The organism is Metabacillus idriensis, from assembly GCF_050483325.1.
In the GTDB taxonomy this organism is placed as follows: domain Bacteria; phylum Bacillota; class Bacilli; order Bacillales; family Bacillaceae; genus Bacillus_P; species Bacillus_P idriensis_A.
Map to the genome: position 1 here is coordinate 1 of NZ_JBCMYF010000039.1, position 55435 is coordinate 55435.

General features: G+C 41.7%; 70 protein-coding genes, 1 rRNA gene, 1 pseudogene and 2 other annotated features (1 of these 74 cut by a window edge). All 72 genes and pseudogenes read left to right on the top strand.

Annotated features, from left to right (window positions below; translation table 11 throughout):
- Positions 1–7 precede the first annotated feature (7 nt).
- A 5S ribosomal RNA gene (gene rrf, locus ABEQ24_RS21570) occupies positions 8–123 on the top strand.
- Positions 124–660: 537 nt separating this feature from the next.
- Complete coding sequence (locus tag ABEQ24_RS21575) at positions 661–1071, top strand: CtsR family transcriptional regulator (protein WP_430008735.1); 411 nt, start codon at positions 661–663, stop codon at positions 1069–1071.
- A gap of 16 nt (positions 1072–1087) precedes the next feature.
- On the top strand, positions 1088–1633 hold the full coding sequence (locus ABEQ24_RS21580; protein WP_430008701.1) for a UvrB/UvrC motif-containing protein: 546 nt from the start codon (positions 1088–1090) through the stop codon (positions 1631–1633).
- Position 1634: 1 nt separating this feature from the next.
- Positions 1635–2726 carry a protein arginine kinase gene (locus ABEQ24_RS21585; protein WP_430008702.1) on the top strand — a complete coding sequence of 364 codons (1092 nt, stop codon included), beginning with the start codon at positions 1635–1637 and terminating at the stop codon, positions 2724–2726.
- Entirely contained in the window at positions 2723–5176 is a 2454-nt protein-coding gene (gene clpC / locus ABEQ24_RS21590) for an ATP-dependent protease ATP-binding subunit ClpC (protein ID WP_430008703.1), read from the top strand. The genes ABEQ24_RS21585 and clpC overlap by 4 nt, the downstream gene beginning before the upstream one ends.
- Before the next feature lie 128 nt (positions 5177–5304).
- A complete protein-coding gene (gene radA / locus ABEQ24_RS21595) occupies positions 5305–6687 on the top strand; it encodes a DNA repair protein RadA (protein WP_430008704.1) in 1383 nt (460 codons plus the stop codon).
- Positions 6688–6691: 4 nt separating this feature from the next.
- Positions 6692–7768, top strand: coding sequence for a DNA integrity scanning diadenylate cyclase DisA (disA, locus tag ABEQ24_RS21600; protein WP_430008705.1), 1077 nt, complete (start codon positions 6692–6694; stop codon positions 7766–7768).
- A 193-nt stretch (positions 7769–7961) separates the two neighbouring features.
- On the top strand, positions 7962–9062 hold the full coding sequence (locus tag ABEQ24_RS21605) for a PIN/TRAM domain-containing protein (protein WP_430008706.1): 1101 nt from the start codon (positions 7962–7964) through the stop codon (positions 9060–9062).
- Positions 9063–9074: 12 nt separating this feature from the next.
- Positions 9075–9761 carry a 2-C-methyl-D-erythritol 4-phosphate cytidylyltransferase gene (gene ispD / locus ABEQ24_RS21610; protein WP_430008707.1) on the top strand — a complete coding sequence of 229 codons (687 nt, stop codon included), beginning with the start codon at positions 9075–9077 and terminating at the stop codon, positions 9759–9761.
- Positions 9761–10237, top strand: a complete 477-nt coding sequence (gene ispF / locus ABEQ24_RS21615; protein WP_430008708.1) for a 2-C-methyl-D-erythritol 2,4-cyclodiphosphate synthase — start codon at positions 9761–9763, stop codon at positions 10235–10237. Before ispD ends, ispF begins: the two co-directional genes overlap by 1 nt.
- A gap of 76 nt (positions 10238–10313) precedes the next feature.
- Complete coding sequence (gltX, locus tag ABEQ24_RS21620; RefSeq protein WP_430008709.1) at positions 10314–11771, top strand: glutamate--tRNA ligase; 1458 nt, start codon at positions 10314–10316, stop codon at positions 11769–11771.
- A gap of 38 nt (positions 11772–11809) precedes the next feature.
- Positions 11810–12055, top strand: a binding site (T-box leader).
- Between the two features lie 64 nt (positions 12056–12119).
- Positions 12120–12815, top strand: coding sequence for a serine O-acetyltransferase (cysE, locus tag ABEQ24_RS21625; protein ID WP_430008710.1), 696 nt, complete (start codon positions 12120–12122; stop codon positions 12813–12815).
- Positions 12766–14163, top strand: coding sequence for a cysteine--tRNA ligase (gene cysS, locus ABEQ24_RS21630; RefSeq protein WP_430008711.1), 1398 nt, complete (start codon positions 12766–12768; stop codon positions 14161–14163). The genes cysE and cysS overlap by 50 nt, the downstream gene beginning before the upstream one ends.
- A gap of 2 nt (positions 14164–14165) precedes the next feature.
- A complete protein-coding gene (locus ABEQ24_RS21635) occupies positions 14166–14582 on the top strand; it encodes a Mini-ribonuclease 3 (protein ID WP_430008712.1) in 417 nt (138 codons plus the stop codon).
- Positions 14583–14584: 2 nt separating this feature from the next.
- Complete coding sequence (rlmB, locus tag ABEQ24_RS21640) at positions 14585–15328, top strand: 23S rRNA (guanosine(2251)-2'-O)-methyltransferase RlmB (protein ID WP_430008713.1); 744 nt, start codon at positions 14585–14587, stop codon at positions 15326–15328.
- A 4-nt stretch (positions 15329–15332) separates the two neighbouring features.
- Positions 15333–15842, top strand: a complete 510-nt coding sequence (locus ABEQ24_RS21645; protein WP_430008714.1) for an NYN domain-containing protein — start codon at positions 15333–15335, stop codon at positions 15840–15842.
- Positions 15843–15909: 67 nt separating this feature from the next.
- Positions 15910–16566: an RNA polymerase sporulation sigma factor SigH gene (gene sigH / locus ABEQ24_RS21650; protein ID WP_070875246.1), complete on the top strand. Its 657-nt coding sequence runs from the start codon at positions 15910–15912 to the stop codon at positions 16564–16566.
- Positions 16567–16660: 94 nt separating this feature from the next.
- Positions 16661–16810 carry a 50S ribosomal protein L33 gene (gene rpmG, locus ABEQ24_RS21655; RefSeq protein ID WP_083328099.1) on the top strand — a complete coding sequence of 50 codons (150 nt, stop codon included), beginning with the start codon at positions 16661–16663 and terminating at the stop codon, positions 16808–16810.
- A gap of 63 nt (positions 16811–16873) precedes the next feature.
- Positions 16874–17053 carry a preprotein translocase subunit SecE gene (secE, locus tag ABEQ24_RS21660; RefSeq protein ID WP_070875245.1) on the top strand — a complete coding sequence of 60 codons (180 nt, stop codon included), beginning with the start codon at positions 16874–16876 and terminating at the stop codon, positions 17051–17053.
- Positions 17054–17252: 199 nt separating this feature from the next.
- Entirely contained in the window at positions 17253–17786 is a 534-nt protein-coding gene (gene nusG, locus ABEQ24_RS21665) for a transcription termination/antitermination protein NusG (RefSeq protein WP_070875244.1), read from the top strand.
- A 171-nt stretch (positions 17787–17957) separates the two neighbouring features.
- Positions 17958–18383: a 50S ribosomal protein L11 gene (gene rplK / locus ABEQ24_RS21670; RefSeq protein ID WP_029282857.1), complete on the top strand. Its 426-nt coding sequence runs from the start codon at positions 17958–17960 to the stop codon at positions 18381–18383.
- Positions 18384–18485: 102 nt separating this feature from the next.
- A complete protein-coding gene (rplA, locus tag ABEQ24_RS21675; RefSeq protein WP_133313793.1) occupies positions 18486–19184 on the top strand; it encodes a 50S ribosomal protein L1 in 699 nt (232 codons plus the stop codon).
- Between the two features lie 49 nt (positions 19185–19233).
- Positions 19234–19379, top strand: a sequence feature (ribosomal protein L10 leader region).
- Positions 19380–19435: 56 nt separating this feature from the next.
- Positions 19436–19936 carry a 50S ribosomal protein L10 gene (gene rplJ / locus ABEQ24_RS21680; RefSeq protein ID WP_309194743.1) on the top strand — a complete coding sequence of 167 codons (501 nt, stop codon included), beginning with the start codon at positions 19436–19438 and terminating at the stop codon, positions 19934–19936.
- 57 nt (positions 19937–19993) lie between these two features.
- Positions 19994–20359 (top strand): 50S ribosomal protein L7/L12, encoded by a 366-nt coding sequence (rplL, locus tag ABEQ24_RS21685; RefSeq protein WP_070875241.1) that lies wholly within the window; start codon positions 19994–19996, stop codon positions 20357–20359.
- A gap of 136 nt (positions 20360–20495) precedes the next feature.
- The gene (locus ABEQ24_RS21690) at positions 20496–21101 is read left to right on the top strand and encodes a class I SAM-dependent methyltransferase (RefSeq protein ID WP_430008715.1); all 606 of its coding nucleotides are present in this window, start codon (positions 20496–20498) and stop codon (positions 21099–21101) included.
- A gap of 259 nt (positions 21102–21360) precedes the next feature.
- Positions 21361–24942 (top strand): DNA-directed RNA polymerase subunit beta, encoded by a 3582-nt coding sequence (rpoB, locus tag ABEQ24_RS21695; protein WP_430008716.1) that lies wholly within the window; start codon positions 21361–21363, stop codon positions 24940–24942.
- 46 nt (positions 24943–24988) lie between these two features.
- Positions 24989–28588 (top strand): DNA-directed RNA polymerase subunit beta', encoded by a 3600-nt coding sequence (rpoC, locus tag ABEQ24_RS21700; protein WP_430008717.1) that lies wholly within the window; start codon positions 24989–24991, stop codon positions 28586–28588.
- Positions 28589–28721: 133 nt separating this feature from the next.
- Entirely contained in the window at positions 28722–28970 is a 249-nt protein-coding gene (locus ABEQ24_RS21705; RefSeq protein ID WP_430008718.1) for a 50S ribosomal protein L7ae-like protein, read from the top strand.
- 107 nt (positions 28971–29077) lie between these two features.
- Complete coding sequence (gene rpsL, locus ABEQ24_RS21710) at positions 29078–29500, top strand: 30S ribosomal protein S12 (RefSeq protein ID WP_029282841.1); 423 nt, start codon at positions 29078–29080, stop codon at positions 29498–29500.
- 51 nt (positions 29501–29551) lie between these two features.
- Positions 29552–30022 carry a 30S ribosomal protein S7 gene (rpsG, locus tag ABEQ24_RS21715; protein ID WP_070875236.1) on the top strand — a complete coding sequence of 157 codons (471 nt, stop codon included), beginning with the start codon at positions 29552–29554 and terminating at the stop codon, positions 30020–30022.
- A 53-nt stretch (positions 30023–30075) separates the two neighbouring features.
- Positions 30076–32154: an elongation factor G gene (fusA, locus tag ABEQ24_RS21720; protein ID WP_430008719.1), complete on the top strand. Its 2079-nt coding sequence runs from the start codon at positions 30076–30078 to the stop codon at positions 32152–32154.
- Positions 32155–32265: 111 nt separating this feature from the next.
- On the top strand, positions 32266–33456 hold the full coding sequence (gene tuf, locus ABEQ24_RS21725) for an elongation factor Tu (RefSeq protein WP_070875234.1): 1191 nt from the start codon (positions 32266–32268) through the stop codon (positions 33454–33456).
- Positions 33457–33796: 340 nt separating this feature from the next.
- The gene (gene rpsJ / locus ABEQ24_RS21730) at positions 33797–34105 is read left to right on the top strand and encodes a 30S ribosomal protein S10 (RefSeq protein ID WP_029282834.1); all 309 of its coding nucleotides are present in this window, start codon (positions 33797–33799) and stop codon (positions 34103–34105) included.
- 43 nt (positions 34106–34148) lie between these two features.
- Positions 34149–34775, top strand: coding sequence for a 50S ribosomal protein L3 (gene rplC, locus ABEQ24_RS21735; protein WP_070875233.1), 627 nt, complete (start codon positions 34149–34151; stop codon positions 34773–34775).
- A gap of 27 nt (positions 34776–34802) precedes the next feature.
- Positions 34803–35426, top strand: coding sequence for a 50S ribosomal protein L4 (gene rplD / locus ABEQ24_RS21740; RefSeq protein ID WP_430008720.1), 624 nt, complete (start codon positions 34803–34805; stop codon positions 35424–35426).
- Positions 35426–35713, top strand: a complete 288-nt coding sequence (gene rplW / locus ABEQ24_RS21745) for a 50S ribosomal protein L23 (protein ID WP_070875231.1) — start codon at positions 35426–35428, stop codon at positions 35711–35713. The genes rplD and rplW overlap by 1 nt, the downstream gene beginning before the upstream one ends.
- Positions 35714–35742: 29 nt before the next feature.
- On the top strand, positions 35743–36573 hold the full coding sequence (rplB, locus tag ABEQ24_RS21750; RefSeq protein WP_430008721.1) for a 50S ribosomal protein L2: 831 nt from the start codon (positions 35743–35745) through the stop codon (positions 36571–36573).
- A 57-nt stretch (positions 36574–36630) separates the two neighbouring features.
- Positions 36631–36909, top strand: coding sequence for a 30S ribosomal protein S19 (gene rpsS / locus ABEQ24_RS21755; protein ID WP_029282824.1), 279 nt, complete (start codon positions 36631–36633; stop codon positions 36907–36909).
- A 17-nt stretch (positions 36910–36926) separates the two neighbouring features.
- Positions 36927–37268 (top strand): 50S ribosomal protein L22, encoded by a 342-nt coding sequence (gene rplV / locus ABEQ24_RS21760; protein ID WP_029282822.1) that lies wholly within the window; start codon positions 36927–36929, stop codon positions 37266–37268.
- A gap of 3 nt (positions 37269–37271) precedes the next feature.
- Entirely contained in the window at positions 37272–37928 is a 657-nt protein-coding gene (gene rpsC, locus ABEQ24_RS21765) for a 30S ribosomal protein S3 (protein ID WP_070875229.1), read from the top strand.
- Between the two features lie 2 nt (positions 37929–37930).
- On the top strand, positions 37931–38365 hold the full coding sequence (rplP, locus tag ABEQ24_RS21770) for a 50S ribosomal protein L16 (RefSeq protein WP_070875228.1): 435 nt from the start codon (positions 37931–37933) through the stop codon (positions 38363–38365).
- Positions 38355–38558 (top strand): 50S ribosomal protein L29, encoded by a 204-nt coding sequence (gene rpmC / locus ABEQ24_RS21775; protein WP_029282816.1) that lies wholly within the window; start codon positions 38355–38357, stop codon positions 38556–38558. Before rplP ends, rpmC begins: the two co-directional genes overlap by 11 nt.
- 20 nt (positions 38559–38578) lie before the next feature.
- The gene (gene rpsQ, locus ABEQ24_RS21780; RefSeq protein ID WP_070875226.1) at positions 38579–38845 is read left to right on the top strand and encodes a 30S ribosomal protein S17; all 267 of its coding nucleotides are present in this window, start codon (positions 38579–38581) and stop codon (positions 38843–38845) included.
- Between the two features lie 38 nt (positions 38846–38883).
- Entirely contained in the window at positions 38884–39252 is a 369-nt protein-coding gene (gene rplN, locus ABEQ24_RS21785) for a 50S ribosomal protein L14 (RefSeq protein WP_070875225.1), read from the top strand.
- A gap of 39 nt (positions 39253–39291) precedes the next feature.
- Positions 39292–39603: a 50S ribosomal protein L24 gene (gene rplX / locus ABEQ24_RS21790; RefSeq protein WP_070875224.1), complete on the top strand. Its 312-nt coding sequence runs from the start codon at positions 39292–39294 to the stop codon at positions 39601–39603.
- A 24-nt stretch (positions 39604–39627) separates the two neighbouring features.
- The gene (rplE, locus tag ABEQ24_RS21795; RefSeq protein ID WP_307428489.1) at positions 39628–40167 is read left to right on the top strand and encodes a 50S ribosomal protein L5; all 540 of its coding nucleotides are present in this window, start codon (positions 39628–39630) and stop codon (positions 40165–40167) included.
- A 21-nt stretch (positions 40168–40188) separates the two neighbouring features.
- On the top strand, positions 40189–40374 hold the full coding sequence (gene rpsN / locus ABEQ24_RS21800) for a 30S ribosomal protein S14 (RefSeq protein ID WP_010285078.1): 186 nt from the start codon (positions 40189–40191) through the stop codon (positions 40372–40374).
- A 32-nt stretch (positions 40375–40406) separates the two neighbouring features.
- On the top strand, positions 40407–40805 hold the full coding sequence (gene rpsH / locus ABEQ24_RS21805; RefSeq protein WP_029282804.1) for a 30S ribosomal protein S8: 399 nt from the start codon (positions 40407–40409) through the stop codon (positions 40803–40805).
- Between the two features lie 30 nt (positions 40806–40835).
- Positions 40836–41372 carry a 50S ribosomal protein L6 gene (gene rplF, locus ABEQ24_RS21810; protein WP_430008722.1) on the top strand — a complete coding sequence of 179 codons (537 nt, stop codon included), beginning with the start codon at positions 40836–40838 and terminating at the stop codon, positions 41370–41372.
- A gap of 33 nt (positions 41373–41405) precedes the next feature.
- Complete coding sequence (gene rplR, locus ABEQ24_RS21815; protein WP_070875222.1) at positions 41406–41768, top strand: 50S ribosomal protein L18; 363 nt, start codon at positions 41406–41408, stop codon at positions 41766–41768.
- Positions 41769–41791: 23 nt separating this feature from the next.
- Complete coding sequence (gene rpsE, locus ABEQ24_RS21820) at positions 41792–42292, top strand: 30S ribosomal protein S5 (protein ID WP_029282798.1); 501 nt, start codon at positions 41792–41794, stop codon at positions 42290–42292.
- 13 nt (positions 42293–42305) lie between these two features.
- Positions 42306–42488 carry a 50S ribosomal protein L30 gene (gene rpmD / locus ABEQ24_RS21825; RefSeq protein ID WP_430008723.1) on the top strand — a complete coding sequence of 61 codons (183 nt, stop codon included), beginning with the start codon at positions 42306–42308 and terminating at the stop codon, positions 42486–42488.
- Between the two features lie 31 nt (positions 42489–42519).
- Positions 42520–42960 (top strand): 50S ribosomal protein L15, encoded by a 441-nt coding sequence (gene rplO / locus ABEQ24_RS21830; RefSeq protein ID WP_223438945.1) that lies wholly within the window; start codon positions 42520–42522, stop codon positions 42958–42960.
- Positions 42960–44255: a preprotein translocase subunit SecY gene (gene secY, locus ABEQ24_RS21835; protein ID WP_430008724.1), complete on the top strand. Its 1296-nt coding sequence runs from the start codon at positions 42960–42962 to the stop codon at positions 44253–44255. The genes rplO and secY overlap by 1 nt, the downstream gene beginning before the upstream one ends.
- Before the next feature lie 56 nt (positions 44256–44311).
- Positions 44312–44965, top strand: a complete 654-nt coding sequence (locus ABEQ24_RS21840) for an adenylate kinase (RefSeq protein ID WP_430008725.1) — start codon at positions 44312–44314, stop codon at positions 44963–44965.
- Positions 44962–45708, top strand: coding sequence for a type I methionyl aminopeptidase (gene map / locus ABEQ24_RS21845; protein ID WP_070875218.1), 747 nt, complete (start codon positions 44962–44964; stop codon positions 45706–45708). Before ABEQ24_RS21840 ends, map begins: the two co-directional genes overlap by 4 nt.
- Positions 45709–45725: 17 nt before the next feature.
- Positions 45726–46060: pseudogene (locus ABEQ24_RS21850) on the top strand (KOW motif-containing protein).
- Complete coding sequence (infA, locus tag ABEQ24_RS21855; protein ID WP_070875217.1) at positions 46038–46256, top strand: translation initiation factor IF-1; 219 nt, start codon at positions 46038–46040, stop codon at positions 46254–46256. Before ABEQ24_RS21850 ends, infA begins: the two are co-directional and overlap by 23 nt.
- A 32-nt stretch (positions 46257–46288) precedes the next feature.
- The gene (gene rpmJ, locus ABEQ24_RS21860) at positions 46289–46402 is read left to right on the top strand and encodes a 50S ribosomal protein L36 (RefSeq protein ID WP_003156543.1); all 114 of its coding nucleotides are present in this window, start codon (positions 46289–46291) and stop codon (positions 46400–46402) included.
- Between the two features lie 23 nt (positions 46403–46425).
- Positions 46426–46791 (top strand): 30S ribosomal protein S13, encoded by a 366-nt coding sequence (gene rpsM, locus ABEQ24_RS21865; RefSeq protein WP_070875216.1) that lies wholly within the window; start codon positions 46426–46428, stop codon positions 46789–46791.
- A 21-nt stretch (positions 46792–46812) separates the two neighbouring features.
- Positions 46813–47202 (top strand): 30S ribosomal protein S11, encoded by a 390-nt coding sequence (gene rpsK, locus ABEQ24_RS21870; protein WP_029282777.1) that lies wholly within the window; start codon positions 46813–46815, stop codon positions 47200–47202.
- A gap of 184 nt (positions 47203–47386) precedes the next feature.
- Positions 47387–48331, top strand: coding sequence for a DNA-directed RNA polymerase subunit alpha (locus ABEQ24_RS21875; RefSeq protein ID WP_251626514.1), 945 nt, complete (start codon positions 47387–47389; stop codon positions 48329–48331).
- Positions 48332–48411: 80 nt separating this feature from the next.
- Positions 48412–48774 (top strand): 50S ribosomal protein L17, encoded by a 363-nt coding sequence (gene rplQ, locus ABEQ24_RS21880; protein ID WP_070875214.1) that lies wholly within the window; start codon positions 48412–48414, stop codon positions 48772–48774.
- 207 nt (positions 48775–48981) lie between these two features.
- Positions 48982–49824: an energy-coupling factor ABC transporter ATP-binding protein gene (locus ABEQ24_RS21885; RefSeq protein ID WP_430008726.1), complete on the top strand. Its 843-nt coding sequence runs from the start codon at positions 48982–48984 to the stop codon at positions 49822–49824.
- Positions 49800–50666 (top strand): energy-coupling factor ABC transporter ATP-binding protein, encoded by an 867-nt coding sequence (locus ABEQ24_RS21890; RefSeq protein WP_430008727.1) that lies wholly within the window; start codon positions 49800–49802, stop codon positions 50664–50666. Before ABEQ24_RS21885 ends, ABEQ24_RS21890 begins: the two co-directional genes overlap by 25 nt.
- Positions 50663–51460, top strand: coding sequence for an energy-coupling factor transporter transmembrane component T family protein (locus ABEQ24_RS21895; protein ID WP_430008728.1), 798 nt, complete (start codon positions 50663–50665; stop codon positions 51458–51460). Before ABEQ24_RS21890 ends, ABEQ24_RS21895 begins: the two co-directional genes overlap by 4 nt.
- 6 nt (positions 51461–51466) lie before the next feature.
- Complete coding sequence (truA, locus tag ABEQ24_RS21900; RefSeq protein WP_430008736.1) at positions 51467–52210, top strand: tRNA pseudouridine(38-40) synthase TruA; 744 nt, start codon at positions 51467–51469, stop codon at positions 52208–52210.
- A gap of 160 nt (positions 52211–52370) precedes the next feature.
- Complete coding sequence (rplM, locus tag ABEQ24_RS21905) at positions 52371–52808, top strand: 50S ribosomal protein L13 (RefSeq protein ID WP_070875209.1); 438 nt, start codon at positions 52371–52373, stop codon at positions 52806–52808.
- 20 nt (positions 52809–52828) lie between these two features.
- A complete protein-coding gene (rpsI, locus tag ABEQ24_RS21910) occupies positions 52829–53221 on the top strand; it encodes a 30S ribosomal protein S9 (RefSeq protein ID WP_070875208.1) in 393 nt (130 codons plus the stop codon).
- A 137-nt stretch (positions 53222–53358) separates the two neighbouring features.
- A complete protein-coding gene (locus ABEQ24_RS21915; RefSeq protein WP_307428390.1) occupies positions 53359–53805 on the top strand; it encodes a DUF2521 family protein in 447 nt (148 codons plus the stop codon).
- A 71-nt stretch (positions 53806–53876) separates the two neighbouring features.
- Entirely contained in the window at positions 53877–54590 is a 714-nt protein-coding gene (cwlD, locus tag ABEQ24_RS21920; protein ID WP_430008729.1) for an N-acetylmuramoyl-L-alanine amidase CwlD, read from the top strand.
- A 107-nt stretch (positions 54591–54697) separates the two neighbouring features.
- On the top strand, positions 54698–55435 hold the 5' portion of the coding sequence (locus ABEQ24_RS21925) for a P-loop NTPase (protein ID WP_430008730.1). The gene runs 321 nt beyond the window's last position; the window shows 738 of its 1059 coding nt (coding positions 1–738); its start codon is at positions 54698–54700; its stop codon lies off the right edge, out of view.

Genomic DNA, 55435 nt, shown 5'->3' on the forward strand with positions numbered 1-55435 from the left:
CATATTGTCTGGTGATGATGGCAAAGAGGTCACACCCGTTCCCATGCCGAACACGGAAGTTAAGCTCTTTAGCGCCGATGGTAGTTGGGGGTTTCCCCCTGTGAGAGTAGGACGTTGCCAGGCACGCAAAAAAGGAGAACAGCAGAAATGCTGTTCTTTTTTTGTATGGAAAAAGAGAGAATGGTCTTGGGCAGCTGGGGAAGATGGCAGTTGGAAGTGGATGAGTACTCTAACTAGCCAGAAGTCCGTGTTCCTCTCCAGATGCGCCATCTAACGATCCACGGCTCAAACCGAAGTAAGAAGACCATAACCATATCCAAATTAATATAATCCAACAACAGCCCATCCTTATCAGTAGAAAATGATAATCCCTTTCATGAATTATGTTTATAAAACGTATATATACATTACCTCCTAATTTTTTACTTCTTATTTTAAAAAACAGTTAACCCCCGTTCAAATAAAATGGTGATTCCTGTTTAAAAACGTTTTAGTGCCGTTAATAATGGAAATAGATAAATAAGTGGTTATAAGTTGAAAAAAAGTGTAGTTCGTTTTATATTAGTGTTAAAGTCAAATATAGTCAAAGTCAAGTTAGGGGGAGGCGGAGTGCGGAATATTTCGGATGTCATTGAACAGTATTTGAAGCAGGTGCTCACAATGAGCGGCAAAGAAATCGTTGAGATTAAAAGAAGCGAGATTGCAGATAAGTTTCAATGTGTGCCCTCACAAATAAATTATGTGATTAATACGCGTTTTACTATTGAAAGAGGGTATATAGTAGAAAGTAAGAGAGGCGGAGGAGGCTATATTCGAATCATTAAGGTTAAATCGAATGATGCCGCCCATCTAATTGATCAGATATTGGGAATTATCGATAGACGAATTTCGCAAACCTCTGCTGAAGACCTTATTTTAAGGCTGGTTAATGAAGAAGTGATTTCTAGACGCGAGGCAAAGATTATGTTGAGTGTAATTGACCGTTCCGTCTTATATATTGATTTGCCGCATAGAGACGAGTTAAGGGCAAGGATGATAAAAGCTATGCTGACTTCCTTGAAATACCGATGAAAGCAGGTGAACAGACTTGATTTGCCAGGAATGCAATGAAAGGCCGGCAACTTTTCATTTTACAAAAGTAGTAAACGGTGAAAAGACTGAGATTCATATTTGTGATCAATGTGCACAGGATAACAGTTCGATGTTTATAGATACCAGTACTGGTTTTTCAATTAATAACTTATTGGCCGGTTTGTTGAATATGGAACCTTCCATTTCAAAAACAAAGCAGGATGTTTTTAAGAAAAATGAAGTATTGCAGTGCAGCAGATGTCAAATGACTTATCAGCAGTTTACAAAAGTCGGCCGTTTTGGATGTTCTGAGTGCTACCTGACTTTTCGTGATCAGATTACTCCTATTTTAAGAAGGGTCCATAGCGGCAACACTGTTCATGCGGGTAAAATTCCTGAACGAATTGGCGGTAGCATTCACATCCGCAAACGAATAGAGTTATTAAAACAGAATCTTAAAGATTTAATACAGCAAGAAGAATTTGAAAAAGCTGCTGAGGCTCGAGATGAAATCCGTTCACTTGAACTGAAATTAAAAAGTTCCAGAGGAGGAGAGTCCTGATATGTCACTTCAGCAATTTATCAATCAGGCAATGAGCGCCTGGATGAGCAAGGAAGGACCTGATTCTGACATTGTTCTCAGCAGCAGGGTCAGGCTTGCAAGGAATATTGAGAAATTCAAGTTTCCAACGATTGCCTCCAATAAAGAATCACTGGAGATTTTAGATCTTTTTGAAGAAACTTTTTCAGGTAAAAACGTAAATGAGATTGGCAAGCTTGAAATGCTCAGGATGGATGATCTGCAGCCCATTCAAAAACGGGTTTTAGTTGAAAAACATCTGATTAGTCCGAATTTAGCGGAAGATTCTTCTTTTGGAGGATGTTTGTTATCTGAGAATGAAGAGGTCAGCATCATGCTGAATGAAGAGGATCATATTCGGATTCAATGTTTATATCCGGGACTTCAGCTGAAAGAAGCTTTAGAATCAGCAAGCGAGCTGGATAATTGGATGGAACATGCTGTAGATTATGCCTTTGATGAGCAGAGAGGATACTTAACAAGCTGTCCGACAAATGTCGGAACAGGTCTTAGAGCATCTGTTATGATGCACTTGCCTGCACTTGTCCTTACACAGCAGATGAACCGGATTATTCCGGCAATTAATCAATTAGGTCTGGTAGTTAGAGGAATTTACGGGGAAGGCAGCGAAGCATTAGGTAACATCTTTCAGATTTCAAATCAGATTACACTTGGGAAGTCTGAAGACGATATAGTTGAGGATTTGCTGAGCGTTGTCCATCAGCTGATTGACAAGGAGCGCTCTGCACGCGAAGCTTTATATAAAACGTCGCAGACACCGCTTGAAGACCGTGTGTTCAGATCTCTCGGCACTCTGACATACAGCCGTATTATCGAGTCGAAAGAAGCCGCCAAATGTTTATCAGATGTCAGGCTGGGAATAGACTTAAATATTATTAAAGACATTTCCGGAAACATATTAAACGAGTTAATGATTTTAACCCAGCCTGGTTTTCTGCAGCAATATGCCGGCGGAGCATTAAGACCGGATGAACGGGATATAAGAAGAGCTTCCTTAATTAGAGAAAGATTAAACCTAGAAATGGTCAGAAGGATGGAGGATGATGAAGTATGATGTTTGGAAGATTTACTGAGCGTGCTCAAAAAGTTCTTGCATTAGCGCAAGAGGAAGCGGTTCGACTGGGCCATAATAATATCGGCACTGAGCATATTCTTCTCGGTCTTGTACGTGAAGGTGAAGGAATTGCTGCCAAAGCTCTTACTGCACTTGGCCTTGGTTCAGATAAAATTCAAAAAGAAGTTGAGAGTCTAATCGGAAGAGGACAGGAAATTTCTCAAACGATCCACTATACTCCGCGGGCGAAAAAAGTCATCGAGCTGTCGATGGATGAAGCGAGAAAGCTTGGTCATTCTTACGTTGGAACAGAGCATATCCTTTTAGGGCTTATCCGTGAAGGTGAAGGTGTAGCGGCAAGGGTTCTTAACAATCTTGGCGTAAGTTTAAATAAAGCGCGCCAGCAGGTTCTTCAGCTTCTGGGCAGCAATGAATCAGGATCCGGACATCAGGGCGGGTCAATGAATAACGCCAATACTCCAACTCTTGACAGTCTTGCACGCGACTTGACTGCCATTGCACGTGAAGGTAGCTTAGATCCTGTTATCGGCAGAAGCAAAGAGATTCAACGGGTGATTGAGGTGCTGAGCCGAAGAACGAAAAATAATCCTGTTTTAATCGGGGAGCCTGGAGTCGGAAAAACGGCGATTGCAGAAGGATTGGCTCAGCAAATCGTAAATAATGAAGTTCCTGAAATCCTCCGTGATAAGCGAGTGATGACGCTAGACATGGGAACAGTTGTAGCAGGAACAAAATACCGTGGTGAGTTTGAAGACCGTCTTAAGAAAGTAATGGACGAAATTCGCCAGGCAGGCAATATTATTTTATTCATTGATGAATTGCATACATTAATTGGAGCCGGTGGCGCAGAGGGCGCAATCGATGCTTCCAATATTCTTAAGCCATCACTTGCAAGAGGGGAATTGCAGTGTATTGGTGCAACAACTCTTGATGAGTACCGCAAATATATAGAAAAAGATGCGGCTCTTGAACGACGCTTCCAGCCAATACAAGTTGATGAGCCGACAGCTGCAGAAAGCATCCTGATCTTAAAGGGTCTTCGCGACCGCTATGAAGCTCATCACAGAGTATCGATTACAGATGAAGCGATTGATGCAGCAGTCAAACTTTCAGACCGCTACATTTCAGACAGGTTTCTTCCGGATAAAGCAATCGATTTGATTGATGAGGCAGGTTCAAAAGTGCGCCTTCGTTCATTCACGACTCCGCCAAACTTAAAAGAGCTTGAAATGAAGCTTGAAGAAGTGCGCAAAGAAAAGGATGCATCTGTTCAAAGCCAGGAGTTTGAAAAGGCTGCTTCATTGCGCGATACAGAGCAGCGTCTTCGTGAACAGCTTGAAGAAACGAAGAAAACATGGAAAGAAAAACAAGGACAGGAAAATTCCGAGGTTACAGTTGAAGATATCGCTATGGTTGTGGCAAGCTGGACTGGAATACCTGTATCAAGACTCGCTCAAAAAGAAACGGATAAACTTCTTAACATGGAGCAAATTCTTCATAACCGCGTAATTGGTCAGGATGAGGCTGTTGTTGCAGTTGCGAAAGCTGTACGCCGTGCAAGAGCTGGCTTAAAGGATCCAAAGCGTCCAATCGGGTCTTTCGTCTTCTTGGGACCAACAGGTGTTGGTAAAACAGAGCTTGCACGAGCACTGGCAGAATCTATTTTTGGTGACGAAGATGCGATGATCCGCATTGATATGTCTGAATATATGGAGAAGCATTCAACATCAAGACTTGTCGGTTCACCTCCTGGATATGTCGGCTATGAGGAAGGCGGACAGCTGACTGAGAAGGTGCGCAGAAAGCCTTACTCAGTTGTACTTCTGGATGAGATTGAAAAAGCACATCCGGATGTCTTTAATATTCTTCTTCAAGTTTTAGAGGATGGACGATTAACGGATTCTAAAGGAAGAACCGTTGATTTCAGAAATACGATACTGATTATGACTTCAAACGTTGGCGCAAGTGAGCTTAAACGCAATAAATATGTTGGCTTCAATGTACAGGATGAAGCACAGGATTATAAGGATATGAAGGGCAAAGTAATGAATGAGCTGAAAAAAGCATTCAGACCTGAGTTCTTAAACCGTATTGACGAAATCATTGTTTTCCACTCTCTGGAGAAAAAACACATTAAAGAAATTGTAACTCTGATGGCAGACCAGCTTATGAAACGTCTAGCAGAGCAGGATCTTGTGCTTGAACTGACGGATGCCGCACAGGATAAAATTGCGGATGAAGGATTTGATCCTGAGTACGGAGCACGTCCTCTAAGAAGAGCCATACAAAAGCATGTAGAAGACCGCCTGTCAGAAGAGCTGCTGAAAGGCACAATCGAGAAAGGGCAAAAAGTCGTTCTTGATGTAACAGACGGGGAATTTATCGTGAAAGGCTCTGAAGCAGAAGCAGAAGCAGAGAAAATAAAATAATCATCTGAGGCGAAATGATCATGAGGCATACACTTTTTACGTATGCCTCGATTTCGTTTCTAAAAAAGCACATCAATCATAACCATTTCTCTTCAAAATAGGTAATCTAGTAAGGAAGGACCGAAATAATGGCTAAAACGAAATCGAAATTCATGTGTCTGACGTGCGGATATGAATCTGCCAAATGGATGGGGAAATGTCCAGGCTGCGGCGCATGGAACACGATGACAGAGGAAATTGTCAAAACAGGAACTGCAAATAGAAGAGTTGCCTTTGCGCACTCAGCTCCAGGTCAAACCGCCAATAAACCTTCATCCATTACAAACATTGAAACAACTCAAGAACCGCGCATTAAAACAAACCTGCAGGAATTTAACCGTGTCCTTGGAAGCGGAATTGTAAGGGGTTCCCTAGTATTAATAGGCGGAGATCCCGGAATTGGAAAATCAACCCTCCTGCTTCAAGTTTCTTCTCAATTAGCCGATAATGGGAACGATGTTTTATATATTTCAGGTGAAGAATCGGTCAAGCAAACGAAAATGAGGGCCGACAGACTTGGTGTGAAGTCTGAGAAACTCTTTGTTTTTGCTGAAACAGATCTTGAATTTATTACAAAGGCAATTGATGAAACGAATCCTTCCTTTGTCATTGTGGATTCTATCCAAACTGTTTTTCAAAGTGATATTACATCTGCACCGGGGAGTGTATCACAAGTTAGGGAATGTACCGCTGAACTGATGAGGATTGCGAAAACAAAAGGCATTGCGATTTTTATTGTGGGACATGTCACGAAGGAAGGTTCCATTGCGGGGCCGAGAATTCTTGAGCACATGGTAGATACCGTGCTTTACTTTGAAGGAGAACGCCATCATACGTACAGGATTTTACGGGCTGTAAAAAACCGTTTTGGTTCAACAAACGAAATGGGCATTTTTGAAATGAAAGAAAGCGGTCTTGAGGAGGTCCTGAATCCTTCTGAGATTTTCCTTGAAGAACGGTCAAAAGGTGCAGCAGGCTCTACGGTTGTTGCTTCGATGGAAGGAACAAGACCGGTTCTGGTGGAAATTCAGGCGTTAATCTCTCCTACCAGCTTTGGAAATCCGCGGAGAATGGCAACCGGGATTGACCATAACCGGGTCCCGCTGTTAATGGCTGTCCTTGAGAAACGAGTAGGCTTGCTCCTTCAAAACCAGGATGCTTATTTAAAAGTGGCGGGCGGGGTGAAATTAGATGAACCGGCTATTGATTTGGCAATAGCCGTCAGCATAGCTTCAAGCTTTAAGGACGTACCATCAAAAGCGACAGATATTATTATTGGGGAAGTAGGCTTAACCGGCGAAGTCAGACGGGTTTCAAGAATTGAACAGCGCGTCATGGAAGCGGCCAAGCTTGGATTTAAGCGTGCGATTGTCCCAGAGGCCAATATTGGCGGATGGACGGTGCCGGGGGACATTGAGGTTGTGGGAGTTAAAAACGTCTCAGAGGCTCTGCAGACTACATTAGGGGGGTAGGACAATGATTGAGAAAAAGACACATGAGAAAAGCATGAAGGAAATCTTGCAATTTATTGCTCCCGGGACACCTCTCAGAGCTGGAATTGAAAATGTATTGCGGGCGAAAACCGGAGGTCTGATTGTAGTCGGCTTCAGTGACAAAGTAAAAGAGCTGGTAGATGGAGGTTTTTACATAAACTCTGCCTTTTCCCCGGCTCACCTTTATGAACTAGCTAAAATGGACGGAGCCATTATTCTAAGCGATTCAGGCAATAAAATCTTATATGCAAATGCTCAGCTTGTTCCAAATGCTTTTATCGGGTCCATTGAAACAGGCATGCGGCATCGGACGGCAGAAAGAGTAGCGAAGCAGACAGGCAATCTGGTAATCGCCATTTCACAGAGAAGAAATGTTATTACCCTCTATTACGGGGAGCTTCGCTATGCGCTGAGAGACATCGGTGTTATTTTAACAAAAGCGAATCAGGCAATTCAGACGCTTGAGAAATACCGCACGGTTCTTGATCAGTCCATCATAAATCTCGGAGCGCTAGAATTTGAAGAGCTTGTGACGTTTGATGAATTGCTGCAGGTCATTCACCGCATTGAAATGGTGCTCCGCATAAAGAATGAAATCTTGAATTACATCAACGAACTGGGAACAGAAGGACATCTTATCCGCCTGCAGCTGAACGAATTGCTGTCAGATATTGAAGAGGAAGCGGCGCTTGTCATTAAAGATTATTCATTTGATAAAACACTTGATCCTAAAAATGTGCTCGATCAGTTTCAGGTGCTTACAAATACGGAGCTCTTGGATGACATGGTCCTGCTGAGACTGCTTGGCTACTCAGCCCATTTTACAAATCTTGAAGATTTAGTGATGCCGCGCGGCTACAGGGTTCTTAAGAAGATTCCGCGTCTTCCGCCTGTCATAATTGAAAATTTGGTGAACAAATTTACGAATCTGAAACTTATTACGCGTGCATCCGTAGAACAGTTGGATGAGGTTGATGGAATTGGTGAGGTTCGGGCGAAGAAAATTAAAGAAGGTCTGCGGAGGCTGCAGGAACAGCTGCTGATTGATCGTCAAATTTAGCGAACTTTTTATGAAACTTTTTGTTTAAGCGTTTTAATCCCGCGGATTTAGGTTATATTATTCTTGTTTTTCTTTTTTAGGGAAAGGTACAATCTGTTCTAACATTTCAAATTGTTTACAGCTTTAGAAATTCATATCTTTGGCGTTTTAATTGAATTAAAGTGATTATAATAGATATAAAGGAGGTGGAGGTATGTTAAAGCGTATTGTGCAGATCTTTTTCCTGTTTCTTGGAGGAACTTTAGGCATTTTCTTTATGCCGGAGCTAATGAAATTGTTAAATCTACAAGACATACCTTTTATTAATTCGCCATATGCATTGGCCATTTTGGGAGCAATATTATTCTATATAGCAACATTCTGGCTTGTCGATTATGTGATTAACTGGGTCAAGCTTTTAGAAGAATCACTGGTTAAGGCACCTGTAACGGATGTTTTATTTGGTAGTTTAGGATTGATTGTCGGACTTATAATTGCCTTTCTTATCGTAAATGTTATTCCGTTTAAAGACATCCAATATCAAGTGTTCAGTACGATTATTCCGATCTTCCTTACACTTTTGCTTGGATACCTTGGCTTTCAGGTCGGTTTCAAGCGTAAAGATGAGCTGATCAGTCTTTTCTCTATCTCAGGCAAAATCGGAAAGAAAAAAGGCGCTGGCGAGGAAGAAGCAGAAACAGAAGACAAAAAGCTTAAAATTTTGGACACAAGTGTGATTATCGACGGCAGAATTGCTGATATCTGCCAGACTGGATTTTTAGAAGGCACGATTGTCATTCCTCAATTTGTCCTTGAAGAGCTTCAGCACATTGCTGATTCATCTGATGCATTAAAACGAAATCGCGGGAGACGCGGGCTTGATATTCTGAACCGGATTCAAAAGGAGCTGTCCATCAAAGTAGAGATTTATGAAGGCGACTTTGATGAGATCCAAGAAGTTGACAGCAAGCTGGTGAAACTCGCCAAGCTTACATCCGGCGTTGTGGTTACAAATGATTTTAACTTAAATAAAGTATGTGAGCTGCAGGGTGTGGCTGTATTAAATATCAATGACTTAGCAAACGCGGTAAAGCCGGTTGTATTGCCTGGGGAAGAAATGAAAGTGCAAGTCATTAAAGATGGAAAAGAACATAATCAGGGCGTCGCCTATTTAGATGACGGAACAATGATTGTGGTTGAAGATGGAAGAGATTATATAGGCAAGCACATTGATGTTATTGTGACGAGTGTGCTGCAGACATCTGCCGGAAGAATGATTTTTGCTAAACCCAAGCTGCTGGAAAAAGCGTTATAGGGGAGAAAGCGCATGAAGTATGAAGTAGTCATTCCTGCTGCAGGACAAGGCAAGCGGATGAATGCAGGCAAGAATAAGCAATTCATTGAGCTTGACGGGATGCCTGTCATTGTTCACACATTGAATGTTTTTGAACAGGATCCGGAATGTACGGGCATTCTCTTAGTAGTTAATCCGAACGAAAAAGATATTTTCACCAAAATGGCTGACTATTACGATATTCATAAGATTAAAGGGTTGATCAGCGGGGGCAGCGAGAGGCAGCACAGCGTGTATAATGGTCTAAAAGCTGCGTCTTCTGAGATAGTCCTTGTCCATGATGGGGCTCGGCCATTCATTAAGAAAAACATAATTACAAAACTAGTTAAAGCAGCAAGTGAAGATGGAGCTGCAACGGTTGCAGTCCCTGTGAAAGACACAATTAAACGTGTGCAAAACAGCGAAGTGATTGAAACAGTTGAACGTTCTAGCTTGTGGGCCGTACAGACCCCACAGGCTTTTCGTCTTTCAGATATCATAACAGCCCACGAGGAAGCGTCGCAGTCAGGTTTTCTGGGAACCGATGACGCTAGTTTAATTGAAAGAAGCGGTCGCAGAGTTCACGTCGTCGAGGGGGATTATACAAACATTAAACTAACAACTCCAGATGATCTGCTGATTGCAAAAGCCATCTTAGAAAGTGAAAGAGGGGAAACATAATGCTTAGAATTGGACAGGGATTTGATGTGCATCAGCTCGTAGAAGGACGTCCGCTCATCCTCGGAGGAATCGAAATTCCGTATGAAAAAGGCCTGCTTGGCCATTCAGATGCAGATGTATTGCTTCATACAGTCGCAGATGCATGTCTGGGTGCTATAGCTGCAGGTGACATCGGCAAGCATTTTCCGGATACGGATCCTGAATTTAAAGATGCAGACTCCGCAAAGCTGCTGCAGCATGTTTGGCAGCTTGTTAAAGAAAATGGATATTCATTAAGCAATATTGATTGCACGATTATTGCTCAAAAGCCAAAAATGGCTCCTTATATTGATCAAATGAGAGAAAGAATTGCGGACTTGCTTGAAGCGGACATCAGCCAGGTGAATGTAAAAGCAACGACGACCGAACAGCTTGGATTTACGGGCAGAGGCGAAGGAATTGCATCGCAGGCAACTGTTCTCATTCAGAAAAAATAATCGCGGACAATCTTTTGAACAGAGTGATTTTAGTGATAAAATGAAACGGATGCTAAAGATTATCGGAGGTACAACAATGACAAATGAAGTAAGAGTGCGATACGCTCCAAGTCCGACTGGACATTTACATATCGGGAATGCCCGAACAGCCCTTTTTAATTATTTATATGCACGCAATACAGGCGGCAAATTTATTATCCGGATTGAAGACACGGATAAAAAGAGAAATATCGAAGGCGGCGAAGAAAGCCAGCTGAAATATTTGAAATGGCTCGGCATCGACTGGGATGAAAGCATTGATACAGACGGTGAATACGGTCCATACAGACAATCAGAGCGCAATGATCTTTATAAAAAATATTATGATGAACTTCTTTCAAGCGGAAAAGCGTATAAATGCTATTGTACAGAAGAAGAGCTTGAGCAGGAGCGGGAAGAGCAAAGTGCCCGCGGCGAGACTCCTCAATACTCTGGAAAATGCGCGAATTTAACATCGGAAGAGCAGCAAAAGCTTGAGGATGAAGGAAGAAAACCAAGCATTCGCTTCCGTGTTCCAAAGGGAGAGGTCATCACATTTTCCGATATCGTGAAAGATGAAATCTCATTTGAAACAGATGGAATCGGCGATTATGTCATCGTAAAAAAAGACGGAACACCAACTTATAACTTCGCTGTAGCTGTAGATGACTATTTAATGAAAATGACTCATGTCCTTCGCGGGGAAGATCATATTTCCAATACACCGAAGCAAATTATGATCTTCAATGCATTAGGATGGGAAGCGCCTATTTTCGGCCATATGACATTAATCGTGAATGAAAACCGCAAAAAATTAAGCAAGCGCGATGAATCAATTATTCAATTTATTGAACAATATAAAGAGCTGGGCTATTTGCCGCAGGCGCTCTTTAACTTTATCGGCATGCTTGGATGGTCTCCGGTCGGCGAGGAAGAAATATTCAGCAAAGAGCAGTTCATTGAAATATTCGATCCGAATCGATTATCGAAATCACCGGCAGTTTTTGATACACAGAAGCTAATGTGGCTGAACAACCAATATGTCAAACAGCTTGAATTAGATCAGCTTGTTGAGCTTTCCCTTCCTCATCTGATTAAAGCCGGAAAAGTATCAGAAACTGCATCTGCTGAAGAAACCGGCTGGGCGCGGAAATTAATCGGCCTTCATCAGGACAAAATGAGCTATGGTGCAGAGATCGTTGAACTGACTGAGCTTTTCTTTAAAGAAGAAATTACTTATAACCGCGAGGCGCGTAATGTTCTTGAAGAGGAACAGGTTCCAGAGGTTCTTACAGCGTTTGCTCTGGAAATCGAGAAACTTGAGTCTTTTACGGCTGATCAAATTAAAGCAGCTACAAAAGCTGTTCAGAAGTCGACCGGACATAAAGGCAAAAATCTCTTTATGCCAATCCGTGTTGCCACTACAGGACAAACTCACGGCCCTGATCTTCCTCAGGCAATTGAGCTGCTTGGAAAAGAAACAATTTTAACCCGATTAAAAAGTGCGAACAGTTAACTTTTTTCTGAAAATGTAATATAGTATGATTAATACATTTAAACGCGTTGATAAGGAGAAGTAGAGAGTCCGTTTCCATATTAGAGAGAACCTCCCCGGCTGAAAGAGGTTTATGCGAAAAAATTCTCGAAATGCACCTTTGAGTCTTTTATTGAACCACCAGCCAAGCCCTGGCGCATTAAATAAAAGCGGATTGCTCACCGTTACAGGAGCCTAAAGTTGAAACAGGCAATTTCTTTGCTTGTTTAAACAGAGTGGAACCGCGCATTTAAAGCGTCTCTGTCTATTAGACAGAGGCGCTTTTTTAGATTTATTAAAAAATCAAGGGGAATGTTTGGGGGGAATAGAATGTTCAAAATGCTGAAGGAAGATATCGAAGTTGTTTTCGAACAGGATCCAGCTGCAAGGTCTTATATAGAAGTTATTCTTACTTATTCCGGGCTTCATGCAATTTGGGCTCACCGTCTGGCACATGCGTTCTTTAGACGGAATTTGTTCTTCATTGCAAGAGTCATTTCTCAAGTGAGCCGCTTTTTTACAGGAATCGAGATTCATCCTGGTGCAAAAATCGGCCGCCGCTTTTTTATAGACCACGGAATGGGTGTTGTGATTGGTGAAACATGTGAAATTGGAAATAACGTAACAGTCTTCCAAGGGGTAACTTTAGGCGGAACCGGGAAAGAAAAAGGAAAGAGGCATCCGACCATTCTGGATAACGCTTTGATTGCTACAGGTGCGAAAGTGCTGGGATCCATTACAGTCGGCGCATATTCTAAAATCGGTGCGGGTTCAGTTGTGCTCCGGGATGTGCCGGATCATTCCACTGTTGTAGGAATACCGGGCAAGGTCGTGATACAAAATGGAAAGAGAGTCAAAAATGATCTTGATCACTGCAATCTTCCTGATCCAGTCGCAGACAGGTTCAAAGAGCTGGAAGCAGAAATGCTGCATTTGAGACAAGAGCTTGCACTATTGAAAGAAGGGAAGAGTCAAGATGACCATCAAGTTATACAATACGCTAACCAGACAAAAAGAAACGTTTAAGCCCCTTGAAGAAGGCAAGGTCCGAATGTATGTGTGCGGACCGACCGTTTATAATTATATCCATATAGGAAATGCCCGTCCTGCCATCGTCTATGATACAGTCCGTAAATATTTGGAGTACAGAGGATACGATGTCACGTATGTATCAAACTTTACAGATGTAGACGATAAGCTGATAAAGGCAGCAAATGAGCTCGGAGAAGATGTTCCGACCATTGCGGACCGCTTTATTAAAGCCTATTTTGAAGACGTCACTGCTCTTGGCTGCGACCGTGCAACTGCACATCCGCGAGTGACAGAAAGCATGGATATTATTATTGAATTTATTCAGGCTTTGATTGAAAAAGGGTTTGCTTATGAAGCAGGCGGGGATGTTTATTACAGAACAAGAGCTTTTAAGGATTATGGAAAACTCTCTCATCAGTCCATCGATGAACTTCGAGTAGGAGCAAGAATTGATGCCGGAGAGAAGAAGCAGGATTCACTTGATTTTGCGCTATGGAAAGCGGCAAAAGAGGGCGAGATTTCATGGGGAAGTCCATGGGGTGAAGGAAGACCGGGCTGGCATATAGAGTGTTCCGCGATGGTGCATGATCACTTCGGGGATACAATTGATATCCATGCCGGGGGACAGGACTTAACATTCCCTCATCATGAGAATGAAATTGCACAATCTGAAGCACTGACAGAAAAACCGTTTGCTAACTACTGGCTGCATAATGGGTATATTAATATTAACAACGAAAAAATGTCGAAGTCTCTAGGCAACTTTGTATTAGTTCATGACATCCTGAAAGAACACGATGCACAGGTTCTAAGACTGTTTATGCTGTCTGTTCACTATCGCCACCCAATTAACTATTCTGTTGATTTGCTTGAGAGCACGAAAAATGCTTTAGACCGTCTGCGTACATCTTATGCAAATCTGCTGCACCGCGTACAAAGCAGCACGGACTTAACTGATGACAATGAGAAGTGGCTGAACATTATCTCCAATCAGCGCTCGGTTTTTGCGGAAGCAATGGATGATGATTTCAACACAGCCAATGCCATTTCAGTCATGTTTGAATTGTCAAAGCAAGCCAACTATTATTTGCAGGAAAAGAATACTTCTAAAGAAGTAATTGCTGCTTTCACAGCTGCATTTGATGAGCTTGGCGCAGTGCTTGGCCTGCAGTTCGGCAAAAAAGAGCTTTTGGATGCAGAAATTGAAGAATTGATTGAAAAGCGCATCCAGGCCAGAATTGACCGGAACTTTCAGCTGTCAGATGAAATCCGGGATCAGCTGAAAGGCATGAATATTATTTTAGAAGATACGCCTCAAGGCACGAGATGGAAAAGAGGGTAAGTATGCTTCACTTAGAAGAGATACCGCACCCAAAACAAGTGAACAGCCTGGCGCTTGCCTATATTGGTGATGCGATTTATGAAGTCTACGTCAGGCATCACCTGCTTTCTAAAGGCAATGTCCGTCCAAATCAGCTTCATAAATTAGCGACAAAATATGTTTCAGCCAAGGCGCAGGCAACCGTTCTTCATGAACTGTCTAAAGCCGAATATTTCTCCGAAGAAGAAATGGCCATTATACGCCGCGGCCGCAATGCAAAATCAGGCACGGTTCCAAAAAACACAGATGTGCAGACCTACCGCTACAGTACAGCATTTGAAGCACTAATCGGCTACCTGCATCTTATGAAAGAGGCAGACAGGCTGGCAGAAATCATTCAGTCATCATTTGAATTGATTCAGAACGAAGGGAGGAAATAGGAATGTCAGAAGAATACATTATCGGGCGCAACACAGTCATAGAAGCGTTAAAATCAACGAGAAATGTGTATAAAATCTGGATGGCGGAAAACTCCGTCAAGGGACAGGCCCAGCAGATCATAGTCCTTGCAAAAGAAAAGGGCATATCCATTCAATCTGTTCCTAAAAAGAAAATTGATCAGATGGTTGAAGGAAATCATCAGGGTGTCGTTGCTCAGGTAGCAGCATATGAGTACTCAGAGGTAGATGATATTTTAAAGGCGGCAGAAGATAAAAATGAAGCCCCGTTTATCCTTCTTTTAGATGAAATTGAAGACCCTCATAACCTTGGTTCCATTATGAGAACAGCCGATGCAACTGGAGCGCACGGCATTATCATTCCTAAAAGAAGAGCAGTAGGGCTGACAGCTACAGTAGCGAAGTCTTCTACTGGGGCAATTGAATATATTCCTGTTGCAAGGGTGACAAATATGGCCAGAACCATTGAGGAATTAAAAGAGCGGGGCGTCTGGATAGTTGGCACAGATGCTAAAGGATCAGATGATTACCGTTCAATGGACGGAAAAATGCCCCTTGGCTTAGTTATAGGCAGTGAAGGTAAAGGGATGGGAAGACTGATTAAAGAAAAATGCGATTTTCTGGTCAACTTGCCGATGGCTGGCCGGGTCACTTCGCTCAATGCTTCAGTAGCAGCGAGTCTGCTGATGTATGAGGTCTTCAGAAAGCGTCATCCATTAGGAGAATAAGAAAATGGATATCCTTCTTGTTGACGGATATAACATCATCGGTGCTTGGGCGAATCTTCAATCATTAAAAAAAGAGAATCTCTCAGAAGCAAGAGAGCTGCTGATTCAGAAAATGGCAGAGTATCAAGCTTACACCGGTTACAGGGTAATCGTCATTTTCGATGCCCATCAAGTGAAGGGTATTGAAAAGAAACAAAAAAATCACCGTGTCGAAGTTATCTATACCCGCGAAAACGAAACAGCGGATGAACGTATAGAAAAACTTGCGATTTCACTCAGCAATATAAAAACGCAGATTCATGTGGCGACCTCTGATTTTACAGAGCAATGGGCTATTTTTGGCCAGGGTGCTCTAAGGAAATCAGCAAGAGAACTTTTAAATGAAGTGGAAGCAATAGAAAAAAGAATCCAAAAAAGAGTAGAAAAAATAAAAGTGAATAGTCCTCAATCAAAGATTCCAATCACAGATGATGTCCTGAAAATGTTTGAAAAATGGCGCAGGGGCAATTTATAGCCTGTTGACGCTTTCAAAAATCATACTGTATAATATTTCTATCTATTGTGCGGTCGGGGGGATCGGCATGAACACACATTTCAGCACGGGTAAACTCAGCAAGGAAGACTTTCATGCTCTTTTGGATGAACAGGTTGTTGAGCTTGTTCATAATGGAGACAGCGATGCTCTTGATTATTTAATAACAAAGTACCGTAATTTTGTAAGAGCCAAAGCAAGGTCCTATTTTTTGATAGGTGCTGACAGAGAAGATATTATTCAAGAAGGTATGATCGGTTTGTATAAGGCCATCCGTGATTTCAGAGAGGACAAGCTTACTTCATTCAAAGCTTTTGCAGAACTGTGCATCACTCGCCAAATCATTACCGCTATTAAAACCGCAACCCGTCAAAAACATATTCCTCTTAACTCTTATGTCTCATTGGACAAGCCGATTTATGATGAAGAATCAGACCGGACATTGATGGATGTTATTTCAGGAACGAAAGTCATGGACCCGGAAGAACTGATTATTAATCAGGAAGAATTTGATGATATCGAAGTGAAAATGGGCGAGCTTCTGAGCGATCTCGAACGGAAGGTGCTTGTTCTGTACCTGGACGGCAGATCCTATCAGGAAATTTCTGAAGAGTTAAACCGCCACGTCAAATCTATAGACAACGCCCTTCAGCGGGTGAAACGAAAGCTTGAAAGGTATCTTGAGCTTCGTGAAATCAATATGTAAAAAACATGTAAATCACGTTAGGCGTCATTGACGAAGGTCCATGCGTGTGTTACATTTTTATAGAAAAATGAAGGACTAGCGGAAGGTGCCATAAATGCGTAAGAAAGTTACTATGGCTTGCACAGACTGTGGAAGCAGAAACTACACAACGATGAAAAACACGTCAAGCTCCGAAGAGCGTTTAGAATTCAAGAAATTTTGCAAAGCTTGTAACGCACATACGGACCACCGTGAAACAAAGTAGCACTCATCACATGATTCTTTATTTCTATGACAGGCTTTCTGAATTCTCTTGGAGGTAATGTAAATGCAGCGTATTGTTAATTTTTTCAAAGATGTATCCCGTGAAATGAAAAAGGTCAGCTGGCCAAAAGGCAAAGAACTGACACGATATACAATTACAGTTATTGCAACTGTTGCTTTTGCTGTCATCTTTTTCGCCATTATTGATCTTGGAATTTCATCGTTAATTCGTCTAGTGTCTTAAAAAATAAAACACCGATCGTCATTTTCGTTTTATTTTATTGAATAATAGATATAAAATCGTGCTATAATAGAGAATATTATATTTCCCCAAAAACCCGTTCGACGGGTTTTTTCATTGTCTTAAAAAAGAATAAGAGCAGCAAAATCATCATATAAGCTTCAAAAAGCAGGGAGGGAATGGACAAATCGTCCTATAAAAGATGGAGAAAAATTGGTATGTAGTCCACACTTATTCAGGTTACGAGAATAAGGTAAAGGCGAATCTTGAAAAGCGTGTAGAATCAATGGGCATGCAAGATAAAATTTTCCGTGTTGTCGTTCCGGAAGAAGAAGAAACAGATTATAAAAACGGCAAAAAGAAAGTAACAAAGAAAAAAGTATTCCCGGGATATGTCCTCGTTGAAATTGTCATGACAGATGATTCCTGGTATGTAGTCCGCAATACACCCGGTGTGACAGGATTTGTCGGTTCAGCCGGTTCTGGTTCAAAGCCAACAGCGCTTCTTCCTGAAGAAGTTGTATCAATCCTTAAACATATGGGAATGGAAGAAAAGAGAGTTGAACTTGATTTCGACTTGAAAGAGACTGTAAAAGTAATAGACGGACCTTTTGCTAACTTTACCGGATCAATTGAAGAGATTGATAAAGATAAGAGCAAAGTGAAGGTGTTAGTAAACATGTTCGGCCGCGAAACACCGGTTGAGCTGGAATTTTCTCAAGTTGATAAATTATAAGAAAAAAACTTGAATTCACAAAAGAAAAGTGATAATATTTCATAAGTCAGTATGTCTCGCTGTGCGGGACATAAAACTTGATTAATTTCTATCATTCATATAAAGAATGAACGACATGAGTGGGAGGGTATTACCCTATTACCACATCACGGACTTAAGGAGGTGTGTCTCGTGGCTAAAAAAGTAATTAAAATGGTTAAATTGCAAATTCCTGCTGGAAAAGCAAATCCAGCGCCGCCGGTTGGTCCTGCATTAGGTCAAGCTGGTGTTAACATCATGGGATTCTGTAAGGAGTTTAACGCTCGTACAGCTGATCAAGCTGGACTTATCATTCCTGTTGAAATTACGGTATTTGAAGACCGTTCATTTACATTTATTACAAAAACTCCGCCTGCTGCAGTATTGCTTAAGAAAGCAGCTGGTATCGAGTCTGGTTCTGGTGAACCTAACCGTAATAAAGTAGCAACAGTTAAGCGTGATAAAGTACGTGAAATCGCTGAAACAAAAATGCCTGACTTAAATGCAGCTAATGTTGAATCAGCTATGCGTATGGTTGAAGGTACTGCGCGCAGCATGGGTATCGTCATCGAAGACTAATTGTTGTTTTTGTTTTAGGGGTTGCGAGTTTGCTTTTAACAAGTTCGCAACCTTTATTCGTGGGAGGTTATTCCGCTAAAACCACTAAGGAGGAAATTTAAAATGGCTAAAAGAGGTAAAAAGTACGTTGAAGCTGCTAAATTAGTAGACCGTGCTCAAGCTTATGGAGTTCAAGAAGCAATTGAACTTGTAAAGAAAACAAACACAGCTAAATTTGATGCAACAGTTGAAGTTGCATTCCGTTTAGGCGTTGATCCACGTAAAAACGATCAGCAAATCCGCGGAGCAGTTGTTCTTCCAAACGGAACAGGTAAAACTCAACGCGTTTTAGTATTTGCTAAAGGTGAAAAAGCGAAGGAAGCAGAAGCTGCTGGAGCTGATTTCGTAGGCGATGCTGACTACATCAACAAAATCCAGCAAGGATGGTTTGACTTCGATGTAATCGTAGCTACTCCTGACATGATGGGTGAAGTTGGTAAGCTTGGCCGCGTACTTGGACCAAAAGGCTTAATGCCAAACCCTAAAACTGGCACTGTTTCATTTGACGTTGAAAAAGCAGTTAAAGAAATCAAAGCTGGTAAAGTTGAATACCGTGTTGACAAAGCTGGTAACATCCACGTGCCAATCGGTAAAGTATCTTTCGAAGACAGCAAGTTAGTTGAAAACTTCACTACAATCTTCGAAACGCTATTAAAAGCTAAACCTGCTGCTGCAAAAGGCACATACATGAAGAACGTAGCTGTTGCTTCTACTATGGGACCTGGCGTTAAAGTTGATTCATCAAGTTTCGGCGTTAAATAATAGTTGACATAAGAGTCAACTTTATATATAATCAAAAATGTTGTTTAACTAAATAACTTCATTTATACCGAAGACAGTAGGTGCTTGCATAAGCTTAATTTCCTGCCGAGGTGTATATATGTGAACTAAAATTATTAGATCGCTTGTATATATACTGCCTCCATGTCTGACGTGGAGGCATTTCTTGTTTTTAAAAAGAAAACACCGATCGGTATAAGTGTGGGACTTTGATTCTTACAGGAGGTGTATCAATGAGCAGCGCTATCGAAACAAAAAAATCCATCGTAGATGACATTACTGCTAAATTTCGCGACAGCAAAACAACAATCGTTGTTGACTACCGCGGTTTAACAGTAGCAGAAGTTACTGAACTTCGTAAAACTCTTCGTGAAGCTGGCATCGAGTTCAAAGTTTACAAAAACACTATGACTCGCCGTGCAGTTGAAAATGTTGAACTTACTGGTCTTAATGACGCCCTAACAGGTCCTAATGCGATCGCATTCAGTAATGACGACGTAGTTGCTCCAGCTAAGATTCTTAACGACTTTGCTAAAAAGCATGACGCGTTAGAAATCAAAGCAGGTGTAATCGAAGGCAACATCGCAACTGTAGAACAAATTAAAGCTCTTGCTGACCTTCCGTCACGTGAAGGCTTACTTTCTATGTTGCTTAGCGTTCTTCAAGCTCCAATCCGCAATCTTGCACTTGCTACTAAAGCAGTTGCAGAACAAAAAGAAGAGCAAGGCGCTTAATCTGTTTGACCCGTATCAAAACAAAAAACTAATAGGTTTATAAGGAGGAAATATACAATGACTAAAGAACAAATCATTGAAGCAGTTAAAGAAATGACTGTTTTAGAATTAAACGACTTAGTTAAAGCAATCGAAGAAGAATTTGGCGTAACTGCAGCTGCTCCTGTAGCAATGGCTGGTGGCGCTGCTGGTGGCGAAGCTGCTGCTGAGCAAACTGAATTTGATGTAGTACTTGCTAGCGCTGGTGCTCAAAAAATCAAAGTTATCAAAGTAGTACGTGAAATCACTGGTCTTGGCTTGAAAGAAGCTAAAGAATTAGTTGACAACACTCCTAAAGCTGTTAAAGAAGGAATCGCTAAAGAAGAAGCTGAAGAAATCAAAGGCAAACTTGAAGAAGTTGGCGCTTCTGTAGAAGTTAAGTAATTCCAAAAAGACAAAGCTCGCTTAATTCATATAGCGAGCTTTTTTTTCACGTTTGACAGGAAGTTGATTTTTTAGTGATAAAGAGGTATGAAAAATAGCATGATTTGCTATACTCCTTTAACATGGAGGGAAAAAGATGACAAATCATTATTATTCAAGTCAGCCAGAGGCTGAGAGTAATCGTAAATCATGGACGTTTACTTTAAGAGGGAGTTCCTTTCATTTTCAAAGTGATCGCGGCGTTTTTTCTAAAAATGAAGTCGATTTTGGTTCAAGACTGCTGATTGAAACATTTACACTGCCTGATCAAAAAGGCGACTTGCTGGACGTTGGCTGCGGATACGGACCAATCGGAATCTCGCTTGCTAAAGAATTCAAGGATCTCACAGTTGATATGATTGATGTTAATGAGAGAGCGGTAGAACTTGCGAAAGTGAATGCAGAAGCAAATGATGTGAAAAATGTCCATATTATCGCAAGCAATCTTTTTGAAAATGTTGATCCTTCGAAAAAGTATGCGGCTGTCCTTACTAATCCTCCTATCCGTGCAGGAAAAAAGGTTGTTCACGAGATTTTTGAAAAAAGCTTTGAATCTCTTTTGCCGGGAGGAGAATTATGGGTTGTCATTCAGAAAAAGCAAGGAGCCCCATCGGCTATTGCGAAAATGGATGAGATGTTTAAAGAAGTTGTTACAGTCAAAAAGGATAAAGGCTACTATATTATCAGAGCAGAAAAAGATTGACTCGTATTTTTCGCTATGTTAATATTATAAAATGCCAATATATATATTCCATAAGTCTCTATTTTTTGAGGTAAATGTATAAATATAGGACAGATGGAAAAACTTATAAAATCAATAGTACGTTTTACAAAAGTGGTTTTCTAATTTATAGAGACCTTTTTATTTTTGTTTTCTCCTTGTATGTGTATTGGTGGTTAATAGAGTGATTTACGAGTACATATTACAAGTTATATTACGCTTGATTTGAGGGGTGAAGCAGTTGACAGGTCAACTAGTTCAGTATGGACGACACCGCCAACGCAGAAGTTATGCACGTATTAGTGAAGTGTTAGAATTACCAAATCTTATTGAGATTCAAACCTCTTCCTATCAGTGGTTTCTTGATGAGGGTCTTAGAGAAATGTTCCAGGACATATCTCCTATCGAAGACTTCACTGGTAACCTCTCGCTGGAATTTATTGATTATAGTTTAGGTGATCCTAAATATTCAGTAGAGGAATCTAAAGAGCGCGATGTTACCTATTCTGCACCGCTTCGTGTGAAGGTGCGTTTAATTAACAAGGAAACTGGTGAAGTAAAAGATCAGGATGTTTTCATGGGTGATTTCCCATTGATGACTGAAACAGGTACATTTGTGATTAACGGTGCTGAGCGTGTTATCGTATCACAGCTCGTACGTTCACCAAGTGTTTATTACAGCGGAAAAGTCGATAAAAATGGTAAAAAAGGCTTTACTGCAACTGTCATTCCAAACCGTGGCGCTTGGTTAGAGTACGAAACAGATGCTAAAGATGTTGCATATGTGCGTATTGATCGCACTCGGAAATTGCCGGTAACGGTTCTTTTGCGCGCACTAGGGTTTGGCTCTGATCAAGAAATCACCGATCTTTTCGGTGAAAATGAATACTTGCGCAACACACTTGATAAGGACAACACAGAAAGCACAGAAAAAGCTCTTCTTGAGATCTATGAGCGTCTGCGCCCTGGTGAGCCTCCAACAGTGGATAACGCGAAAAGCTTGCTGGATTCAAGATTCTTTGATCCAAAACGCTATGATCTTGCAAGTGTAGGACGCTACAAGATCAACAAAAAGCTTCATATTAAAAACCGCCTGTTCAATCAGCGTCTTGCTGAAACATTAGTAGACCCTGAAACTGGCGAAATCATTGCAGAAAAAGATACTTTAATTGATAGACGTACTCTTGACCGAATCATTCCTAATTTAGAGAGTGGAGTAGGCTTCAGAAAAATTACGCCATCTGGCGGAGTTGTTGAAGAAGATGTAACGCTTCAATCAATTAAAATCTATGCTCCTATTGATTCAGAAGGTGAAAAAGTCATTAACGTGATCAGCAATGCTTATGTTGAAGAAAACGTTAAGAATATTACGCCTGCTGACATCCTGTCTTCTATCAGTTATTTCTTTAACTTGCTTCATGGAGTAGGAGACACAGATGATATCGACCATTTAGGAAACCGTCGTCTGCGTTCTGTAGGAGAGCTTCTTCAAAATCAATTCAGAATCGGTCTTTCTCGTATGGAGCGTGTTGTGCGCGAGAGAATGTCCATTCAAGATACAAATACAATTACACCTCAGCAGCTGATAAACATTCGTCCTGTTATTGCGTCAATTAAAGAGTTCTTCGGAAGCTCTCAGTTATCGCAGTTCATGGATCAGACAAATCCGCTTGCTGAATTAACTCATAAACGCCGTCTGTCTGCACTTGGACCTGGTGGATTAACACGTGAACGCGCTGGATTTGAAGTGCGTGACGTTCATTACTCTCACTATGGCCGCATGTGTCCGATTGAAACGCCAGAGGGACCAAACATCGGTTTGATCAACTCACTTTCTTCTTATGCTAAAGTTAATCGCTTTGGGTTCATTGAAACGCCATATCGCCGCGTCGATCCTGAAACAGGGAAAGTAACTGCCCGCATCGATTACTTAACAGCAGACGAAGAAGATAATTACGTAGTTGCCCAAGCAAACGCTCGTTTAGAAGATGATGGTTCATTCATTGATGAGGACATCGTTTCCCGTTTCCGCGGTGAAAACACCGTTATGTCCCGTGACAGAATGGATTACATGGATGTATCTCCTAAACAGGTAGTTTCTGCTGCGACAGCATGTATTCCTTTCTTAGAAAACGATGACTCCAACCGTGCCCTAATGGGAGCGAACATGCAGCGACAAGCAGTACCGCTTATGAACCCTGAGTCTCCGATTGTCGGAACAGGCATGGAGTACGTATCAGGCAAAGACTCTGGTGCTGCAGTCATCTGTAAGTTCCCTGGAGTTGTTGAAAAAGTAGAAGCTAAAAACATCTGGGTACGACGCTATGAAGATGTGGATGGCGTGAAAACAAAAGGCAACTTGGATAAGTACAGCCTGCTTAAATTCATCCGTTCTAACCAAGGTACCTGCTACAACCAGCGCCCGATCGTAAGTGCCGGCGATGAAGTTGTTAAAGGTGAAATCCTTGCTGACGGACCATCTATGGAACTAGGCGAACTCGCACTTGGACGCAACGTTATGGTTGCATTCATGACATGGGATGGCTACAACTATGAGGATGCCATCATCATGAGTCAGCGTCTAGTGAAAGATGATGTTTATACTTCTATTCATATCGAAGAATATGAATCAGAATCTCGTGATACAAAGCTTGGACCTGAAGAGATCACACGCGATATCCCGAATGTCGGAGAAGATGCGCTTCGCAACTTGGATGACCGCGGAATTATCCGTGTTGGTGCTGAAGTAAAAGACGGAGATTTACTTGTAGGTAAGGTTACACCAAAAGGGGTTACTGAACTGACTGCAGAGGAACGCCTTCTACATGCAATCTTTGGTGAAAAAGCAAGGGAAGTACGTGATACTTCACTTCGTGTTCCTCACGGAGGCGGAGGTATCGTTCTTGATGTTAAAGTGTTCAACCGTGAAGACGGCGATGAACTTCCACCGGGAGTTAACCAGTTAGTCCGTGCATACATCGTTCAGAAGCGTAAAATTTCTGAAGGGGATAAAATGGCCGGACGTCACGGCAACAAAGGTGTTATCTCAAGAATTCTTCCAGAAGAAGATATGCCTTACCTTCCTGACGGCACACCAGTAGATATCATGTTAAATCCGCTGGGCGTACCATCCCGTATGAATATCGGTCAGGTACTTGAACTGCATCTTGGAATGGCAGCGCGCAAACTTGGTTTACACGTTGCATCTCCTGTATTTGATGGTGCACGCGAGGAAGATGTATGGTCTACTCTTGAAGAAGCTGGAATGGCACGTGATGCTAAAACAGTTCTTTATGACGGCCGATCAGGCGAACCGTTTGATAACCGTGTATCAGTAGGAATCATGTACATGATCAAACTTGCTCACATGGTTGATGATAAATTACATGCCCGTTCAACAGGTCCTTACTCACTTGTTACGCAGCAGCCTCTTGGCGGTAAAGCCCAGTTTGGCGGACAGCGTTTTGGAGAAATGGAAGTGTGGGCGCTTGAAGCTTATGGCGCAGCTTATACTCTTCAAGAAATTCTCACAGTTAAGTCAGATGATGTTGTCGGACGTGTGAAAACGTACGAAGCAATCGTTAAAGGCGAAAATGTTCCGGAACCGGGAGTTCCAGAATCATTCAAAGTATTAATCAAAGAGCTTCAAAGCTTAGGTATGGATGTTAAGATTCTCTCAAGCGACGAAAAAGAAATCGAAATGAGAGACTTAGAAGATGATGAAGAAGGACAGCAATCAGAAGGTTTATCCTTGAATGATCAGCCGGATGATCTTTCATCAGCAGCCATGGAAAAAGAAAAAGACGCAGTTATTAAAGAATAGTAAGCAATAAGGGTAAAACCTGAAGACGAAAAGGGAGGTAGGCCCCTTGCTAGATGTAAATAACTTTGAGTATATGAACATCGGTCTCGCTTCACCTGATAAAATTCGCTCGTGGTCATTCGGTGAAGTTAAGAAACCAGAAACGATTAACTATCGTACATTAAAACCAGAAAAAGACGGTTTATTCTGTGAGCGCATTTTCGGTCCTACTAAGGACTGGGAATGTCATTGCGGAAAATATAAAAGAGTTCGCTACAAAGGTGTAGTCTGTGATCGATGCGGAGTTGAAGTAACTCGTGCTAAGGTTCGCCGTGAGCGTATGGGGCATATTGAACTTGCTGCCCCTGTTTCTCACATTTGGTATTTTAAAGGCATTCCTAGCCGCATGGGCTTAGTCCTTGATATGTCTCCGCGTGCACTAGAAGAAGTGATTTACTTCGCTTCTTACGTGGTTACAGAAACAGGCGACACGCCGCTTGAGAAAAAACAGCTGCTTTCTGAAAAAGAATACAGAGCATACCGTGATAAATACAGCTCAACTTTCCAGGCTGCAATGGGTGCAGAAGCGATCAAAAAACTTCTTTCTGACATCGATTTGGATAAAGAGGTTGATCAGCTTAAAGAAGAGCTTAAAACAGCACAAGGCCAGCGCAGAACTCGTGCAATCAAACGTTTAGAAGTGTTAGAAGCATTCCGTAATTCAGGCAATGAGCCATCTTGGATGATCCTTGATGTTCTTCCAGTTATCCCGCCTGAACTTCGTCCAATGGTTCAATTAGACGGAGGACGCTTTGCGACTTCTGACTTAAATGATTTGTACCGACGCGTAATTAACCGCAACAACCGTTTAAAACGTTTATTGGACCTTGGTGCTCCAAGCATCATCGTACAGAACGAAAAACGCATGCTTCAAGAAGCTGTTGATGCACTGATTGACAATGGCCGACGCGGCCGTCCGGTTACTGGACCAGGCAATCGTCCTCTTAAATCTCTTTCACATATGCTGAAAGGGAAACAAGGACGTTTCCGTCAAAACCTTCTTGGTAAACGTGTTGACTACTCTGGCCGTTCCGTTATTGTTGTAGGACCGAACCTGAAAATGTATCAATGCGGCTTGCCGAAAGAAATGGCTCTTGAATTATTCAAGCCTTTCGTTATGAAAGAACTTGTTGAAAAAGGCTTAGCACACAACATTAAGAGTGCAAAACGTAAAATAGAGCGTGTATCTCCTGAGGTTTGGGATGTATTAGAAGCAGTTATCAGAGAGCATCCAGTTCTCCTTAACCGCGCGCCTACACTTCACAGACTCGGAATTCAGGCATTTGAGCCTACGCTTGTAGAAGGCCGTGCAATTCGTCTTCACCCATTAGTATGTACAGCATATAACGCTGACTTTGACGGTGACCAAATGGCGGTTCACGTACCTCTGTCTGCTGAAGCTCAAGCAGAAGCACGCATTTTGATGCTTGCAGCTCAAAACATTCTAAATCCTAAAGACGGAAAACCTGTTGTTACTCCTTCTCAGGATATGGTACTCGGAAACTACTACCTGACTTTAGAACGCGAAGAAGCTGTCGGCGAAGGAATGGTCTTCAAAGATACGAATGAAGCCTTGCTTGCATATCAAAACGGATATGTGCATCTTCACACTCGTATTGCTGTTCAAGCAAGCTCGCTGCCTAACGAATCATTTACGGATGAACAGCGCAAAAAGCTGCTTGTAACAACAGTAGGAAAACTGATTTTCAATGAAATTCTTCCTCCTTCATTCCCGTATATGAATGAACCGACTAAGAGCAACATTGAAGATGAAACACCGGAAAAATTCTTTATTGATGCAAATGTGAATGTGAAAGAATTCATTCAAAGCCAAGAGATTATCCCTCCTTTCAAAAAGGGAATCTTAGGTAAAATCATTGCTGAAATCTTTAAGAAATTCCATATTACCGAAACATCTAAAATGCTTGACCGCATGAAAGATCTTGGATTCAGATACTCTACAAAAGCCGGTATTACGGTTGGTGTATCAGATATCATCGTACTGCGCGAAAAAGAAGAGATCTTAAAAGAGGCACAGGCTAAAGTTGATAATGTTCTTAAACAATTCAAACGCGGTCTGATTACAGAAGAAGAGCGCTATGAACGTGTTATTTCCATCTGGAGTGCGTCTAAAGATGTCATCCAGGGCAAACTGATGGCTTCTCTTGATAAGCGCAACCCGATCTTCATGATGAGTGATTCAGGAGCCCGTGGTAACGCATCTAACTTTACGCAGCTTGCTGGAATGCGCGGACTGATGGCCAACCCGGCCGGACGTATTATCGAACTCCCAATCAAATCAAGTTTCCGCGAAGGCTTAACAGTGTTAGAGTACTTTATCTCAACACATGGTGCGCGTAAAGGTCTTGCCGATACTGCCCTTAAAACAGCTGACTCAGGTTACTTGACAAGACGTCTCGTTGACGTTGCGCAGGATGTCATCATTCGTGATGAAGACTGTGGAACGGACCGCGGCATCTTGACGAAATCGATTAAAGAAGGCACAGAAGTAATCGAGCATTTAGAAGAGCGTTTAATTGGTCGTCATGCACGCAAAACAATTAAACATCCGGAGACTGGTGAAGTCATCGTTTCTGAAAATGATCTTATTACTGAAGACCTTGCTTTAGCGATTGTTGAAACTGGTATAGAAGAAGTATGGATCCGTTCTGCATTTACATGTAACACCCGCCATGGTGTATGTAAAAAATGCTACGGACGCAACTTGGCTACAGGAACCGAGGTTGAAGTTGGAGAGGCAGTCGGTATTATCGCTGCCCAATCTATCGGAGAACCGGGAACTCAGCTTACAATGCGTACGTTCCATACAGGCGGTGTTGCCGGAGATGACATCACTCAAGGTTTACCTCGTATTCAGGAGCTATTTGAAGCGAGAAACCCTAAAGGTCAGGCAACCATCTCTGAAATTGATGGTGTAGTAGTGGAGATTAATGAAGTTCGTGACAGACAACAAGAAATCGTTATTAAAGGCAATGTTGAAACGCGCACTTACACAGCTGCTTACAACGCCAGACTTAAAGTGTCTGAAGGCGACAAAATTACACACGGTCAGGAACTTACTGAAGGTTCAATCGACCCTAAAGAATTGCTGAAAGTAACAGACATCACATCTGTTCAGGAATATCTGCTTCGTGAAGTTCAAAAAGTATACCGTATGCAAGGGGTAGAAATTGGAGACAAACACGTTGAAGTAATGGTTCGCCAAATGCTTCGCAAAGTTCGGGTAATGGATGCAGGAGATACAGATGTATTGCCTGGTACATTGCTTGATGTTCACCAATTTACAGATGCCAACAAAAAGGTATTGCTTGAAGGCAAACGCCCGGCAACAGGACGTCCGATCCTGCTTGGTATTACAAAAGCATCACTTGAAACAGATTCATTCTTATCCGCTGCATCATTCCAGGAAACAACTCGTGTCCTGACGGATGCTGCGATTAAAGGCAAGCGTGATGAACTGCTCGGCTTGAAAGAAAATGTGATCATCGGTAAGCTTGTGCCTGCCGGAACTGGAATGCAGCGCTATAGACGCGTTAATCCAATTCCCCGCATACAGCCGGAAGATGAAACTGTAACTGTAGATTAATTACTAACTAACTGAAAAAGAGATGGACGATTCTAGAAAAATGTTTCATTGATCTAGTTGACATCCATCTCTTACGATGTTAGTATGTTCTAGGTGCTTAATTAAAACCTGTTGCTTTGGAGGATATATTTTTATGTCTTATGAAAAAGTATCGCAGGCACATAAAATTATTGTTGGTACGAAGCAAACAGTAAAGGCTCTAAAACTTGATCAAGTAAAGGAACTGATCATTGCTGAAGACGCTGATTCAAGAATCATTCAAATGATTACTGAGCTCGCTGAACAGAAGGACATTCCCTTTAATATGGTTGACTCTATGAAAAAGCTTGGAAAAGCTTGCGGAATAGAAGTAGGAGCAGTAACTGTAGCTATTATCAATTAAAACCGTTTTTGCCAAGGGTTTTAAATCCTCTGCAAAAACTTTGTTTTTGCCCAAATATGAACCACCTGGATGTGTGGTATTAAACTTCGAGAAGGGAGGACATTAACATGCCTACTATTAACCAATTAGTTCGCAAGGGACGCGTAAGCAAAGTTGAAAAATCAACTTCTCCTGCGTTAAACAAAGGTTACAACAGCTTCAAAAAAGAGCAAACAAACACATCATCACCGCAAAAACGCGGAGTATGTACTCGTGTTGGTACAATGACACCGAAGAAACCGAACTCGGCTCTTCGTAAATATGCTCGTGTTCGTTTAACTAACGGAATTGAGGTAACTGCCTACATTCCTGGTATCGGACACAACCTGCAAGAGCATAGTGTTGTACTTATCCGCGGCGGACGTGTAAAAGATTTACCGGGTGTACGTTATCACATCGTGCGCGGTGCATTAGACACTGCTGGTGTTGACAAGCGTATGCAAGGCCGCTCTAAATACGGTACAAAACGACCAAAAGCACCAAAAAAATAATGCCTTAAGTAATATAAAGCTTAAGATTATAGCATGAAGGGAGGATATAACATGCCACGTAAAGGTCCTGTTACAAAAAGAGACGTATTACCAGATCCACTTTACAACTCAAAGCTTGTTACTCGTCTAATCAACAGAATTATGGTAGACGGCAAGAGAGGTAAAGCACAAACTATTCTTTACACTGCTTTTGACTTAGTGAAAGAGCGTTCAGGTAAAGAAGCAATCGAAGTGTTTGAACAAGCACTTAAAAACATCATGCCAGTTCTTGAGGTAAGAGCTCGTCGTGTTGGTGGTGCTAACTATCAAGTTCCTGTTGAAGTTCGCCCTGACCGCCGTACTACTCTTGGTCTTCGCTGGTTAGTAAACTACGCTCGTCTTCGCGGTGAAAAAACGATGGAAGAGCGTTTAGCTAACGAGATTCTTGATGCAGCTAACAACACTGGCTCATCAGTTAAGAAACGTGAAGATACACACAAAATGGCTGAAGCTAACAAAGCATTCGCTCACTACCGCTGGTAGGATTCAAACCATAAAATATACTAATCCTTATAATAGGAAGGAGAAAAACCCAAATGGCAAGAGAGTTCTCCTTAGACAAAACTCGTAATATCGGCATCATGGCTCACATCGATGCCGGTAAAACGACTACTACTGAACGTGTATTGTTTTACACTGGACGTATCCATAAAATTGGTGAAACACATGAAGGTGCTTCTCAAATGGACTGGATGGAGCAAGAGCAAGAACGTGGTATCACAATCACTTCTGCTGCTACAACTGCTCAGTGGAAAGGTCATCGCGTAAACATCATCGATACACCGGGACACGTAGACTTCACAGTTGAAGTTGAACGTTCACTTCGTGTACTTGATGGTGCAGTAGCAGTACTTGATGCTCAATCAGGTGTTGAGCCTCAAACTGAAACAGTATGGCGCCAGGCAACAACTTACGGAGTACCGCGTGTAGTATTCGTTAATAAAATGGATAAAATCGGTGCGGATTTCTTATACTCTGTAAAAACTATGCATGACCGTCTTGAAGCTAATGCTCATCCTATCCAACTTCCAATTGGTGCTGAAGATGAGTTTGTAGGTATTATTGACTTAGTAGAGAATGTTGCATATATCTACGAAGACGACCTGGGAACTCGCTCAGAGGCTATGGAAATTCCTGATGAGTATAAAGATCTTGCAGAAGAGTGGCGCGGAAAGCTTGTAGAAGCTGTAGCAGAACTTGACGAAGAGCTTATGATGAAATACCTTGAAGGTGAAGAGCTTACAATCGATGAATTGAAAGCTGCTATCCGTAAAGGAACTGTAAATGTAGAATTCTACCCAGTAATCTGCGGATCTGCATTTAAAAACAAAGGTGTTCAGTTAATGCTGGACGCAGTTCTAGATTACCTGCCTTCTCCTTTAGATGTACCGGCAATCAAAGGTACATTACCTGACAGTGAGGATGAAGTAGCTCGTGAATCTAGTGATGAGGGTCCATTCTCAGCACTTGCATTCAAAGTTATGACGGACCCTTATGTTGGTAAATTAACATTCTTCCGTGTGTATTCAGGTGTCTTGAATTCTGGATCATACGTACAGAACTCAACGAAAGGCAAGCGTGAACGCGTAGGACGTATCCTGCAAATGCATGCTAACTCTCGTGAGGAAATCTCAACAGTATACGCTGGAGATATTGCTGCGGCTGTAGGTCTTAAAGACACTACAACTGGTGATACTTTATGTGATGAGAAGAACCAAGTTATCTTGGAATCAATGAATTTCCCAGAGCCGGTTATCTCACTATCTGTTGAACCAAAATCTAAAGCTGACCAAGACAAAATGTCTACAGCTTTAACAAAGCTTTCTGAAGAAGATCCAACTTTCAAAGCTCACACTGATACTGAAACAGGTCAAACGATCATCTCTGGTATGGGTGAACTTCACCTTGATATCATTGTTGACCGTATGAGACGTGAATTTAAAGTTGAAGCTAACGTTGGTGCTCCTCAGGTTGCGTATCGCGAAACTTTCCGTGGCTCTGCTAAAGTTGAAGGTAAATTCGCACGCCAATCTGGTGGACGCGGTCAGTTCGGACACGTTTGGGTAGAATTTGAACCAAACGAAGAAGGAAAAGGCTTTGAGTTCCAAAACAAAGTAGTAGGTGGAACAGTACCGCGTGAATACGTGCCTGCTGTTGCAGCTGGTCTAGAAGACTCTATGAAAAATGGTGTTCTAGCTGGGTACCCTCTAATCGATGTAAAAGCTACATTGGTTGATGGTTCTTACCATGATGTTGACTCTAGTGAAATGGCGTTTAAGATTGCTGCATCTATGGCTCTTAAAAACGCTGTATCTAAGTGTAACCCTGTTATCCTTGAACCTGTTATGAAGGTTGAAGTTGTAATCCCTGATGAGTACATGGGAGATATCATGGGTGATATCACTTCTCGTCGCGGACGAGTAGAGGGTATGGAAGCACGCGGAAATGCTCAAGTTGTTCGTGCAATGGTTCCACTTTCTGAGATGTTTGGATACGCTACTGCGTTACGTTCAAATACTCAAGGCCGCGGAACATTCTCAATGCACTTTGATCATTACGAAGAGGTTCCAAAATCAATTTCTGAAGAAATTATCAAAAAAAATAAAGGTGAATAATTGATTTTCACCTTTTATTGAAGTATAACTACTTATGTATGAATAGAAAGTGGACATGTTTCACTTTCTGCAATCTATATAATGAATCATGACTCTAAGGAGGAATTTAGAATGGGTAAAGAAAAATTCGACCGTTCAAAAACGCATGCCAATATCGGTACAATTGGACACGTTGACCACGGTAAAACAACTTTAACAGCTGCTATTACAACTGTATTAGCTAAACGTAGCGGTAAAGGTGCTGCAATGGCATACGACATGATCGATGCTGCTCCAGAAGAGCGCGAGCGCGGAATCACAATCTCAACTGCACACGTTGAGTACGAAACTGAAACTCGTCACTATGCACACGTTGACTGCCCAGGACATGCTGACTATGTTAAAAACATGATCACTGGTGCTGCACAAATGGACGGCGGAATCCTAGTTGTTTCTGCTTCTGACGGCCCAATGCCACAAACTCGTGAGCACATCCTTCTTTCTCGTCAAGTAGGTGTTCCTTACCTAGTTGTATTCATGAACAAATGTGACATGGTAGACGACGAAGAGTTACTTGAATTAGTTGAAATGGAAGTTCGTGATCTTCTTTCTGAATATGACTTCCCTGGCGATGACATTCCAGTAATCAAAGGTTCTGCTCTTAAAGCTCTTGAAGGCGAAGCTGAGTGGGAAGAGAAAATCGTTGAACTTATGAACGCAGTTGACGAGTATATCCCAACTCCAGCTCGTGACACTGAAAAACCTTTCATGATGCCAGTTGAGGATGTATTCTCAATCACTGGTCGTGGAACAGTTGCTACAGGACGTGTAGAGCGCGGCGTAGTTAAAGTTGGAGATGTTATCGACATCATCGGCTTCACTGAAGAGCCAAAATCTACAACTGTAACAGGTGTTGAAATGTTCCGTAAGCTTCTTGACTATGCAGAAGCTGGCGACAACATCGGAGCACTTCTTCGTGGGGTTTCTCGTGAAGACATCCAACGTGGACAAGTTCTTGCTAAGCCAAAAACAATCACTCCACACACTAAATTTAAATCAGAAGTTTACGTTCTTTCAAAAGAAGAGGGTGGACGTCACACTCCATTCTTCTCTAACTATCGCCCACAGTTCTACTTCCGTACTACGGACGTAACTGGTATCATTCAACTTCCAGAAGGCGTTGAAATGGTTATGCCTGGCGATAACATCGAAATGACTGTTGAACTTATCGCTCCAATCGCGATTGAAGAAGGTACTAAATTCTCAATCCGTGAAGGCGGACGTACAGTAGGCGCTGGTGTCGTAGCTACGATCACTGAGTAATTCTACTTTCTAAAAGGCGAGCTTAATGCTCGCCTTTTTTTATATGAAAAACCTCATTTATTTGAAGTATTTAAGTCAAGAAGCAAAAACATTTTCCATTTGCTGATTTGCTTGTCATAAGACTATGAAGTATGTATAATAGTAAAAGTGCGCAAGAAAGTAAAAACTTTATTTTCTTCTTGCATTGGGCACGGATTTTTTATATAATAGACAATGTTGGTCTTTGACTGCGATGAAGTAGGAGGTTGCCGATACACACGGCCGCTTTGCCATGGCGAGTGTACGGAAAATTTCTACGGAGAAAGTCTATTTTAAAAGTAGGCGAAAAGGAGGGAAAATAATGGCAAAACAAAAAATTCGTATTCGTTTGAAAGCATATGATCACAGAATTCTTGATCAATCTGCTGAGAAGATCGTTGAAACAGCAAAACGTTCAGGTGCTAACGTTTCTGGTCCGATCCCGTTGCCAACTGAAAAATCGATTTATACGATTCTTCGTGCGGTACACAAATACAAAGATTCTCGTGAGCAATTTGAAATGCGCACGCACAAACGTTTGATCGATATCATTAACCCAACACCACAAACTGTTGATGCATTAATGCGATTAGACTTGCCGTCAGGCGTTGACATTGAAATCAAACTTTAATTTCAAAAATAGATTTTACAACACATTATAGGAGGTGTGACTAATGACCAAAGGAATCTTAGGTAAAAAAATCGGTATGACTCAAGTATTCACGGAAAAGGGTGACCTTATCCCGGTAACAGTAATTGAGGCTACTGGAAACGTTGTTCTTCAATTGAAAACTGTTGAAAGTGACGGCTATGCAGCTGTTCAAGTTGGTTTCTCAGACAAACGCGACAAACTTTCTAACAAACCTTCAAAAGGACACGTTGCAAAAGCTAATACTGCACCTAAGCGCTTCGTAAGGGAATTCCGCGGAGATGCTGGTGAGTATGAAGTTGGTCAGGAAGTCAAAGTTGATATTTTCTCTGCTGGAGATGTAGTAGATGTAACAGGAGTATCGAAAGGTAAAGGTTTCCAAGGCTCAATCAAACGCCATAACCAATCTCGCGGACCGATGTCACATGGTTCTCGTTACCACCGTCGCCCAGGTTCAATGGGTCCTGTTGCTCCTAACCGAGTATTCAAAAACAAATTATTGCCAGGCCGCATGGGCGGAGAGCGCGTTACTGTTCAAAACCTTGAGATCGTGAAAGTTGACGCTGAGCGTAACCTTCTATTGATCAAAGGTAACGTACCTGGACCTAAAAAATCACTTATCACAGTGAAAAAAGCTGTTAAATCTAACTAATTTTTCTAAGAAAGGAGGAATTCGATAATGCCGAAAGTAGCATTATTAAACCAAAGCGGATCAAACGTTGGGGAAATCGAGCTAAACGATTCCGTATTTGGTATCGAACCTAATCAGCACGTTTTATTCGAAGCGGTTATCATGCAAAGAGCTTCCTTGCGACAAGGAAACCATAAAGTTAAAGGTCGTTCAGAAGTTAGAGGCGGAGGTCGTAAGCCTTGGCGTCAAAAAGGTACTGGACGTGCTCGTCAAGGGTCTATCCGTTCACCACAATGGCGCGGCGGTGGTATCGTATTCGGTCCAACACCACGCAGCTATTCTTACAAATTACCAAAAAAAGTTCGCCGCTTAGCGATCAAATCAGCTTTATCATCTAAAGTACAAGAAAACAACGTATTAGTATTAGAAGACTTACTAATGAATGCTCCTAAAACAAAAGAAATGACTTCTATTCTTACAGGTCTTTCAATTGCGAAGAAAGCATTGATCGTTACTGCTGATGTAAACGAAACAGTTGAATTATCAGCTCGTAACATCCCTGGCATTACAGTTCTTACAGCTAATTCTATTAACGTTTTAGATGTACTTAACCATGATAAGCTTGTTATTACGAAAGCAGCGGTGCAAAAAGTAGAGGAGGTGCTTGCATAATGAAAGATCCTCGTGATATTATTAAGCGCCCCGTAATCACTGAACTTTCAACAGACTTAATGACTGAGAAAAAATACACGTTTGAAGTAGACGTTAAAGCTAACAAAACTCAAGTTAAAGATGCTATCGAAGCGATCTTTGGCGTTAAAGTTGAGAAAGTTAACGTACTTAACTACAAAGGCAAATATAAGCGTGTAGGTCGTTATACAGGTCTTACTAATAAGCGTAAAAAAGCAGTTGTTAAATTAACAGCTGACAGCAAAGAAATCGAATTATTCGAAGTCTAATACATTTTTCAAGATAGGAGGGAAACGAGATGGCGATTAAAAAGTACAAACCAACCTCAAATGGTCGTCGCGGCATGACAGTTTCTGATTTCGCTGAGATTACAACAAACAAACCAGAAAAGTCATTACTAGCGCCTGTTCATAGAAAAGGCGGTCGTAACAACCAAGGTAAAATTACTGTACGTCATCAAGGCGGCGGTCACAAACGTCAATACCGTATTATCGATTTTAAACGCGATAAAGATGGTATACCAGGACGCGTTGCTACAATCGAGTATGATCCGAACCGTTCTGCAAACATTGCACTTATCAATTATGCAGATGGTGAGAAAAGATATATCCTTGCTCCAAAAAACCTAGAAGTAGGTTTACAAATTGTTTCTGGACCTGAGGCTGATATTAAAGTTGGAAATGCACTTCCTCTTCAAAACATCCCAGTAGGTACAGTAATCCACAACATCGAATTAAAACCTGGAAAAGGCGGACAATTAGTACGTTCTGCCGGTACTTCTGCACAAGTACTTGGTAAAGAAGGCAAATACGTATTAGTTCGTTTGAATTCTGGTGAGGTTCGCATGATTCTTGCTACTTGCCGTGCTACTATCGGTCAAGTAGGAAATGAACAGCATGAACTTATCAACATTGGTAAAGCTGGACGCTCACGCTGGTTAGGCATCAGACCTACAGTTCGTGGTTCTGTAATGAACCCTAACGATCACCCTCATGGTGGTGGTGAAGGTCGTTCTCCAATCGGACGTAAGTCTCCAATGACTCCTTGGGGTAAACCGACTCTTGGTTATAAAACTCGCAAGAAAACCAATAAGTCCGATAAATTCATCGTACGTCGTCGTAAAAAATAACGTGATGGTTCTACGGTTCGAAGGAACCGTAGCGCAATCGCGAAGGGAGGTACAAGTATGGGCCGTAGCTTGAAAAAAGGACCATTCGTAGATGAGCATTTATTCAAAAAAGTTGAAAAGTTAAACGAGTCAGAGAAAAAACAAGTGATCAAAACTTGGTCTCGTCGTTCTACTATTTTCCCACAATTCATCGGTCAAACGATCGCTGTATATGACGGTCGCAAACATGTTCCTGTATACGTTACTGAAGATATGGTAGGACACAAACTCGGTGAGTTTGCTCCAACACGTACGTATAAAGGTCATGCAGCTGACGACAAAAAAACAAGACGTTAATGAGAGGAGGCTTTTAAATGCAAGCTAAAGCCGTTGCAAGAACAGTACGTATTGCTCCTCGTAAAGCTCGTTTAGTAATTGATCTTATCCGAGGAAAGCAAATAGGTGAAGCGGTAGCGATTCTTCGTCACACACCGAAAACTGCTTCTCCAATTATTGAAAAAGTTCTAAAATCTGCTGTGGCAAATGCAGAGCACAACTATGAAATGGACATTAACAACCTGGTTGTAACTGAAGCTTATGTAGGCGAAGGTCCAACTCTAAAACGTTTCCGTCCACGCGCAATGGGCCGTGCCAGTGCAATCAACAAACGCACAAGCCACATTACAATCGTTGTATCAGAAAAGAAGGAGGGATAATCCGTGGGTCAAAAGGTAAATCCAGTCGGTCTTCGCATTGGTGTCATTCGTGATTGGGAATCTAAATGGTTCGCTGGTAAAGATTATGCTAATCTTTTACACGAAGACATTAAAGTTCGTGAATATATCAACCAACGTTTAAGCGATGCTTCTGTTTCTAAGATTGAAATCGAGCGTGCTGCTAATCGTGTTAACATTACGATCCACACTGCTAAGCCAGGTATGGTAATCGGTAAAGGCGGTACTGAAGTTGAAGCACTTCGTAAAGCTCTTAACCAATTAACTGGCAAGCGTGTACACATCAACATTCTTGAAATTAAAAGAGCTGATTTAGATGCTAAATTAGTAGCTGAAAACATCGCTCGTCAATTAGAAAACCGTATTTCTTTCCGCCGTGCACAAAAGCAAACAATTCAACGTGCTATGCGCGCTGGTGCAAAAGGAATCAAAACAATGGTATCTGGTCGTCTTGGCGGTGCTGATATCGCTCGTTCTGAACATTACAGTGAAGGAACTGTTCCACTTCACACACTTCGTGCTGATATTGACTATGGTACAGCTGAAGCTGACACTACTTATGGTAAATTAGGCGTTAAAGTTTGGATCTATCGTGGAGAGGTTCTTCCTACTAAGAAGAAAAAAGAGGAAGGAGGAAAATAATTATGTTGTTGCCAAAACGCGTTAAGTATCGCAGAGAACACCGTGGAAAAATGCGCGGTCGTGCTAAAGGCGGTACAGAAGTTCACTTCGGTGAGTTCGGTATTCAAGCTCTAGAAGCTTCATGGATTACAAATCGTCAAATCGAGGCAGCTCGTATTGCGATGACTCGTTACATGAAACGTGGCGGTAAAGTCTGGATCAAAATTTTCCCTTCTAAGCCTTATACGGCTAAACCTCTAGAGGTACGTATGGGTTCCGGTAAAGGGGCTCCAGAAGGCTGGGTAGCAGTCGTTAAACCTGGAAAAGTTTTGTTTGAGATTGCTGGTGTTTCTGAAGAAGTAGCACGCGAAGCATTGCGTCTTGCATCTCACAAATTACCAATCAAAACAAAATTCGTTAAACGCGAGGAAATTGGTGGTGAATCAAATGAGAGCTAATGAAATTCGTGATCTTACCACTGCTGAAATTGAACAAAAAGTAAAATCACTAAAAGAAGAGTTGTTTAACCTTCGTTTCCAATTAGCGACAGGTCAACTTGAAAACACTGCTCGCATTCGTGAAGTACGTAAATCGATCGCTCGTATGAAAACTGTGATCACTGAAAGAGAGATCGCTGCTAATAATCGATAATCCTGAGAGGAGGTTGCAGAATGAGTGAACGCAACAACCAGCGCAAAGTCTACACTGGACGTGTAGTTTCTGATAAAATGGATAAAACGATCACTGTTCTTGTCGAAACTTATAAAAAGCATTCGCTTTACGGCAAGCGTGTTAAATACTCCAAAAAGTTCAAAGCTCATGATGAGAACAACCAAGCTAAAGTTGGCGATGTAGTGAAAATCATGGAAACTCGCCCTTTATCAGCTACTAAACGTTTCCGTCTAGTTGAAATTGTTGAAGAAGCTGTTATTATCTAATATTGTTCGGATTATTTTTCCGAAAGGAGGTAACGTAAATGATTCAACAAGAATCCCGTTTAAAAGTTGCTGACAATTCCGGTGCTCGTGAAGTACTTACTATTAAAGTTCTTGGCGGATCTGGACGTAAAACTGCTAGTATTGGTGATGTTATTGTTTGCACGGTCAAACAAGCAACACCAGGAGGCGTTGTTAAAAAAGGTGACGTTGTTAAGGCAGTAATTGTTCGCACAAAAAGTGGTGCTCGCCGTCAAGACGGAACGTATATCCGCTTCGACGAAAATGCATGTGTAATCATTAAAGATGACAAGAGCCCTCGCGGAACTCGTATCTTTGGACCAGTTGCACGTGAATTGCGTGAAAATAACTTTATGAAAATTGTTTCTCTTGCTCCAGAAGTATTATAAATCGAAAATAGACAGCCTTACTAAGGAGGTGCGACTAGGATGCATGTAAAAAAAGGTGATAAGGTAATGGTTATCTCAGGTAAAGATAAAGGTAAACAAGGCACAGTTCTTGCTGCTTTTCCTAAGAAAGACCGAGTACTTGTTGAAGGCATCAACATTATGAAGAAGCATTCAAAACCTTCTCAATCAAATCCTCAAGGCGGCATCATCAGCCAAGAGGCACCTATCCATGTATCAAATGTTATGCCACTAGATCCTAAATCTGGTGAACCAACTCGTGTTGGATTCAAAGTGGTTGATGGCAAAAAGGTACGTGTTGCAACAAAATCTGGTGAAACTTTAGATAAATAGTAAATAAGGAAGGGAGGTCCTCGCATGAACCGCCTTAAAGAAAAGTATCAAAAAGAAATTACACCTGCTTTAATGAGCAAGTTCAACTATAAATCAGTGATGCAAGTTCCAAAGCTTGAGAAGATCGTAATCAACATGGGTGTTGGTGACGCAGTATCTAACTCAAAAGCTCTTGACACAGCTGTTGAAGAGTTAACAACTATCTCAGGTCAAAAGCCGGTTATCACTAAAGCTAAAAAATCAATTGCAGGATTCCGTCTGCGTGAAGGTATGCCTATCGGTGCGAAAGTAACTCTTCGCGGCGAGCGCATGTTTGAATTCCTAGATAAATTAGTTTCTGTATCATTACCACGTGTACGTGACTTCCGCGGTATCTCTAAAAAGTCTTTTGACGGACGCGGAAACTACACATTAGGTGTTAAAGAACAATTAATCTTCCCTGAAATTGATTATGATAAAGTATCAAAAGTTCGTGGTATGGACATCGTCATCGTTACAACTGCTAACACTGACGAAGAATCTCGTGAGTTATTAACTCAGTTCGGTATGCCATTCCAAAAATAATCGAAATAGGGAGGCGAAAACGTGGCTAAAAAGTCAATGATTGCGAAACAAAAACGCACTCAAAAGTTTAAAGTACAAGAGTACACTCGCTGCGAACGCTGTGGTCGTCCACATTCAGTTCTGCGTAAATTTAAACTTTGCCGTATTTGTTTCCGTGAACTCGCATATAAAGGTCAAATTCCAGGCGTTAAAAAAGCTAGCTGGTAATACCCCATAATCGGGAAGGAGGTAATTTTGATATGGTAATGACAGATCCAATTGCAGATATGCTTACTCGTATTCGTAACGCGAATATGGTTCGTCATGAAAAATTAGAAATTCCTGCATCTAAAGCGAAAAAAGAGATCGCTGAAATTCTTAAGCGTGAAGGTTTCGTTCGTGATGTTGAATATGTAGAAGATAACAAACAAGGTATCATTCGTATTTTCCTTAAATACGGATCAAACAACGAGCGTGTTATCACTGGTTTGAAACGTATCAGTAAACCAGGATTACGCGTTTACGCTAAAGCTAACGAAGTACCACGCGTACTTAACGGTTTAGGAATTGCAATCGTATCTACTTCTCAAGGTGTCTTAACTGACAAAGAAGCTCGTGCGAAGCAAGCTGGCGGAGAAGTTCTAGCATACGTTTGGTAAGAACCTGAAATAGAATGGAGGTGTACATGAATGTCTCGTATTGGTAAAAAACCACTTGAAATCCCTGCAGGTGTAACAGTTACTATCAACGAAAGCACTGTAACTGTTAAAGGACCTAAAGGTGAATTAACTCGTACTTTTAACTCTGATATCAACGTTAAAGTTGAAGATAACGTACTTACTGTGACACGTCCTTCTGATCAAAAAGAACATCGTGCTCTTCACGGTACAACTCGCAGCCTTTTAGGCAACATGGTTGAGGGCGTTTCTAAAGGATATGAAAAAGGTCTTGAATTAGTAGGTGTCGGTTACCGTGCTACTAAATCTGGCAACAAGCTAGTTCTAGCTGTTGGATACTCACATCCTGTAGAAATCGTTCCTGAACAAGGAATCGAAATTGAAGTACCATCAAATACGAAAATTATCGTAAAAGGTACTGATAAAGAGCGTGTTGGAGCTATCGCTTCAAACATCCGTGCTATTCGTCCGCCAGAGCCTTATAAAGGCAAAGGTATCCGCTACGAAGGTGAATATGTACGTCGTAAAGAAGGTAAAACAGCGAAGTAATATCGCCTAGATGATAAGAAAGGAGTGACCTAGATGATTACGAAACTTGATAAAAACGTTGTACGTAAGAAAAGACACGGCCGTGTTCGCGCGAAATTATCTGGAACAACTGCTCGTCCTCGTTTAAACGTATTTCGTTCTAATCAGCACATCTATGCTCAAGTAATTGACGATCTTCAATCAGTTACAATTGCAAGTGCTTCTACTTTAGATAAAGATCTTAATCTTGACGCAAAAGCTAATATCGATGCAGCTCAAAAGGTTGGCGAATTAGTTGCTAAGCGTGCGATTGAAAAAGGTGTTAAATCTGTTGTATTTGACCGCGGGGGTTACTTATACCATGGCCGTGTAAAAGCTTTGGCTGAAGCTGCTCGCGAAGCTGGATTAGAATTTTAATAAAAAAAGGAGGGACACAGAGAATGGGTCGTATTGAACCAAACAAATTAGAGCTTGAAGAACGCGTTGTTACTGTAAACCGTGTAGCTAAAGTAGTTAAAGGTGGACGTCGTTTCCGCTTTGCTGCATTAGTAGTTGTCGGCGACAAAAACGGTCATGTAGGTTTCGGTACTGGTAAAGCACAAGAAGTGCCAGAAGCGATTCGCAAAGCGATCGAAGACGCTAAGAAAAACCTTGTTGAAGTACCTATGGTTGGTACTACTATTCCTCACCAAGTCATCGGTAGATTCGGTGCTGGAAACATCCTTTTAAAACCTGCATCTGAAGGTACTGGTGTTATCGCTGGTGGTCCTGTTCGTGCAGTACTAGAATTAGCAGGAGTTAGTGACATCTTGTCAAAATCACTAGGTTCTAACACTCCAATTAACATGATCCGTGCTACAATTTCTGGATTAACAGAACTTAAACGCGCTGATGAAGTTGCGAAGCTACGTGGCAAGTCGGTTGAAGAATTGTTAGGATAAGGAGGGAAACATGATGGCAAACAAATTAGCGATTACCCTCACTCGCAGTGTGATTGGTCGCCCAGAAGACCAACGTATTACTGTTAAAACACTAGGTCTTAAAAAAATGCATCAAACAGTTGTACTTGAAGACAATGCAGCTATCCGCGGCATGATCAACAAAGTATCTCATTTGCTTACAGTTAAAGAACAATAATATAGATCTCTAATATCAAGGAGGTGTCCCGATGAAACTTCATGAATTAAAACCAGCAGAAGGGTCACGCAAAACACGCAATCGTGTTGGCCGTGGTACAGGTTCTGGTAACGGTAAAACGTCTGGTAAAGGTCATAAAGGACAAAACGCTCGTTCTGGCGGCGGTGTTCGCCCTGGATTCGAAGGTGGTCAAACTCCTTTATTCCGTCGTCTTCCTAAACGCGGATTTACGAACATCAACCGTAAAGATTACGCGATCGTGAGCTTAGACAAATTAAATCTTTTTGAAGACGGTACTGAAGTAACAACTGAACTTTTACTTGAAGCTGGCATGATCAGCAAAGTAAGATCAGGCGTGAAAGTACTTGGCGACGGCAAGCTTGAGAAAAAGCTTACTGTAAAAGCTAACAAATTCTCTGCATCTGCTAAAGAAGCTATTGAAGCTGCTGGCGGTTCAGCTGAGGTGATTTAATGTTTAAGACAATCTCCAATTTTATGCGCGTGGGTGATATCCGCAATAAAATCTTGTTCACCCTTTTAATGTTAATTATTTTTCGCATTGGAACTTTCATCCCTGTGCCTGGCGTCAACGCTGACGTTTTAAAGGCTCAGGATGAAATGAACGTTTTCGGAATTCTTAACACGTTCGGCGGTGGTGCACTGTATAACTTTTCGATCCTCGCGATGGGAATTATGCCGTACATTACAGCATCCATTATTGTGCAGCTTCTGCAGATGGATGTAGTGTCGAAATTTACTGAGTGGTCAAAGCAAGGTGAAGTTGGCCGTCGTAAACTAGCACAATTTACTAGGTATTTTACGATTGTACTAGGTTTCATCCAAGCGTTGGGTATGTCTTACGGTTTTAATAATCTCGCTGGGGGATTATTAATTGAAAACCCGGGTATTGCAACGTACCTTTTAATTGCAGTTGTCTTAACAGCAGGTACTGCTTTTTTAATGTGGTTAGGAGAGCAAATTACCTCTAAGGGTGTTGGCAATGGTATCTCCATTATCATCTTTGCAGGGATTGCAGCAGGAATCCCTACAACTCTTAATCAAATCTATGCACAACAATTCCAGGACGCTGGAGATCAGCTTTTCTTGAATATTGTAAAAGTTGCGCTGATAGTATTAGCGGTAATCGCGATTATAGTTGGAGTTATCTTCATTCAGCAGGCTCTTCGCAAGATTCCAATTCAATATGCGAAGAACTCAGCAGGTCGTGCACCGGCGAAAGGTCAGTCTACTCACCTTCCGCTTAAAGTGAACCCGGCTGGCGTAATCCCTGTCATCTTTGCGGTTTCGTTCATTATTACACCGCCAACGATTGCATCATTCTTTGGATCCAATGATGTCACTGACTGGATTACAAAAACGTTTGACTATACACAGCCAATTGGTATGGTGGTCTACGTCGCACTAATCATTGCTTTCACTTATTTCTATGCATTCGTTCAGGTTAATCCGGAACAAATGTCTGAGAATCTGAAAAAGCAAGGCGGATATATCCCGGGCATACGTCCTGGTAAAAATACGCAAGAATATTTGACTAAAATTTTATACAGACTGACGTTTGTTGGTTCTCTTTTCTTAGCAGCTATCTCAGTTCTTCCTGTATTCTTTATTAAGTTCGCTAACTTGCCAGCTTCTGCACAGATTGGCGGAACGAGCTTGTTGATCGTAGTAGGGGTTGCTCTTGAAACGATGAAACAACTTGAAAGTCAGCTTGTTAAGCGTCATTATAAAGGATTTATTAAACAGTAAGGTTATGGGACTTGGGTCCCTTTCCTTCTAACTAGAGACTGAGGGGGGTAATATTCTTGAATTTAGTTCTTATGGGTCTGCCAGGAGCCGGTAAAGGCACACAGGCAGAACGAATCGTTGAAAAATATGAAATCCCTCATATCTCAACAGGGGATATGTTCAGAGCTGCTATTAAAGGTGAAACTGAATTAGGTCTTAAAGCAAAATCCTTCATGGATCAAGGTGCACTTGTTCCTGATGAAGTTACAATTGGTATCGTCCGTGAGAGATTGGGCAAGAATGATTGTGAAAAAGGTTTCCTCTTAGATGGATTCCCGCGAACAGTTGCTCAAGCTGAAGCTTTAGAACAAATTCTGTCAGATCTTAATAGAAAAATGGATTACGTCATTAATATCGAGGTTGATAAAGACATCCTTATGGAGCGTCTTACAGGTCGCCGTATTTGCAAAAAATGCGGATCAACATATCATCTCGTTTTCAACCCTCCTGCGGCTGAAGGAATTTGCGACAAATGTGGCGGAGAACTTTACCAAAGAGAAGATGATAACGAAGAGACTGTTGCAAACAGACTTGAAGTGAACCTCAAACAGACACAACCTTTGCTGAATTTCTATGAAGAAAAAGGATATTTGCGTAATATTAATGGACAACAGGACATTAAGCAGGTTTTCGTTGACGTTAATGAACTGCTTGGAGGATTAGGTGAATGATCATTTGTAAGACTCCACGTGAAATTGAAATCATGCGTGAAGCTGGTCGCATTGTCGCATTGACCCACCAGGAACTCCAAAAACATATACAGCCTGGAATTACTACAAAAGAGCTGGATGTAATTGCCGAAAAGTTTATACGCGGAAGCAATGCAATTCCTTCTTTTAAAGGTTATAATGGTTTTCGCGGGAGCATTTGTGCTTCAGTGAATGAGGAGCTCGTTCACGGAATACCTGGAGATCGAGTATTGCGTGAAGGAGACATTATCAGCATTGATATCGGTGCTAAGTATAATGGCTATCATGGTGACTCTGCTTGGACATATCCTGTTGGAAAAATCTCTCTGGAATCTGAAAGACTTCTTGAAGTAACAGAGGAATCCTTATACAAAGGGCTTGCTGAAGCAAAGCCTGGCGAGAGACTATCCAATATATCACACGCTATTCAGACGTATGTTGAACAGCATCAATTCTCGGTCGTTCGGGAATATGTTGGACACGGCGTTGGACAGGATTTACATGAAGATCCGCAGATTCCGCATTATGGTCCGCCAAACAAAGGTCCGAGGTTAAAACCAGGCATGGTCTTGGCAATTGAGCCAATGGTTAATGCCGGCAGCCGTTACGTAAGAACTCTTTCTGACAACTGGACAGTTGTTACGCAAGACCGCAAGATGTGTGCTCATTTTGAACATACAATTGCTATTACTGAAACTGGCTATGAAATTTTAACTAAAGCCTGATCCGAAGGTGATATTGTTTGAACGAAGCCGAATCGAGTCCGCGCATAGGTCAGTTTGTCTATATTACTGAAGGCAGAGAAGCTGGACAATATGCTGTTGTGATCAATATTCTCGATGAACGATTCGTTTTGATAGCTGATGGAGAGAATCGATTGTTTCACTCCCCGAAAAAGAAGAATGTTAATCATCTAGAATTTATTGATTGCGTATCTCCGGAAGTTCAGAACAGTATATATGAAACAGGTCGTGTGACAAACGGGAAACTTCGGTTTGCCTTAACAAAGTTTGTCAATGAGCAAGTTGCTGATTTGAAGAAGGGAGAAAAGTGAATGGCGAAAGACGATGTAATTGAAGTAGAGGGTACTGTACAGGAGACATTGCCAAATGCAATGTTCAAAGTTGAGCTTGAGAACGGTCATACGGTTTTAGCGCATGTATCTGGAAAAATCCGCATGCATTTTATTCGTATTTTACCTGGAGACAAAGTTACGGTAGAATTATCACCATATGATCTATCTCGTGGCAGAATTACGTACCGTTTTAAATAAAACACTCCGCAACTAAGGAGGTAAGAGAAATCATGAAGGTAAGACCATCGGTTAAACCAATCTGTGAAAAATGCAAAGTTATTCGCAGAAAAGGCAAAGTAATGGTAATTTGTGAAAATCCAAAACATAAACAAAAACAAGGCTAAAACTAAAGGAGGTGCAGCTTTAAATGGCTCGTATTGCTGGTGTAGATATTCCTCGTGACAAACGCGTAGTTATTTCATTAACATACGTTTTCGGTATTGGTCGTCCAACTGCTGAAAAAGTACTAGCTGAGGCTGGTGTTTCTGAAGATACTCGTGTGCGTGACTTAACAGAAGAAGAATTAGGTAAAATTCGTGATATCGTAGACAAGCTGAAAGTTGAAGGAGACCTTCGTCGTGAAGTTTCTTTAAACATCAAACGTCTGATTGAGATCGGCAGTTTCCGCGGTTTGCGTCATCGTCGCAGTTTACCTGTTCGTGGTCAAAATACCAAAAATAACGCTCGTACTCGTAAAGGACCTCGTCGTACGGTTGCGAACAAGAAAAAATAAGGTAAAGGAGGTTAACCCACAATGGCTCGTAAAACGAACACTCGTAAGCGTCGCGTAAAAAAGAATATTGAGGCAGGTATCGCTCATATTCGTTCAACATTTAACAACACGATTGTTACTATTACAGACGTACATGGTAACGCTCTTTCTTGGTCAAGTGCAGGTTCACTGGGATTCAGAGGATCACGTAAATCCACTCCATTTGCTGCACAAATGGCTGCTGAAGCTGCAGCTAAAGGATCAATCGAACACGGTATGAAAACTCTTGAAGTAACTGTTAAAGGACCAGGCGCAGGCCGTGAAGCTGCAATTCGTGCACTTCAAGCTGCTGGTCTAGAAGTAACAGCTATCAGAGACGTTACTCCGGTTCCACATAACGGATGCCGTCCGCCAAAACGTCGTCGTGTATAAATTTTCTGTATAGATTTTGTATCCCTGTCAATAATGGGTTATGATACAGTAAAAAGTTCTCGCAGAAATAACTATTTGTTGTTGTGCACATTCGGGACTTTATAATGGGGAATTTCGGTTAGACACACCTAAAAGCTTGCTTTTGTCTAGCCGGGGTTTCGACGTTTTGAAGGAGGGTTTATAGATGATAGAAATTGAAAAACCAAAAATCGAAACGGTTGAAATCAGCGACGATGCCAAGTACGGTAAATTCGTCGTCGAACCACTCGAGCGTGGATATGGTACTACTTTGGGTAACTCCTTACGTCGTATTCTCTTATCTTCACTCCCTGGTGCCGCTGTAACATCAATCCAGATAGATAGTGTACTCCATGAATTCTCTACAATCGAAGGCGTTGTTGAAGATGTTACAACAATCATTTTAAACATTAAAAAACTTGCTCTTAAGATTTATTCTGAGGAAGAAAAAACGCTTGAGATTGACGTACAGGATGAAGGAGTTGTAACGGCTGCAGATATTACTCACGACAGTGATGTTGAAATTCTAAATCCGGACCTTCATATTGCTACATTAGCGAAGGGTGCACATTTCCGTATGAGATTGACTGCGAAGCGTGGACGCGGATATACTCCGGCTGATGCAAACAAAAGAGAAGATCAGCCAATTGGCGTTATCCCAATCGATTCAATTTTCACACCTGTAGCCCGCGTGTCTTATCAAGTAGAAAATACACGTGTAGGTCAAGTGTCGAACTATGATAAACTTACTTTTGATGTGTGGACAGACGGAAGCACAGGTCCAAAAGAAGCGATTGCACTTGGTGCAAAGATTCTGACTGAACATCTTAATATCTTCGTAGGGCTTACAGATGAAGCTCAAAACGCTGAGATTATGGTGGAAAAGGAAGAGGACCAGAAAGAAAAAGTTTTAGAAATGACGATCGAAGAATTGGATTTGTCAGTTCGTTCTTATAACTGTTTAAAACGTGCAGGCATCAACACTGTACAGGAGCTTGCTCATAAAACAGAAGAAGACATGATGAAAGTTCGTAACTTAGGTCGTAAATCTTTGGAAGAAGTTAAAGCGAAACTAGAAGAACTTGGCTTAGGTCTTCGTAAAGACGACTGACGACTAGTTAACAAGTTAACTAGCGTTTTCGCGTGTTTCTAAAATTAACATACAGTATTAAACGAAGGAGGGAACACATAATGCCTTACAGAAAATTAGGACGTACAAGTGCTCAACGTAAAGCGTTACTTCGTGATCTAACTACAGATTTAATTATCAGCGAGCGCATTGAAACTACTGAGGCTCGTGCGAAAGAATTACGTTCAACTGTAGAAAAAATGATTACTTTAGGTAAACGTGGGGATCTTCATGCCCGCCGCCAAGCTGCTGCTTACATCCGTAACGAGGTAGCAAACGAAGAAGGCACGCAAAATGCACTTCAAAAACTATTCGGTGATATCGCACCACGTTATACAGAGCGTCAAGGTGGATACACTCGCATAATGAAACTTGGACCTCGCCGCGGCGACGGAGCACCAATGGTTATTATCGAATTAGTTTAATTATATTTAGTTACTCCAAGGGCGGGTCAGTTTTTAGAAACTGGATCTATGCCCTTTTTTTATACACTTAAAGCCCCTCTGCTTTTATACAGGCTCTGAGGGGGCATTCTAAGTGTTAGCAGAGAGAGAATAGAAGAGTACAGGTGTTTTTTTATGAACGTGCAGTTGCATGTTTTCATAATAAGAACACAGGTGAGGGAGGCAGCGATGGAACAGCCGATCATTCATGTGAATGAACTGACATTCCGTTATCACGAAGAGGACGCAAGACCCGCATTGAACTCCGTTTCCTTAAGTGTAAACAAGGGAGAGTGGCTTGCGGTTGTCGGTCATAACGGCTCGGGCAAGTCTACACTTGCGAGAGTCCTGAATGGTCTGATACTGCCTCAGAACGGTAACGTAATCGTAAACGGCATCACTCTTAATGAAGATTCAGTTTGGGAGATAAGAAAGCAGATTGGCATGGTTTTTCAAAATCCTGATAATCAATTTGTCGGTACAACCGTAAAGGATGATGTGGCTTTTGGTTTAGAAAATCACGGAGTGCCGCGGGAAGTCATGAAAAAGCGTGTGGAGTGGGCTACACATAAAGTGAAGATGGAAGCATTTCTCGATCAAGAGCCGCACCATCTTTCAGGAGGACAAAAGCAGCGTGTTGCCATAGCTGGTGTCATAGCTGTCCAGCCTCAAATTATCATCTTAGATGAAGCAACCTCCATGCTTGATCCCCAGGGAAGAAAAGAAGTCATGGAAACAGTAAGGGAACTAAAAGATCAGGGGATCGTTACGGTCATATCGATTACTCATGATCTGGAAGAAGCTTCGAAGGCTGACAGGATTATTGTCATGAATGGCGGGGAAAAGTTCGCTGAAGGTACACCTGAGACAATCTTCAAGCTTGATCAGAAGCTAGTTGAAATTGGTCTTGATCTCCCTTTTCCATATAGAGTGAGCATGAAGCTGAGAGAAGCAGGGGTTAATCTGACACGCAACCATCTAGATGAAGAAAGCCTGGTGAACGAACTATGGACATTACATTCAAAGAGTTAGAGCACAGGTACCAAGTTCATTCCCCTTTTGAACGTCTTGCCCTTTATGACATCAATCTGACGATTAAAGATCGTTCGTTTGTTTCGATTATCGGACATACGGGATCAGGCAAATCTACCATCCTGCAGCATCTAAATGGCCTGCTGAAGCCAACAAAGGGATCTGTTTCTATCGGGGACCGCAAAATTGAAGCTTCTAAGAAAAATAAGAATTTAAAATCAATCCGCCAATCGGTTGCGATTGTCTTTCAGTTTCCTGAGCATCAGCTGTTTGAGGAAACGGTGGAACGTGATATTATGTTTGGCCCCTTGAACTTCGGCGTGCCGCCTGAAGAAGCGAAAGTGAAGGCGGCAGATGCATTAAGACGAGTAGGACTTCCTGCTGAGGTACTTCAAAAATCGCCGTTTGATTTAAGCGGCGGACAAATGAGACGTGTCGCCATTGCTGGTGTTCTTGCTATGGAGCCGAAAGTGCTTGTACTCGATGAACCGACAGCAGGACTTGATCCAAGCGGCAGAAAAGAGATCATGGATCTTTTCTATACCCTTCATCAAGATCGCTTTCTCACGACCATTCTTGTCACACACAGCATGGAAGACGCGGCCCGTTATTCAGATGAAATCATCGTCATGCACAAAGGAACTGTTCAAATGAAGGGAACTCCTGAAGAAGTATTCAGCCATTCAGAAACGTTAATTTCTGCAGGGCTTGATCTTCCGGAAACGGTAAAGCTACAAACAACAATCGAACAAAAGCTTGGCAAGGAACTGAAAGGGATCTCACTTTCCATTGATGATTTGGTTCATCAGGTTGCATCTGAGATAAAGGGTGGCCCAAAATGATGAGCAGTATGATCATTGGAAAATATGTTCCTGGAAGTTCTCTCATTCATAAGATGGATCCGCGTTCGAAATTGACGATGATCTTTTTGTTTGTCTTTATTGTCTTTTTTGCTAATAATACTATGACCTATGCAATTCTTGGCATCTTCACGCTTTCTATTGTCGCTTCTACCAAATTGCCGCCAAGATTTTTGCTGAATGGCTTGAAGCCGATTATATGGATTATCTTATTTACCTTTATTTTGCACATACTGGTCACTAAAGAAGGGCCTCTTCTGTTTGAATTTGGTTTTCTATCGATTCATGAAGAAGGAGTCAGACAGGGGATTTTCATTTCCCTGCGTTTCCTGTTCCTTATTCTTCTTACGACGATCCTGACATTAACTACTACTCCTATCGAAGTAACAGACGGGATGGAAAGTCTGCTTAATCCTTTTAAAAAAATCGGTCTGCCTGTCCATGAACTCGCATTGATGATGTCGATCTCACTCCGGTTTATTCCAACACTTATGGAAGAAACGGATAAAATCATGAAAGCGCAGATGGCAAGAGGCGTTGATTTTACAAGCGGACCTGTCAAACAAAGGATCAGTGCCATCATACCGCTGTTAGTGCCGCTGTTTATAAGTGCGTTTAAAAGGGCCGAGGAACTTGCTACAGCTATGGAAGCGCGCGGATATCAGGGCGGCGAGGGCAGAACAAAGCTGCGCGAGCTGAAATGGGGAATCCTCGATACAGGTATTCTGGCCATTTTAGTCGGTGTAGGTATTGTTCTATTACTATTGCGTTCATAGGAGCTTATTATGAGGGTAAAATGCACAATCGGATATGATGGAACCAGATTTAACGGCTTTCAAATTCAGCCGAATCTGAGAACCGTCCAGGGTGAGATTGAAAGGGGTCTTAAAAGGCTTCATAAAGGAAAAGAAGTAAAAGTATTTGCATCGGGAAGAACGGACGCAGGGGTCCACGCAGTCGGACAGGTTCTGCATTTTGATACGGACATATATATTCCTGAGGACCGCTGGCCAAATGCATTAAATTCACTGCTTGCTGAGGACGTTGCGCTTCAGTCCGTTTCATTTGTAAACGATGACTTTCATGCAAGATATCATGTCCGAGCGAAAGAGTACCGTTATAAAATAAACCGTTCTGCAATCCGGAATGTATTTAATCGAAATTATTCCTATCATTATCCTTATAAACTTGATTACGTCAAAATGAGAGAAGCGATTAAATTTCTGATCGGCACTCATGACTTTACCAGTTTCTGTTCTGCGAAAACAGATAAAGAAGACCGGGTAAGAACTTTATATGATATCGAATTTTATGAAGAAGATGACATGCTTACATTTCGGTTTGTAGGTGATGGCTTCCTTTATAACATGGTAAGAATATTGGTCGGAACTCTGATCAATACAGGGCGCGGAGCTCTGGATCCTTATCAGATTCCGGAGATACTGAAAGCGCAGGATCGTTCCTTATGCGGCAAAACAGCCCCGGGTTCTGGATTATATTTGTGGAAAGTTTATTATGACAACTAAACCAGGTGTAACATTTTCTTGACAATGTTGCCTGAACGTTATAATATATCATATGGTATGTATTTCAACCCCACAAATAAAGCCCCGGAAGAGTTTAATTTGTGTTTTGAAATAGAATGATTAAATTTTAACAACTGAAAGATATTTAGGAGGGAAAAACATGCGTACAACATATATGGCGAAAGCAACTGAAGTTGAACGTAAATGGTTCGTAGTAGATGCGGCCGGCAAAACTTTAGGTCGTCTTGCTAGCGAAGTAGCATCTGTACTTCGTGGAAAACACAAACCAACTTACACACCACATGTAGACACTGGTGATCATGTGATTATCATCAATGCAGCACAAATCGAACTTACTGGTAAAAAATTGACTGACAAGATTTACTACCGTCACAGCCAATTCCCAGGCGGTTTGAAATCAAGAACAGCTCTTGAAATGCGTACAAACTACTCTGAGAAAATGCTTGAATTAGCAATTCGCGGAATGCTTCCTAAAGGTTCATTAGGACGTCAAATGTACAAAAAATTACATGTATATGCTGGCAACGAACATCCACATCAAGCACAACAACCAGAAGTTTACGAACTTCGCGGTTAATTATTAAGGAGGTTATTAATTTGGCACAGGTTCAATATTACGGTACTGGCCGTCGTAAAAGTTCAGTAGCGCGTGTTCGTCTGGTTCCAGGCGAAGGCCGTATTGTTATCAACGATCGTGAAGTAAAAGATTATATCCCATTCGCAGCTTTAATCGAAGATATTAAACAACCATTAAACTTAACTGAAACAACTGGAAGCTATGATGTTTTAGTTAGCGTTAACGGCGGTGGATTTGCTGGTCAAGCTGGCGCAATCCGTCATGGTATCTCTCGTGCATTATTAGAAGCTGACCCAGAATACCGCGGCACTTTAAAGCGCGCTGGTCTTCTAACTCGTGACGCTCGTATGAAAGAACGTAAAAAATACGGTCTTAAAGGCGCTCGTCGTGCACCTCAGTTCTCAAAACGTTAATTCGTTTTCCAAAACCACAACATTATGTTGTGGTTTTTTTGTTGTCTAAAATATGCTGTCCTCCCACCTGAGATTTGAAAACTTTACCGCGTATGATAAACATGCAAAGTAGGACAATAGAGTGAGGGGGCATTTATATGATGGAAAATATCACTTCACTTTCAGATAAAAGAAGAGAAAAGCAAATCAACTATGAACGAAGCATCCTTAAGGACCTTACGTTAACTCAGCTGAAAACAAAAGCTTACGAGTGCTTTGGTGTTTTTATGCATTCCGGTAAATTTGACTACTCAGCTATAGAAGATGGCTGCATTGATTTTTCCATTGAGGCCTATCTGCTTGGTGCAAGCTACAGCAGGTTTGGATTTTTTGGGGAAACTATGCAGACTGTGAATGCCAGATCGAGACGGGAAGAAAAACTGCTTGTTGACCAGCTGTTTGACTACATGCTGATATGGGGAAACCCTGGAGAAAATGATTTCAAAAACGAATCGATCTACTATGCTTGTGAGTTTTTAATTCATTTGTGGTGGTCTGAGGGTTTTGAAAAAGGAGAAAAACGGCTGAAACTTCGTCTCCATTAAAAATTGGATAGCTTATCATATTTCCTGCTGGTTCGCCATATAGTGGTAAAGGACGAGCAGGAGGGGAAAAGATGAGAAGAAAGCTAAGATGGTTTGGCTTTGGTGCAGGCTTTATTTTATTACTCCTATTATTTCAGTTTCAATTTGGCAACGACAGCTCCTGGAAATCGTGGAATCTGCCTTTAACGGGAAAAGTGATTTACATAGACCCGGGCCACGGAGGACCAGACGGTGGGGCGGTAGGAAAAGAACATCTTGAGAAAGATATTGCACTTTCCATCTCCAAGCAGATTAGAGATTATCTTCAAGAACAGGGAGCATTAGTCCTTCTCACCCGTGAAACGGATACAGATCTTGCTGAAAAGAATACAAAAGGATATTCAAAGAGAAAAGGGCAGGATTTGAGGAAAAGGCTGCACATGATTAATGATTCCGAAGCAGATTTGTATTTGAGTATTCACTTGAATGCCATTCCCTCTAATGAGTGGAGCGGGGCCCAGACTTTTTATCATTCCAAAATGAAGGAGAATGAAAAGGTGGCAAAATTCATTCAAGATGAACTAAGAAGGAATTTAGAGAATACAGACAGAATAGCAAAACAAATGAACACGATCTACCTAATGAAACACATTGATAAACCGGGTGCGTTAGTAGAAGTAGGCTTCCTGTCTAACCCGGAAGAGGCCAGGCTTCTTGGGACGGAAGAATATCAGGACAAAGTGGCTGCATCTATTTATAACGGCATTTTAAGGTATATGACACATGAAAAAAATCCTCCTGAGTGAAGGATTTTTTTGTTTTCTGCTGCATGCTCTGGCCGGAATGTGCAATACCTCTTTTTTGTCTATATATGTTATACTGATGTAAACGAATACAACAAAGGGTGGTTATCATGCTGAATGAGGAAACAGCTCGTAAAATTGTCGGGAATTTAGAAGAACCTTTTTTACATAGAACATTAGAAGAATTAAATGCAATTGAAGAAGTTTCCATAAAAGAAGAGAAAAATCATATTAGCATGAAAGTCGCGATTGCCAAAACAGGTACATCTGAACAAATGCAGCTGCAGCAGGAAATTGTTGCTAAACTGAAGGAAACAGGCGCTGCAACAGTGGGCCTCCGTTTCACTGAGCTTCCTCAAAAAGTCATCGCGAAATATCAAACTGCAAAGCCTGAAGATCCTTCATTGCTCTCTAGCGGAAAGCAGCCGACGTTTATTGCGATTGCAAGCGGAAAAGGCGGAGTCGGCAAGTCTACTGTATCCGTGAACCTGGCCGTTGCACTTGCTCGCTTAGGCAAGAAAGTCGGCTTAATTGATGCGGATATTTATGGATTCAGTGTCCCTGATATGATGGGAATTACAAAAAGACCGGTTGTGAGGGGAGAAAGAATCATCCCTGTTGAGCGGTTTGGAGTACAAGTTATCTCAATGGGCTTTTTTGTTGAAGACAATGCTCCGGTCATCTGGAGAGGACCTATGCTTGGTAAAATGCTCAACAACTTCTTCCAGGAAGTAGAATGGGGCGACCTGGATTACCTGCTGCTTGATCTGCCTCCTGGTACTGGCGATGTTGCACTCGATGTCCATGCCATGCTGCCGTCCTGTAAGGAAATCATCGTGACGACTCCT

What these genes read in the sequence shown, in the direction of transcription:
- ispF (WP_430008708.1), top strand. Translation starts at nt 9,761, where the DNA reads ATGCTTAGAATTGGACAGGGATTTGATGTGCATCAGCTCGTAGAAGGA.
- rpmD (WP_430008723.1), top strand. Translation starts at nt 42,306, where the DNA reads ATGGCAAACAAATTAGCGATTACCCTCACTCGCAGTGTGATTGGTCGC.
- rplA (WP_133313793.1), top strand. Translation starts at nt 18,486, where the DNA reads ATGGCTAAAAGAGGTAAAAAGTACGTTGAAGCTGCTAAATTAGTAGAC.
- disA (WP_430008705.1), top strand. Translation starts at nt 6,692, where the DNA reads ATGATTGAGAAAAAGACACATGAGAAAAGCATGAAGGAAATCTTGCAA.
- infA (WP_070875217.1), top strand. Translation starts at nt 46,038, where the DNA reads ATGGCGAAAGACGATGTAATTGAAGTAGAGGGTACTGTACAGGAGACA.
- ABEQ24_RS21605 (WP_430008706.1), top strand. Translation starts at nt 7,962, where the DNA reads ATGTTAAAGCGTATTGTGCAGATCTTTTTCCTGTTTCTTGGAGGAACT.
- ABEQ24_RS21915 (WP_307428390.1), top strand. Translation starts at nt 53,359, where the DNA reads ATGATGGAAAATATCACTTCACTTTCAGATAAAAGAAGAGAAAAGCAA.
- rpmC (WP_029282816.1), top strand. Translation starts at nt 38,355, where the DNA reads ATGAGAGCTAATGAAATTCGTGATCTTACCACTGCTGAAATTGAACAA.
- rplN (WP_070875225.1), top strand. Translation starts at nt 38,884, where the DNA reads ATGATTCAACAAGAATCCCGTTTAAAAGTTGCTGACAATTCCGGTGCT.
- rpsS (WP_029282824.1), top strand. Translation starts at nt 36,631, where the DNA reads ATGGGCCGTAGCTTGAAAAAAGGACCATTCGTAGATGAGCATTTATTC.
- rplQ (WP_070875214.1), top strand. Translation starts at nt 48,412, where the DNA reads ATGCCTTACAGAAAATTAGGACGTACAAGTGCTCAACGTAAAGCGTTA.
- rpsL (WP_029282841.1), top strand. Translation starts at nt 29,078, where the DNA reads ATGCCTACTATTAACCAATTAGTTCGCAAGGGACGCGTAAGCAAAGTT.
- rpsM (WP_070875216.1), top strand. Translation starts at nt 46,426, where the DNA reads ATGGCTCGTATTGCTGGTGTAGATATTCCTCGTGACAAACGCGTAGTT.
- rpsK (WP_029282777.1), top strand. Translation starts at nt 46,813, where the DNA reads ATGGCTCGTAAAACGAACACTCGTAAGCGTCGCGTAAAAAAGAATATT.
- rpsQ (WP_070875226.1), top strand. Translation starts at nt 38,579, where the DNA reads ATGAGTGAACGCAACAACCAGCGCAAAGTCTACACTGGACGTGTAGTT.
- rplB (WP_430008721.1), top strand. Translation starts at nt 35,743, where the DNA reads ATGGCGATTAAAAAGTACAAACCAACCTCAAATGGTCGTCGCGGCATG.
- secE (WP_070875245.1), top strand. Translation starts at nt 16,874, where the DNA reads ATGCAGCGTATTGTTAATTTTTTCAAAGATGTATCCCGTGAAATGAAA.
- rplE (WP_307428489.1), top strand. Translation starts at nt 39,628, where the DNA reads ATGAACCGCCTTAAAGAAAAGTATCAAAAAGAAATTACACCTGCTTTA.
- nusG (WP_070875244.1), top strand. Translation starts at nt 17,253, where the DNA reads ATGGAGAAAAATTGGTATGTAGTCCACACTTATTCAGGTTACGAGAAT.
- rplC (WP_070875233.1), top strand. Translation starts at nt 34,149, where the DNA reads ATGACCAAAGGAATCTTAGGTAAAAAAATCGGTATGACTCAAGTATTC.
- rplL (WP_070875241.1), top strand. Translation starts at nt 19,994, where the DNA reads ATGACTAAAGAACAAATCATTGAAGCAGTTAAAGAAATGACTGTTTTA.
- cysE (WP_430008710.1), top strand. Translation starts at nt 12,120, where the DNA reads ATGTTCAAAATGCTGAAGGAAGATATCGAAGTTGTTTTCGAACAGGAT.
- ABEQ24_RS21895 (WP_430008728.1), top strand. Translation starts at nt 50,663, where the DNA reads ATGATGAGCAGTATGATCATTGGAAAATATGTTCCTGGAAGTTCTCTC.
- rpsG (WP_070875236.1), top strand. Translation starts at nt 29,552, where the DNA reads ATGCCACGTAAAGGTCCTGTTACAAAAAGAGACGTATTACCAGATCCA.
- rplX (WP_070875224.1), top strand. Translation starts at nt 39,292, where the DNA reads ATGCATGTAAAAAAAGGTGATAAGGTAATGGTTATCTCAGGTAAAGAT.
- cwlD (WP_430008729.1), top strand. Translation starts at nt 53,877, where the DNA reads ATGAGAAGAAAGCTAAGATGGTTTGGCTTTGGTGCAGGCTTTATTTTA.
- ABEQ24_RS21645 (WP_430008714.1), top strand. Translation starts at nt 15,333, where the DNA reads ATGGATATCCTTCTTGTTGACGGATATAACATCATCGGTGCTTGGGCG.
- rplF (WP_430008722.1), top strand. Translation starts at nt 40,836, where the DNA reads ATGTCTCGTATTGGTAAAAAACCACTTGAAATCCCTGCAGGTGTAACA.
- map (WP_070875218.1), top strand. Translation starts at nt 44,962, where the DNA reads ATGATCATTTGTAAGACTCCACGTGAAATTGAAATCATGCGTGAAGCT.
- clpC (WP_430008703.1), top strand. Translation starts at nt 2,723, where the DNA reads ATGATGTTTGGAAGATTTACTGAGCGTGCTCAAAAAGTTCTTGCATTA.
- fusA (WP_430008719.1), top strand. Translation starts at nt 30,076, where the DNA reads ATGGCAAGAGAGTTCTCCTTAGACAAAACTCGTAATATCGGCATCATG.
- cysS (WP_430008711.1), top strand. Translation starts at nt 12,766, where the DNA reads ATGACCATCAAGTTATACAATACGCTAACCAGACAAAAAGAAACGTTT.
- ABEQ24_RS21585 (WP_430008702.1), top strand. Translation starts at nt 1,635, where the DNA reads ATGTCACTTCAGCAATTTATCAATCAGGCAATGAGCGCCTGGATGAGC.
- ABEQ24_RS21635 (WP_430008712.1), top strand. Translation starts at nt 14,166, where the DNA reads ATGCTTCACTTAGAAGAGATACCGCACCCAAAACAAGTGAACAGCCTG.
- gltX (WP_430008709.1), top strand. Translation starts at nt 10,314, where the DNA reads ATGACAAATGAAGTAAGAGTGCGATACGCTCCAAGTCCGACTGGACAT.
- rpmJ (WP_003156543.1), top strand. Translation starts at nt 46,289, where the DNA reads ATGAAGGTAAGACCATCGGTTAAACCAATCTGTGAAAAATGCAAAGTT.
- rplM (WP_070875209.1), top strand. Translation starts at nt 52,371, where the DNA reads ATGCGTACAACATATATGGCGAAAGCAACTGAAGTTGAACGTAAATGG.
- rplD (WP_430008720.1), top strand. Translation starts at nt 34,803, where the DNA reads ATGCCGAAAGTAGCATTATTAAACCAAAGCGGATCAAACGTTGGGGAA.
- rlmB (WP_430008713.1), top strand. Translation starts at nt 14,585, where the DNA reads ATGTCAGAAGAATACATTATCGGGCGCAACACAGTCATAGAAGCGTTA.
- radA (WP_430008704.1), top strand. Translation starts at nt 5,305, where the DNA reads ATGGCTAAAACGAAATCGAAATTCATGTGTCTGACGTGCGGATATGAA.
- tuf (WP_070875234.1), top strand. Translation starts at nt 32,266, where the DNA reads ATGGGTAAAGAAAAATTCGACCGTTCAAAAACGCATGCCAATATCGGT.
- rpmG (WP_083328099.1), top strand. Translation starts at nt 16,661, where the DNA reads ATGCGTAAGAAAGTTACTATGGCTTGCACAGACTGTGGAAGCAGAAAC.
- ABEQ24_RS21875 (WP_251626514.1), top strand. Translation starts at nt 47,387, where the DNA reads ATGATAGAAATTGAAAAACCAAAAATCGAAACGGTTGAAATCAGCGAC.
- rpsE (WP_029282798.1), top strand. Translation starts at nt 41,792, where the DNA reads ATGGGTCGTATTGAACCAAACAAATTAGAGCTTGAAGAACGCGTTGTT.
- rplJ (WP_309194743.1), top strand. Translation starts at nt 19,436, where the DNA reads ATGAGCAGCGCTATCGAAACAAAAAAATCCATCGTAGATGACATTACT.
- ABEQ24_RS21885 (WP_430008726.1), top strand. Translation starts at nt 48,982, where the DNA reads ATGGAACAGCCGATCATTCATGTGAATGAACTGACATTCCGTTATCAC.
- secY (WP_430008724.1), top strand. Translation starts at nt 42,960, where the DNA reads ATGTTTAAGACAATCTCCAATTTTATGCGCGTGGGTGATATCCGCAAT.
- rplW (WP_070875231.1), top strand. Translation starts at nt 35,426, where the DNA reads ATGAAAGATCCTCGTGATATTATTAAGCGCCCCGTAATCACTGAACTT.
- rpsH (WP_029282804.1), top strand. Translation starts at nt 40,407, where the DNA reads ATGGTAATGACAGATCCAATTGCAGATATGCTTACTCGTATTCGTAAC.
- ABEQ24_RS21890 (WP_430008727.1), top strand. Translation starts at nt 49,800, where the DNA reads ATGGACATTACATTCAAAGAGTTAGAGCACAGGTACCAAGTTCATTCC.
- rplP (WP_070875228.1), top strand. Translation starts at nt 37,931, where the DNA reads ATGTTGTTGCCAAAACGCGTTAAGTATCGCAGAGAACACCGTGGAAAA.
- ABEQ24_RS21575 (WP_430008735.1), top strand. Translation starts at nt 661, where the DNA reads ATGAGCGGCAAAGAAATCGTTGAGATTAAAAGAAGCGAGATTGCAGAT.
- sigH (WP_070875246.1), top strand. Translation starts at nt 15,910, where the DNA reads ATGAACACACATTTCAGCACGGGTAAACTCAGCAAGGAAGACTTTCAT.
- rplV (WP_029282822.1), top strand. Translation starts at nt 36,927, where the DNA reads ATGCAAGCTAAAGCCGTTGCAAGAACAGTACGTATTGCTCCTCGTAAA.
- ispD (WP_430008707.1), top strand. Translation starts at nt 9,075, where the DNA reads ATGAAGTATGAAGTAGTCATTCCTGCTGCAGGACAAGGCAAGCGGATG.
- rplO (WP_223438945.1), top strand. Translation starts at nt 42,520, where the DNA reads ATGAAACTTCATGAATTAAAACCAGCAGAAGGGTCACGCAAAACACGC.
- ABEQ24_RS21690 (WP_430008715.1), top strand. Translation starts at nt 20,496, where the DNA reads ATGACAAATCATTATTATTCAAGTCAGCCAGAGGCTGAGAGTAATCGT.
- rpsJ (WP_029282834.1), top strand. Translation starts at nt 33,797, where the DNA reads ATGGCAAAACAAAAAATTCGTATTCGTTTGAAAGCATATGATCACAGA.
- rplR (WP_070875222.1), top strand. Translation starts at nt 41,406, where the DNA reads ATGATTACGAAACTTGATAAAAACGTTGTACGTAAGAAAAGACACGGC.
- ABEQ24_RS21705 (WP_430008718.1), top strand. Translation starts at nt 28,722, where the DNA reads ATGTCTTATGAAAAAGTATCGCAGGCACATAAAATTATTGTTGGTACG.